Origin of the sequence: Serratia sp. (in: enterobacteria) (genome assembly GCF_052400455.1) — a bacterium.
Classification (GTDB): domain Bacteria; phylum Pseudomonadota; class Gammaproteobacteria; order Enterobacterales; family Enterobacteriaceae; genus Serratia; species Serratia ureilytica.
The window spans coordinates 1,934,065-1,988,380 of record NZ_CP185812.1; the positions used below are offsets into that span (position 1 = coordinate 1,934,065).

The window sequence follows — 54,316 nt, forward strand, 5'->3', positions numbered from 1 at the left end:
CCATTGGGCGTCGGCGGCTTTGGCGCAGCTCGCGCCCTGTCCACCCGTAATGACAACCCGCAGGCGGCGAGCCGTCCGTGGGATAAAGACCGCGACGGCTTCGTGCTGGGCGACGGCGCCGGCATGATGGTGCTGGAAGAGTACGAGCACGCGAAAAAACGCGGCGCGAAAATCTACGCCGAAGTGGTGGGCTTTGGGATGAGCAGCGATGCTTATCACATGACGTCGCCGCCGGAAAACGGCGCAGGCGCTGCGCTGGCGATGGAAAATGCCCTGCTTGACGCCGGTGTGACCCCGTCACAAATCGGCTACATCAATGCGCACGGCACCTCTACGCCGGCGGGTGACCAGGCGGAAGCGCAGGCGGTGAAATCCGTCTTCGGCGCTGATGCCCAGCGCGTGCTGGTGAGCTCGACCAAATCGATGACCGGCCACCTGTTGGGTGCGGCGGGCGCGATCGAGTCTATCTTCACCGTGCTGGCGCTGCGCGATCAGGCGGTACCGCCGACCATCAACCTGGATAACCCGGATGAAGGTTGCGATCTGGACTTCGTGCCTCACGAAGCGCGCCAGGTCAGCGATATGGAGTACACCTTGTGTAACTCCTTCGGCTTTGGCGGCACCAACGGCTCGCTGATCTTCCGCCGAGTGTAACTCGCGTGGTTGTTCGCTGATGAAAGCCCGGTTTTTAACCGGGCTTTTTTGCGCGCGCAATTTGACGGAGAGGGGCATCTGCAGGGGGTTATTTAATATTTTTCGCCGCTTGCAAGATGGATTGATTGCCAAGTGTAGCCTGCCACATGTCGAATTGAGTACGCCATTCTTCGAAGGGGGCGCCCAGTGAGCGCGGATCGCCGCTCATGGAATAAGCCATCCCCTCAATCAGCCATGAGGGCTTGGTCAACATGGCGAGATTACCGAAGGATTCTGCCTGCCGATAGTGGATCATTTCATGCGTTAAGTAGAACGCTGTCCAACCGCGTGGTGCAACAATCAGACCGAGATCACCAATCGCAGCGGCGGCCCGTTTTCCCATGCCGAACATCTCGGCGCAGGCTGCTGCGCTGCAGAACACGACTCGAGGGCTGCCGATAAATGGTCCGACGGCGTTACTGGCGTGCGCATAGCCGGTTAGATAAAGCTTTTGAGCATCTACTAATTTTGCGACATCATCCGTGCAGAGGGTTGCTGTTGGGCATGTTATTCCCGGCAGCAATGAGGGGAAGGCAACGCGCAGCGGCTTTATGGTCAGCAGCCCGGCAGTTATCAGAATGGTAAATAAAATTATAATTATTGATAATATTTTTTTGTATTTCATGCGGATAGCCTAATTTTTCCAATGAGCTACCATAACACCAGCCGAGCTGGATGATAAGTGGTCATATTGAGCGCTTTTGCATTAACGGCCGCCTGCTATTCTGCGAGCGTAATGAAATCACCCGGCAACAGGAGGAAGCATGTACTGGATTAACGGACAACGCCACGATGCGCTGGCGCCGAGCGATCGTGGCCTGCAGTTCGGCGACGGCTGCTTTACTACCGCCCGGGTTATCGACGGTAAAATCGAGCTGCTGCCCTGGCATCTGGAGCGGCTGCAGCAGGCGGCCCAACGGCTGATGCTGCCCGCCACCGATTGGCCGGCTTTCGAGCGCGAGATGGCGCAGGCGGCAGAATCAATTTCGCTCGGCGTGGTCAAAGCGATACTGACGCGCGGCAGCGGTGGACGAGGCTACAGCCCGACGGGGTGCGAAAACCCGACGCGCATCGTCGCCCGCAGCAGCTACCCTGCGCACTATTTGCAGTGGCGCGAGCAGGGCATCACGCTTGCGCTCAGCCCGGTGGCGCTGGCGCGCAATCCGCTGCTGGCGGGGTTGAAGCATTTGAACCGCCTGGAGCAGGTGCTGATCCGCGCGCATCTTGACCAGACGGCCGCCGACGAGGCGCTGGTGCTTGACACTGCCGGTATGCTGGTGGAATGCTGTGCGGCTAATTTGTTCTGGCGTAAGGGAAAAGCGGTGTTTACCCCTGACCTGAGCCAGGCGGGCGTCGCGGGCCTGATGCGGCGACGGGTGATCGCACTGCTGGCGGGATCGGAATACCGTCTGCACTGCGTCAGCGAGCCGCTGGAGACGCTGGCCGATGCCGACGAAGTCCTGGTGAGCAACGCGCTGATGCCGCTGCTGCCGGTAAACGTTGCTCAATCATGGCGTTATCATTCGCGCCAGCTGTATGATTTTTTGCGTCCACACTGTTAACCATGGCTGATTGATGAAGAAAAGAAAGCTGAAGGTCCTGTCTGTTATTGTTGTTCTGGCATTGGCGCTGCTGTTTTGGGGCTACCAGAAGATCGAACGCTTTGCCGATACGCCGCTGGCTATCCAGCAAGAGACTATCTTCAAACTGCCTGCCGGCACCGGCCGGGTGGCGCTGGAAGGGTTACTGGTACGCGATAAACTGGTGCGCAGCGGCCGCTGGTTCCAGTGGCTGCTGAAACTGGAACCGGAGCTGGCGGAGTTCAAGGCCGGAACCTACCGGTTCACGCCGGGCATGACGGTGCGCCAGATGCTGAAACTGTTGGCCAGCGGTAAAGAGGCGCAGTTCACCGCGCGCTTTATCGAAGGCTCACGCCTGCGTGACTGGCAGCAGGTGCTCCAGCAGTCCAAATACCTGAAACACACCCTGGCGGGCAAAAGTGACGCGGAGATCGCCGCCGCGCTCGGCATTGCTGCAGGAGAAACCCCGGAAGGGCGGCTGTACCCGGATACCTACCAGTATACCGCCGGCATGAGCGACATCGCGCTGCTCAAACGTGCCCACGTCCGCATGAACAAAGCGCTGCAGGCCGCCTGGGACGGCCGCGACACCAGTCTGCCGTACAAAACGCCGGAAGAGCTGCTGACCATGGCATCGATCGTCGAGAAAGAGACCGCCGTGCCGGAAGAGCGCAGCAAGGTGGCGTCGGTGTTCGTCAACCGTTTGCGTCTCGGCATGCGTCTGCAGACCGATCCGACGGTGATCTACGGCATGGGCGAGAGCTATAATGGCAACATCACGCGCAAGGATCTGGAGACGCCGACGCCTTACAACACCTATGTGATCGCCGGCCTGCCGCCAACGCCGATCGCCATGCCGGGCGAGGCCTCGTTGCAGGCGGCTGCCAATCCGGCTAAAACGCCTTATCTCTATTTTGTCGCCGACGGCAAGGGTGGGCATACCTTCACCACCAATCTGGCGAGCCATAACCAGGCGGTGCGCGTGTACCGCCAGGCGTTAAAGGAAAAGAATGAAAAGTAAATTCGTTGTAATCGAAGGGCTGGAAGGCGCGGGCAAAACCACTGCGCGCGACACGGTAGTCAATGTGCTGCGTGAACATGGCATCAACGACATCGTCTTCACCCGTGAACCCGGCGGCACGCCGTTGGCGGAGAAGCTGCGCGACCTGTTCAAGCGCGGCATCGACGGCGAATTGCCGACCATCAAGGCCGAAGTCTTGATGCTGTACGCTGCGCGCGTGCAGTTGGTGGAAACCGTGATCAAACCCGCCCTGGCGCGTGGCTCCTGGGTGGTGGGCGATCGCCACGATCTCTCTTCACAAGCCTATCAGGGCGGCGGCCGTGGCGTGGATCCGCAGCTGATGACCTCGCTGCGCGACACCGTGCTGGGGGATTTTCGCCCGGATCTGACGGTCTATCTCGATCTGCCTCCGCTGGTCGGCCTGCAACGCGCGCAGGCGCGCGGTCAGCTGGATCGCATCGAGCAGGAGGCGCTGCCGTTCTTCGAACGCACCCGCGCTCGCTATCTCGAACTGGCGGCGCAGGACGAAACGATCGTCACCGTCGACGCCGCCCAGCCGCTGGAGCAGGTGACTGCGGCGATCCGCGACTGCGTCAGCCACTGGCTGCGGCAGCAGGAAGGCGCATAATGAACTGGTATCCGTGGCTGAATGGCCCTTATCGCCAGCTGATTGGGCAGTACGCCGACGGCCGTGGCCATCATGCGCTGCTGCTGCATGCGGCGGCGGGCAATGGTGACGATGCGTTGGCCTACGGCCTGAGCCGTTGGTTGATCTGCCAACAGCGCAACGGCGAAAAAAGCTGCGGCGAGTGCCACAGCTGCCGGTTGATGCTGGCGGGCAATCACCCGGATTATCACGTGCTGGCGCCGGAAAAGGGCAAGAGCAGCCTGGGCATCGAACCCATCCGCCAGGTGATTGAAACGCTGTACGCCCACGCGCAACAGGGCGGCGCCAAGGTGATTTGGCTGCCGCAGGCGGAACAGCTGACCGAGGCGGCGGCCAACGCGCTGTTGAAAACGCTGGAAGAGCCGCCGGAGAAAACCTATTTTCTGTTGGGTTGCCGTGAGCCATCGCGGCTGATGGCAACGCTGCGCAGCCGCTGCCTGTACTGGCATTTGGCCAGCCCGGATGAGCAGCTCAGCCTGCAGTGGTTGGGCCGGCAGGCGGCGGGCTCTCAGACAGACCGAGTCACGGCGCTGCGCCTGCACGACGGCGCGCCCCTGGCCGCCGAACAGCTGTTGCAACCGCAGCAGTGGCAACAGCGCGGCGCCCTGTGCGCCGCATTGAGCGCCGCGCTGCCGCAACGCGATATGCTGTCGCTGTTGCCGGTGCTAAACCATGAAGACGTCGCCGAACGCCTGCATTGGCTGTGCGCGTTATTGGTGGACGCAATGAAGTGGCAACAGGGCGCGCATCACTATGTATTGAATCAGGATCAGCAGCCGCTGGTGCATCAGCTGGCCAGCCTGCTGAGCAGCGCTTCTGCTGCAACAGATTGTGCAGCAGTGGCTGAACTGCCGTCACCAGCTGCTCAGCGTAGTGGGCGTCAACCGCGAGCTGCTGCTGACCGAACAGTTACTTCGCTGGGAACAGATGCTTGGCGCCGCCGGCTATTCCCAACCTCATTCGCTGTAAAGTAAAAGAGTTAAAAATTATGTTGTTAGTCGATTCTCATTGCCACCTTGACGGCCTGGATTACCAAACGCTGCACCAGAATGTAGACGACGCGCTGGCCAAGGCCAAGGCGCGCGACGTCGGCTATGTGCTGGCGGTCGCCACCACGTTGCCGGGTTACCGTTCCATGACCGAACTGATCGGCGAGCGCAACGATGTGGCTTTCTCCTGCGGGGTGCATCCGCTTAATCTGGAAGAGGGCTATGATTACGCCGAGCTGCGTCGCCTGGCGGCGGCGGAGCAGGTGGTGGCGCTGGGAGAGACCGGGCTCGATTACTTCTACCAGAAAGACAACCTTGAGCTGCAGCAGGACTCTTTCCGCGAACATATCCGCATTGGCCGTGATCTGAACAAGCCGGTGATCGTCCACACCCGCGAGGCGCGCGCGGACACGCTGGCGATCCTGCGTGAAGAGAACGCGCAAGACTGCGGCGGCGTGCTGCACTGCTTCACCGAAGATCTGGCCACGGCCGAAGCCTTGCTGGATCTGGGTTTCTACATCTCCTTCTCCGGCATCGTCACCTTCCGTAATGCCGAACAGCTGCGCGAAGTGGCACGTTACGTGCCGCTGGATCGCATGCTGGTGGAAACCGACTCGCCTTATCTGGCGCCGGTGCCGCATCGCGGCAAAGAAAACCAACCCGCCTATGTGCGTGATGTGGCTGAATACATGGCGGTATTGAAGGGCGTCAGCCTGGAACAGCTGGCCGAAGCGACCACCGCCAACTTTTCACGCTTATTTCACCTCGAACTGTGATCTTTGGCCTAGGCTATAGCGGTAGGTCATTGTCTGCGTAATTTTTTTTAAGCTCGTAATTAATCACTGAAACGGGTAAGGTTCGCTCCCGTTTCAGGGTGATTGGTGCGCGTTTTTTGCTCTGTTTTGCCAAAAAAACGCCGGTTTATGCAAAGTTGCCGCGGCTCGATCATCGAAACGTGATTGTCATCAAACATTGCGCAGACTATTTATTTTACTCTGCGTAATAAATTCAAGGGGTGCTCAGACACCCTGAATTGCAGGGGTTTTTCTCCCCCCTTGCAGCGCGACCAATCGCGACAAGAAGTAGCAAAGCATTATTACTCAGGAGCACACTCAACTATGTTCAAGAACGCATTTGCAAACCTGCAAAAAGTAGGTAAATCGCTAATGCTGCCGGTGTCCGTGTTGCCTATCGCAGGTATCCTGCTGGGCGTCGGTTCCGCCAACTTTAGCTGGCTACCTGCGGTAGTCTCCCACGTGATGGCGGAAGCGGGCGGTTCGGTCTTCGCCAACATGCCGCTGATTTTCGCCATCGGCGTCGCCTTGGGCTTTACTAACAACGACGGCGTTTCCGCGCTGGCGGCGGTGGTGGCTTACGGCATCATGGTGAAAACCATGGCGGTGGTTGCGCCGCTGGTGCTGCACTTGCCGGCTGAAGAAATTGCGGCCAAACACCTGGCGGATACCGGTGTGCTCGGGGGGATTATCTCCGGAGCCATCGCGGCCTATATGTTTAACCGCTTCTTCCGCATTCAACTGCCGGAATACCTGGGCTTCTTTGCCGGTAAGCGTTTCGTGCCGATCATTTCCGGTCTGGCGGCGATCGTTCTGGGCGTAGTGCTGTCCTTCATCTGGCCGCCGATCGGTACGGCTATCCAGACCTTCTCGCAGTGGGCGGCTTATCAGAACCCGGTCGTGGCCTTCGGCATCTACGGCGTGGTTGAGCGTGCACTGGTGCCGTTCGGTCTGCACCACATCTGGAACGTCCCGTTCCAAATGCAAATTGGTGAGTTCACCAACGCGGCGGGCCAGGTATTCCACGGTGATATCCCTCGCTATATGGCGGGCGACCCGACCGCGGGCAAACTGTCCGGCGGCTTCCTGTTCAAAATGTACGGTCTGCCTGCTGCGGCCATCGCCATCTGGCACTCGGCTAAGCCGGAAAACCGCGCGAAAGTCGGCGGCATCATGATCTCCGCCGCGCTGACCTCGTTCCTGACCGGTATCACCGAGCCGATCGAATTCTCCTTCATGTTCGTTGCGCCGATCCTGTACGTGATCCACGCTATCCTGGCCGGCCTGGCGTTCCCAATCTGCATCCTGTTGGGCATGCGTGACGGCACCAGCTTCTCGCACGGCCTGATCGACTTTATCGTACTGAGCGGCAACAGCAGCAAAATCTGGCTGTTCCCAATCGTCGGCATCATCTACGGTCTGGTGTACTACACCATCTTCCGCGTGCTGATCGCCAAGCTGGATCTGAAAACGCCGGGCCGTGAAGACACCGCTGCCGAGCAGACTGCGCAGGGCGGTTCCGAAATGTCCGCCGCGCTGGTTCAGGCCTTCGGCGGCAAAGAAAACATCACTAACCTGGATGCTTGCATCACCCGTCTGCGCGTCAGCGTGGCCGACGTGTCCAAAGTTGACCAGGCGGGCCTGAAGAAACTGGGCGCAGCCGGCGTAGTCGTCGCTGGCTCCGGCGTGCAGGCCATCTTCGGCACCAAGTCCGACAACCTGAAAACCGATATGGACGAATACATCCGTAATCACTGATTCAGGCAGGGGAGTTATCAAGGGAGGCGAAAGCCTCCCTTTTTTATTGCCTGTCGTCAGGCGCTAAGGCGCTGTTCGAGTTCGGCGAGAGAAGGAAGGAACCAGACCTGTTCGCCGCGGTTGGCTTCGCGCACGAAATCTTGCAGCGCGTTGCTTTTCGCCAGCCAGGGGGGGATATCGCCTAGCAGCGCCACGCGCAGGCGGTAGTTGATAAATTTCTGCAATACGGCGCCGGCAATGCCGCTTCTGAGCTGGAAAAAGGTGGCGTCCAGGCGGTTGACGGGGAGGGCAATCATCCCGGCATCGTGTTCAAAGGCGGGCGCGATAAACAGGCTGACGTCGTTTTCGTCTTTCAACATCGGCCCGGCTTCGGCGAAAACCACCAGGCGCAGATCATGGATTTGCTGCACGGCGTAGCTCATCGGTGCTCCGGGAGTCAGGGTTTGGCATGTTTTTGCAGGTAATGCTCGAACACCGCCAGCGTTTCGTCCGAGATATGGTGTTCAATCCCTTCGCTGTCCAGCTCGGCGGTTTCGCTCGGCACCCCGACGCACATCAGCAGATCGACCACGATGCGGTGACGGCGGCGCACCTTCTGCGCCAGCTGCTCGCCTTCTTCCGTTAAAAACACCCCGCGATAAGGGCGCGATTCCACCAGCCCAGCGCTTTTCAGCCGCGCGATATTTTTGATCGCCGTCGGGTGAGACACGCCGAAGCGGCGCGCGATGTCGGTGGTTCTGGCTTCGCGGGTGCTTTGCAGCAAATCGGCGATCAGCTCAACGTAATCTTCGATCAGCGCATTGGACTGCGCTTCGCGGGCGCGGCTAAAACGCAGGGCGTGCTCGGCCTCGTCCGGCATGTCGGTCTGGGCGTGGCGGTCGGCGTTATCTGGCGCGCGGGTAACCATAGCGTGGGGCGTCCTGTAAGCATAAAAATGGCATCTCCCGGCAATACGGGGAGGGTTGCCCTAAGTTAGTCCAAATAGCACACATTATCAATTCGATGCCACGCATTGTGGTAGTTAGAAATATCTCTACACAAAGCCAATGAATTTCGCCTGTTGCATAAAGTGTAGCCGATGCTACATTGTCAGCATGATAGGTGGAAAAATAACCAGTAAAAGATTGAGGGTACTTCATGCGTGATGCGGCAACCACTCCATCGTTAACCGAACGGACCAACATCGCGATTGGCGCCGCTCTTGCCGGACGCAAGCGCGGCGCCTTTACGCCGTTGCTGTTCGCCGGCCCTGCGGTGATTGCCTCTATTGCCTATATGGATCCCGGCAACTTCGCCACCAACATTCAGGCCGGGGCGAAATACGGCTACAGCCTGCTGTGGGTGGTGGTGATGGCCAACCTGATCGCCATGCTGTTCCAGGCGCTGTCGGCCAAGCTGGGCATCGTCACCAACCGCAATCTGGCGGAGATGTGCCGCGACCAGTTTTCACGGCCGGTAGTGATCGGCATGTGGCTGCTTAGCGAAGTGGCGGCGATGGCCACCGATCTGGCAGAGTTTCTCGGCGGGGCGATCGCGCTGGCGCTGCTGTTCCATATGCCGCTGTTGGCGGGGATGGGAGTGACGGCGGTGATCACCTATGCACTGTTGATGGTGGAAAAAAAGGTTTCCGCCCGGTCGAGCTGATGATCGGCGGCCTGGTGGGGATCATCGCGCTGTGTTACCTGGTCGAGATGTTCATCGTACCGGTGGATTGGCAGGCGGCCGGGATCGGCATGGTGACGCCGCAGCTGCCGGACGCGCAGGCGTTGACCATCGCCGTCGGCATTATCGGCGCCACCGTGATGCCGCACGCCATTTTCCTGCATTCGGGGCTGACCCAGCACCGCAGCCCGGCCAGCGATAACGGCGAACGGCGCAAGCTGCTGCGTTTCTCCAATATTGAGGTGGTGATCGCGCTGGCGCTCGCCGGGTTGGTGAATATTGCGATGGTGATCATGGCCTCGAGCGCCTTCCACGCCGGTAACAGCGACGTGGCCGAAATTGGCACCGCCTACCATACGCTGACGCCGCTGTTCGGCGCGGCGGCGGCCGGCATCTTCCTGGCTTCGCTGATCGCCTCCGGCATTTCCAGCTCGGTGGTGGGCACCATGGCCGGACAAATGATCATGCAGGGCTTCGTCGGTTTCCGTATCCCGGTGTGGGTGCGCCGTCTGGTCACCATGGTGCCGGCGTTCATCGTGGTGGCGATGGGCGTCAACGCCACCGACGCGCTGGTCTACAGCCAGGTGGTGCTGAGCTTGGCGCTGCCGGCGCCGATGATTGCGCTGGTAATGTTCACCCGTCGCCGCGACATCATGGGCGAGTTCGCCAACGGTCGCTGGACCAGCCTGGCGGCGGTGGTCGGCACGGTGGTGATTGTGCTGCTCAACGTGGTGTTGCTGCTGCAGACTTTTGGCGTCGATATCCCCGGGTTGGGATGAGCTGCGCGATCAGTGCCCGGCGGATTTACCGGCGAACAGTTCGCTGATGAAGTCGACGAAAACCCGAATTTTATGGCTGCGATCCCGCAGGCGCGGATAGAGAATATTGATTGGCGCCCCAAGGGGCGCCCACTCCTGCAGTATCGGTTCCAGTTCGCCCGTCTTCAGATAGTTTTCCAGCGTGCAGTCCAGCAAGTAAACCAGGCCGAGATGGTTCCTGGCCACCTCACACAGCGATTGTGAATGGTTGAAGCTCAACAGCGGGCTGGGCGCCAGACGGTAGCGCTCGTCACCACGAATGAACTGCCAGTCGTCCGCCGCCGCCGCGCCTGAACGGATAAATCCCAGCCGCTGATGGCGTTGCAACTGCTCCGGGTGTTCCGGCCGGCCGTGGCGCGCAAAATAATCGGGAGACGCACAGCACAGATAACGGGGTTGCAGCAATGGGCGGCTGACCATCTCGGGGATGTTGCCGGCGCCGATGCGAATAAACACGTCGGCGCGATCTTCCGCCGGATTGACCAAGCGATCGCTGACCGACACGCTGAGCTGCAACTCTGGGTATTGCGCCAAAAAAGCCGGGAGCGCCGGGGCGATATGCATGCTGCTGAGCATCGAGGCTATCTCGACCCGCAGCGGTCCTCGTGGTTGTTCAAAATCGCACGACATGTCGTTTTTCAGCCGGTCAAACTGCTGCAAAATTTCTTGCGCGGTGCGATAGCAACGCTCCCCGGCGCTGGTCAGCGAGAAGCGCCGGGTTGAACGCTTGAACAGGCGTTGCCCGAACTGTTTTTCAAGCTGATTGATGCTGTATGTGACGCTGGCCGGAGAGAGCCCCATTTTGGTTGCCGCCTGGCTGAACCCCTCCATTTCCACCACCTGGCAGAATACGCGCAGCGCGTGCAGTTCATTCATGTTAACGGCTTCCATTATTTAAATTATTAAAAGAGTATTTTTAAATATGTCGGCTGTCAATTTAACGCGGTATTGGATAATTTATTTCCAGCGTTTTTATTTATCTGAAATCGCATCCTGTATTGCCATTATGAAATAACGCCTGAGAGGATATTTATATGAAAAAATTAACTGCCGTATTGTTATTGGTGGGCGTGGGCTTGTACGGCCAAAGTTATGCCGCAAGCAGCGAGGCCGCATCGCAAAGTTACAGGGTTTCCGCTGAGGCGAGCGTCGCGGCCGAGCAGAAGGCGGTGTATAACCTGATAAGCCGCTACCAGGCAGCGCTTAACGCCGGCGATACGCAAACAATTTTGTCACTTTTTGCCCCGGAAAGTTACTCGCAATGGAACGAAAAACCGACGGCGGACAGCAATGAAAAACGCCGACAACAATATGACAATTTATTTAAAAACGAGAAATTTGAAACCGAGTTTGCTTATGACAGCATCAGTGTGAACGGGAATATGGCCTATGTGCGCACGCACCATCATCGCGGCGCGACGGTAACCCGAATAAGCGACGGAGCCACCTTGATCGATTTAAACCGTGAAGTATTTGTATTGGAGAAACAGCAGGGCCAGTGGAAGATCGTGGTCTACACCTTTAATACCAACCCGATTCAAGGGGTGAGTTGAGTGACACTGACAAAGGCCGCGCAAGCGGCCTTATTGTGTCGCGCGACGGCTAAAGATTTCCCACGCCGCCGTCCATCTGCAGCTCCGCGCCGACCATAAAGGCCGACTCATCCGCCGCCAGAAACACCGCCGCTTTGGCCAGCTCCAACGCGCTGCCCATGCGGCCGATCGGCACCAGCGCGCGGATATCGTCGCGCAAGGCCCGCTCATCCGCTTCCGCCAGCCCCAGCTTACCCAGCGCCGGGGTTTCGGTCGGGCCGGGGCTGAGGCCGTTGACGCGAATGCCGCGCGCGTGCAGCTCGCCGGAGAGCGTTCTGGCCAAAGACAACAAACCGGCTTTACTGGCGGCGTAGGCGCTGCTCTGCGGCAGGCCGATATGGGCGCTGACCGAACCGCACAGGATCACCGAAGAAGGGTTGGCCAGCAGCGGCAGCAGCGCCTGGATCAGAAAGAACGGCCCCTTCAGGTTGATGTCCATCAGCCGCTGGTAGCTCTGCTCATCCCATTCCTGCAGCGGGCGATGCGTGACGTCGCCGGCGTTAACGTACAGCACGTCCAGCCGCGGCCACCGTTGCTCCAACTGCTGCGCCAGCGCGCGCTGCTGTGGGATGTCGCCGGCGTCGCTCAGCAGCAGCAGCGCGTTGCCCGCCAATGCCTGGCCCGCCGCGTCCAGGGCGCGTTGGCTGCGGCCGGTGATCGCCACCGTTGCGCCCTCGGCGATGAACTGGCGGGCGGTTTCCAGCCCGATGCCGCTGGTGCCGCCGGTAATCAATGCGTATTTGCCTTGCAGTCGTGACATAACCGATTCCTCTTTAGCGTCTGTTGCGGCATTATTTGCGCTATAGTTCCTTTTGCATAGTAGGCACCTTTTGGATACTAAAGGACGAGGAGGGATGAAATGACGACGCAAGCGCCCTTAACGGCGGAAAATAATTTGTCGGCGCTGCCGACGGCGGGCGAACCCTGCCCGATGGTGGACTTCGTCAATCTGGTGTCGGGCAAATGGGCGATACCCATCCTGTACCGGCTGATCATAATCGATGGCCCGGTGCGATTCAGCGAGCTGCAGCGGGCGGTGGCGCCCATCGCGCAAAAAGAGCTGACGCGCCAGCTGCGGCTGTTCGAACAACGCGGTCTGGTGACGCGGCAGGTGTATCCCGAAGTGCCGCCGCGAGTGGAGTATCAGGTCACCGCGCTGGGCAAATCGCTGCGGCCGACGCTGGACTCGCTGGCCGAGTGGATGCGTCGGCATGCCCCGCAGCTGATCGGCGGTTAGTCGCCGATGCCCGGCGGGTTGATGGTTGAACGCTCGACCTTTTCGTCGCCTTCGCCCCAGCGTTCCAGCACCTGCGCGTATTCGCCGCTGACGATCGCGCCATTGATCGCGGCGTTGACGGCGTTCACCAATCCGTTGCCTTTTTTGGTGGTGACCGCGACGTAGGCCACGTTGGGGCCGATGCCGACCATTTTGGTTTTGCCGGTCAGCGCCGCCTTGTAGGCGCCGGTGGAGTGGGGGCCGAAGAACGCATCGGCGCGCCCGGACTGAATGCTGAGGTTGGTGGCGGCGTCGTCGGTCACGTAGATCGGCTGTACCGGCGGCAGCCCGGCGGCGCGATTCTGCTTATCCCATCCCAGCAGAATGTTTTCCTGATTGGTGCCGGATCCGACGATGATCCGCAGCCCGGCCACATCCTGCGGGCGGTTGATCGCGGTGATGTGGCTGGTGGATTTGACGTAAAAGCCCAGCGTGTCCACCCGGTAGGTGGCGAAATCGAATTTGGTTTTACGCTGTTTGGTGACGGCGATGTTGAAGATCGCCGCATCGTATTTGCCCGCGCTGATGCCCAGCGGCCAATCTTCCCAGGAGGTGGGCACCAGATTCAGCTCCAGCCCGAGGCTGTCGGCCACCAGGCGGGCGATGTCCGGATCGCTGCCGATCAGCGTTTTATTGTCTTCGGCGAACAGCGCCAGCGGCGGGGAGTTCTCGAATGCTACCGCCACCGTCAGCTTGCCGGGCACCGCGAAGTGAAAGTTCGCCGGGATCAGCGCGATAGCGGCGGGATTTTTCTCTGTGTGTATCGGCTCTCGGTTAGCCTGCAGATCGATACCGCCCGTCGTGGCCGCCTGCACGGCAGCGCTCAGCAACAGCGCGCACAGCGCCGCAATCTTCAGTGGCATAGTGCCCTCTATCCTTTGTTAATCATGGGGTTACTATTGGCGGCGGCGCGGGGCAAGTAAAGCAACAATAGTGAATAACCAAAGTGAAAAGATGCACAAGCGGGGCGACGGCCTGCGCGAATCTGCAGCACTCGACGTGGAAAGTGCGCAATCAGGTTGAAAGCAGTAGAATTTGTCACTCATACTGCGTACAGCTAATTGTGTAAAACAAGGAACGCCAGATGGCCGAAGAAACGATTTTCAGTAAAATTATCCGCCGCGAAATCCCTGCTGATGTGGTTTACCAGGATGAACTGGTCACCGCTTTCCGTGACATCTCCCCCCAGGCGCCTACCCATGTGCTGATCGTTCCCAACGTGCTGATCCCAACCGTCAACGACGTGACCGTGGAGCATGAGGCCGCATTGGGCCGCATGATCACCGCCGCGGCGAAAATCGCCGAACAGGAAGGCATCGCCGAGGACGGCTACCGCCTGATCGTCAACTGCAACCGCCACGCCGGTCAGGAGGTCTATCATATTCATATGCACCTGGTCGGTGGCCGCTCGCTGGGGCCGCTGCTGTCACGTTAAGCGAGGAAATCATGCGCGGTAAAAAAACTCTGCGTTGTCTGATGGCGTTGGCGCTGCCCGCCGCGTTGCTGATGGGGTGCAGTTCGCCATCCGGCATCGCGGTTAACCGGGGGCAAACGGTGGTGATGGATCCTTCGGTGCTGACCGCCGGCATTTTTGCCGATACGCCCTCTGTCTCGAACGCTTCCGGGCGGGTGATGGCGACTTCGGTGCTCAATAACAGCCAACCGACGCCGGTCACCGTGCATTATCGTTTCTATTGGTACGACGCGCAGGGGCTGGATATTCGCCCCTTCGAGAAACCGCGTGAGATCGTCGTGGCGCCTAACTCGGACGCCAAAATCTACTCGATTAACGGTAATCTGGAAGCTAAAAGCGCGCGTCTGTATCTGTACCTGTAAGCGCTTGCCAGGTTTGGAGAAAAAGCATGAAAAAGTACGTCTTAGTGGCGCTGGCCGCATTCACCCTGAGCGGCTGTCTGTCGCGCCCGCCTGAGCCGGATCAGCCGTTGCCGCCGGTCACCGCCGAACCGGAACAGCCAACGCCGCCGGTCGAGCAGCCGCAGCCACCAACCACCGAGCCGGTGCCGCAGCCGCCGAAAATCCAGCAGCTTGACTGGCTGGGCAGCGTTCAGCCGCTGGTGAATCAGATGCTGAAGGCCGATGGCGTCACGGCCGGCAGCGTGCTGCTGCTGGACAGCGTCAAGAACAACACCAACGGCTCGCTGCAGATGGGCAAAGCCACCGCGGCGCTGTATAAGGCGCTGGCGTCGAACTCCACCTTCAGCGTGGTGCCGGAAGCGAAGCTGACGAGCGCCAGACAAACGCTGGGCCTGTCGGCGGATGACAGCTTCGGCTCGCGCAGCAAGGCGATTGGCCTGGCGCGCATCGTCGGCGCGCAGTACGTGTTGTACAGCGACGTCAGCGGCGACGTGAAGTCGCCGGCGTTGGATATGCAGCTGATGCTGGTGCAAACCGGCGAGATCGTCTGGTCGGGCAATGGCGCCGTTAAACGCTGAGGCCGCGCTGCGACAATTGATGGAAACCAGACTGCCGGCGGTGAATACCGCCGGTTGTCATTTCAGCCCGGTGCAGGGGCTGACCGGCGAGAGCTGGCGCATCGACGGATCGGGCATTATGCTGCTGGCGCGGCAAAACAGCGCGGAGAAACGCGCGCTGGGCGTGAGCAGACGGCGGGAAGCGCAGGTCTTGCGTCGCTGCGCGTCGGGGCTGGGACCACGGGTTTTCGCGCAGAATAATCAGTGGCTTGTCCTCGAATGGCTCGAAGGTGACATCGTCACAGAAGCTGAGTTTGACATGCTGAATCAACGCGGCGAGCTGGCGGCGATGGCGACGACGCTGCACCGGCGGCCGCTCAGCGGTTACCGGCTGGATCTGCGGCGGCAGTTCCTCCGCTACTGGCAGCAGCTGGATACGCGGCGCTTAACCCCCGCCTGGCTGCGTTGGCAGCGTCATTTCTTACGCTGCGCGCCGCCGCGGCCATTACGCTTGGCGCCGCTGCACATGGACATCCACCCGGGCAATTTGCTCGCGACCGGCGAGGGGCTGCGGCTGATCGACTGGGAGTATGCCGCCGACGGCGATGTGGCGTTGGATATCGCCGCGCTGTTTCGCGGCAACGGCTGGGCGGCTGAGCCGCAGCAGCGCTTTTTGCAGCACTACGCGCGTCAGGGCTATCACGACGTCGCCCGGCTGCAGGCGCAGGTGCAGCGCTGGCTGCCGTGGGTGGATTATCTGATGCTGCTGTGGTTTGAAGTGCGCTGGCAGCAGAGCGGCGACGTTGAATTTTTGCGCTGGGGCGCGGCGCTGCGCCGGCAATTCTGTTTATCATCATCCGAATTCTGAACGAACAATATGAAGTGAGGTGCCCGTGGGCCCAGTAATGTTAGATGTCGCCGGCTACGAGCTGGATGCAGAAGAACGCGAGATTCTGAAACACCCGCTGGTTGGCGGATTGATCCTGTTTACCCGCAATTTCCACGATGCGGAGCAGCTGCGTGAGCTGGTGCGCCAGATCCGCGCCGCTTCGCACGATCGGCTGGTGGTGGCCGTGGATCAGGAGGGCGGGCGCGTGCAGCGCTTCCGCGAAGGCTTCACCCGCTTGCCGGCGGCGCAATCGTTCGCCGCCTTGAACGATGCGCAAGAAGGTGGCCGCCTGGCGCAGGAGGCCGGCTGGCTGATGGCGGCGGAGATGATCGCGCAGGATATCGACATTAGCTTTGCGCCGGTGCTGGACATCGGCCATGCCAGCGCGGCGATCGGCGAGCGTTCGTTCCACAGCGATCCGCAGCAGGCGTTGGCGATGGCGGAGCGCTTTATCCTCGGCATGCACAGCGCCGGCATGAAAACCACCGGTAAGCACTTCCCGGGGCACGGCGCCGTCAGCGCCGATTCGCACAAGGAAACCCCGCGCGATCCGCGGCCGCTGGCGCAGATCCGCGAGCATGACATGGCGATCTTCCGCGAGCTGATCAATCGTCAGCTGCTGGACGCCGTCATGCCGGCTCACGTCATCTATACTGAAGCGGACCCGCGTCCGGCCAGCGGCTCGCCGTACTGGCTGCAGCAGATCCTGCGTCAGGAGCTGGGCTTCGACGGCGTGATTTTCTCCGACGATCTGTCGATGGAAGGCGCCGCCATCATGGGCAGCTATGCCGAACGCGGCCAGGCGGCGCTGGATGCCGGTTGCGACATGATCCTGGTGTGCAACCACCGCGAAGGCGCGGTCAGCGTGTTGGATAACCTGTCCCCGGTCAAAGCAGAGAAGGTGAAGCGGTTATATCATCGCGGTCAGTTCACCCGTCAGGAACTGCGCGACTCCGAGCGCTGGCAGCAGGCGCACAAGGCGCTCAGCGCGCTGAGCGAACGCTGGGAGGAGCACAAGCAGCGTTCGCAAGGGTGAATCCAGGCGCCGCATCGCGGCGCAGAGCGGAAATGATGAGGGCCGCGCCCGCGGCCCTTGGCTTGTTGCGAGGATCCACATGATTATCTATTTGCACGGCTTCGATTCCACCAGCCCCGGCAATCATGAAAAGGTGTTACAGCTGCAGTTTATCGATCCGGATGTGCGCTTTATCAGCTACAGCACGCTACACCCGCGTCACGACATGCAGCATCTGTTGAAAGAGGTGGACAAGGCGGTGCAGCAGGGCGGCGATGCGCACCCGTTGATCTGCGGGGTCGGCCTCGGCGGCTTCTGGGCGGAGCGCATCGGCTTCCTGTGCGGCATTCGCCAGGCGATGTTCAATCCCAACCTGTACCCGGAAGAGCACATGCACGGCAAGATAGACCGGCCGGAAGAGTATCGCGATATCGCCACCAAGTGCGTGGAGGATTTCCGCGAGAAAAACCGCGATCGCTGTCTGGTGGTGCTGTCGCGCCACGACGAGGTGCTGGATAACCCGCGCAGCGCCGAATTGCTGCATCACTACTACGAGATCGTGTGGGATGAACAGCAGACGCACAAGTTCAAAAACATCTCGCCGCATCTGCAGCGGCTCAAGGCGTTCAAGGCGCTGGGTTAACAGTTTCATAACGCTGCCGCGAGCCGCGCTCCCCGTTTTTCACCGACGGAAAGTGCGGCTTTTTTGTGCGCCAAAGCCAGATTTTGCGTGGCAATCGGCAAAATTTAAAACTGTGACTCAGCGCTAACTATTTGAATCGCAATCCCCAAAAAATGCCCTCGTCCAGCCTTTAACCAAAAAAAATTGATGTACGTCAATTTTGGTATGACCAAATAACCTCGCATGCTATTCTGGCTGCAGAGAGCCGATTTATTTTACGCGAACCCTATGTATTCTAAGGATATTATTTATTTACCCTGGGATAACAAATGGTTCACATTTAGGGGGTTATTTTGACAACGCCAAAGAAGAAAATCGTTATTGTCGGCGGCGGCGCCGGTGGTCTGGAGCTGGCGACCAGCCTGGGCCATAAACTTGGCCGTAAGAACAAAGCCGAGATCACGCTGGTGGATCGCAACCACAGCCATTTGTGGAAACCGCTGTTGCACGAAGTGGCGACCGGCTCCCTCGATGACGGCGTGGATGCGCTCAGCTACCTGGCGCACGCGCGCAACCACCATTTCAGCTTCCAACTGGGGTCGTTGACCAACATCAACCGCGAGATGCAAACGCTGCAGCTGGCGCAGATCTGCGACGAGCAGGGCGGCGAGCTGGTGCCGGCGCGTGAACTGCCGTACGACATCCTGGTGATGGCGCTGGGCAGCACCTCAAACGATTTCGGTACGCCGGGCGTGAAAGAGCACTGCATCTTCCTGGATAACCCGCATCAGGCACGTCGTTTCCACAACGAAATGCTTAACCTGTTCCTGAAGTTCTCGGCGCAGCCGGGGCAAAAAGAGCGGGTCAACATCGCCATCGTCGGCGGCGGCGCCACCGGCGTTGAACTGTCCGCCGAACTGCACAACGCGGTGAAACAGCTGCACAGCTACGGTTTTGAAGGCCTGGACAACAGCGCGCTCAACGTGACGCTGGTCGAAGCCGGCGAGCGCATTCTGCCGGCGCTGCCGCCGCGCATTTCCGCTGCGGCGCACCAGGAGCTGATCAAGCTGGGCGTGCGCGTGCTGACCAACACCATGGTGACCAGCGCGGACGCCAAAGGCCTGAATACCAAGGGCGGCGAGTTCATCGACGCCGATCTGATGGTGTGGGCGGCGGGCATCAAAGCGCCGGACTTTATGAAGGACATCGGCGGCCTGGAAACCAACCGCATCAACCAGTTGGTGGTGGAGCCGACGCTGCAGACCACGCGCGATCCGAACATCTTCGCCATCGGCGACTGCGCCTCTTGCCCGAAAGAGGGCGGCGGTTTCGTGCCGCCGCGCGCCCAGTCGGCGCACCAGATGGCCTCACGCTGCGCCACCAATATTCTGGCGCTGATGAATGGTCAGACGCTGAAGCCTTACGTGTACAAAGACCACGGTTCGCTGGTGTCGCTGTCGCGCTTCAGCACCGTCGGCAGCCTGATGGGCAACCTGATGCGCGGCTCGATGATGGTGGAAGGGCGCATTGCGCGTTTCGTCTACATCTCGCTGTACCGCATGCACCAGGTGGCGCTGCACGGCTACATCAAAACCGGCCTGATGATGCTGGTGGGCGGCATTAACCGGGTGATCCGCCCGCGTCTGAAGATGCACTGATCCCGCCGTTGTCGATCAACCCGCGCCGGTTCGCCCGCGCGGGTTTTTTTATGGCGGCGCGAGGCTAACGGCGGCGGTTGCTTGATTCTTCAGCATAAGCTGTCGCCGACATGGGTAAAATTCTTAAGATTCCTCCTAAACAACGGCAAAACGGCCGTTTTCCCGCATTTTTGGTCCCCTTATCTTATTGCGAGCCCTCAAATCATTGTGCAGACTTTACCTCGTTTACAGACGGCGCGTCGCGCACGCCGTAAACCGGGATACCGCAAGCCGCCCATGCGCAAAATAATAAGCGCGGTGCCATGCCGGTAACAGACCCGGAAAAAATGCGTGGTAACACTTTCAGGAGGTTTCCTGTGAACAAGTCAATGTTAGCCGGTGTTGGGATTGGCATCGCTGCCGCTCTGGGGATTGCCGCGGTAGCCAGCCTGGACGTCTTTTCTGCCGGTCCGCAATATGCGCAGGTGCTCGCCGCAACGCCGATTAAAGAAACCATCAAAACGCCGCGTCAGGAATGCCGCAACGTCACCGTCACGCACCGTGCACCGGTGCAGGATGAAAACCGCATCGCCGGTTCTGTGCTGGGCGCAGTGGCGGGCGGCGTGATCGGCCACCAGTTCGGCGGCGGTCGCGGACGCGACGTGGCGACCGTGGTGGGCGCTCTGGGCGGCGGCTACGCCGGTAACCAGGTGCAAGGGGCGATGCAGAATAACGATGTCACCACCAGCGTTCAGCAGCGTTGCAAAACGGTCTACGACAAGTCTCAGAAAATGCTGGGCTATGACGTGACCTACAAGATCGGCAATCAGCAGGGCAAGATCCGCATGGATCACGATCCGGGCACCCAAATCCCGTTGGACAAAAACGGCCAGCTGGTGCTGAACAGAGCCTGATCGACGCATTCGAATTAAACCCGCGGGCAGTGTTAGTTCTGATCGTTTAACTCGGTTAAGCGAGCGGCGTTAACATTGACGCGGGTTTCTGCTTTTTGTCTGCCCGCGAATTCGACGATCGTTCTAATGTCTGCGTGCGATATCACTGGGCAAAACTTCAAAAAAGCCCCCGCGTTTGTTATATTATTGTGCGATTAAGCGGTGTGTTCGGCGCTAATCGCCGCACCGGCCAAACCCGAGTATTTCGTCTCGCAGAGATAACGACATGTTAGATTTTCGCTTTCCGACAGCGTTGCAAATGGTCCTTAGCGTCGCCGTAGCTGAGAAGCAGGGCATGCGTTCGACGAGCGCCACGCTCGCCGCCACTCTGGAAGCTAACCCGAGCTTTATCCGCAAACTGATGGTGCCGCTGACCAAAGACGGCATCATCGTTTCCACCCTGGGCCGAAACGGCTCTATCCACCTCGGCCGCCCGGCGGAAGAGATTACCCTGCGGGATATCTACCTGGCGGTGATCGACGACAAGCGCATCTGGGCCTCACGCCCTGAAGTGCCGGCCCGTTGCCTGGTGAGCGCCAACGCCTGTTGGTATTTTAAATCGGTGGTGAACGAGGCCGAGCAGGCTTCGCTCGCGGTGCTGGCGCGCCACACCGTGGCTGACTCGCTGGCCGAACTGGAGCGGGGCGACAAGCGCGCCTGTGCGGAATACGCCGCCGCGCAAGAGGCCGAAACCGCCGATAAATAATCGCGGTTCTGATGCATAAAGAAAGGTCGGGCAATGCCCGACCTTTTTGCATGTTAAGACGAGGATTACGCCGTCTGCGTCTGCGTTTTGCGTGCCACCAGGCGACGCAGGGTGACGTAGAACACCGGCGTCAGGAACAGCCCGAACAGGGTGACCCCCAGCATGCCGGAGAACACCGTGATGCCGGTGACGCCGCGCACTTCGGCGCCGGCGCCGTGGCCGAGGATCAGCGGGATGGTGCCGGCGATGAAGGCGATGGAGGTCATCACGATCGGTCGCAACCGCAGGCGACAGGCTTCCAGCGCCGCCTCGACGATGCCTTTGCCCTGCATTTCCAGCTCGCGGGCGAACTCGACGATCAGAATCGCGTTCTTGCAGGCCAGCCCCATCAGAACGACCAACCCGACCTGCACGAACACGTTGTTGTCGCCGCCGGTCAACCACACGCCGAACAGCGCCGACAGCATGGTCATCGGCACGATCAGGATCACCGCCAGCGGCAGCGTCCAGCTTTCATACAGCACCGCCAGCGCGAGGAACGCCAGCAGCACCGCGACCGGGAACACCACCAGCGCGGCGTTGCCCTGGGTCGATTGCTGGTAGCTCAGATCGGTCCACTGGATGTTCATGCCGTTCGGCAACAGCTTGCCGGCCATTTGCGTCAGCGCGCTCATCGCCTGGGTAGAGGAGAGGACGCGCGGATCGGCGTCGCCGATCAGGTCCGCCGCCGGGAAACCGTTGTAGCGGATCACCGGATCCGGGCCGTAGGTCGTGCCGATGCTGACCATACTGCCGATCGGCACCATTTCGCCTTTGTCGTTGCGGGTACGCAGGTTGGCGATGTCTTCCACGCTGTCGCGGAACTGGCCGTCGGCCTGCGCCATCACCTTCCAGGTGCGGCCGTAACGGTTAAAGTCGTTGATGTAAGACGAACCGAGGTAGGTCTGCAGCGTGCTGAACAGCGCATTGAGCGGCACCCCTTGGGCCTTGGCCTTGTCGCGATCGATTTTGGCGTCCAGCTGCGGCACGTTGGCCTGATAAGAGGAGATCGGGAAGCCCATGCCCGGCGTTTGCATAATGGCGCCGGACATCGTGTTGATCGCGGTCTGCAGCGCGCCGTAACCCAGCCCGCCGCGATCCTGCACGTACAGCGAATAGCCGGAACCCTGGCCGATGCCGAGGATCGGCGGCGGCATGATCGAGAAGGCGAAACCTTCCTGGATCTGCGAAATGCGCGCGTTGATCTCGGCGTTGATCTGCGCCGCGGTGCGGGTACGGGTGCTCAATGACTCCAGCGCGAAGAATACCGTGCCGGTATTCGGCGTATTGGTGAACTGCAGCGCGTTCAGGCCGGGGAAGGCCACCGCATCGGTGACGCCGTCCACGCTCAGGCCGATGGCGCTCATCTTGCGGATCACCGCATCGGTGCGCTCCAGCGAGGCGCCTTCCGGCATCTTCACGCCGCCAATCAGATACAGCTTGTCCTGCGTCGGGATAAAGCCGCCGGGCACGGTCTTGAACATTACCCCGGCGGCGATCAGCAGCAGCAGGTAGACGACGAACACTGCGCCGCGTCGGCCCAGCACGCGGGATACCCCGTGCTGATAACGCTGCGAGCCGCTGGCGAAGAAGCGGTTGAACGGCCGGAACAGCCAGCCGAACAGCCGGTCGATCAGGCGCGACGGCAGATCTTTCGGCGCGCCGTGCGGCTTCAGCAAGCGCGCCGCCAGCGCCGGCGACAGGGTCAGCGAGTTGATGGCGGAGATCACCGTCGAGATGGCGATGGTGACGGCGAACTGTTTGTAGAACTGGCCGGTAACGCCGGAGAGGAACGCCATCGGCACAAACACCGCGCACAGCACCACGGCGATGGCGATGATCGGGCCGGAGACCTCGCGCATCGCCTGGTGCGCTGCCGCCAGCGGCGACAGCCCCTCTTCGATGTTGCGCTCGACGTTCTCCACCACCACGATGGCGTCATCCACCACGATGCCGATCGCCAGCACCAGCCCGAACAGGCTAAGGGTGTTGAGCGAGAAGCCGAGCAGATACAGCGCGGCGAAGGTGCCGACTACGGAGATCGGCACCGCCAACAGGGGAATGATCGAGGCGCGCCAGGTCTGCAGGAACAGAATGACCACCAGCACCACCAGGATCACCGCTTCCAGCAGGGTGTCCACCACCGCGCGGATCGAATCGCGCACGAACACCGTCGGATCGTACGGCGATTTCCAGCTCATGCCGTCCGGGAAGCGCGTCGCCAGCTCGGCCATCTTGCCGCGCACCGCGTCCGACAGCTCGATGGCGTTGGCGCCCGGCGACTGGAAGATGCCGATGCCGACCGCATCCTTGTTATTGAGCTGGGCGCGCAGCGCGTAGCTGCCGGAACCCATTTCGATGCGCGCCACGTCGCGCAGCCGCACGATCTCGCCGTTATCGCCGCTCTTGAGAATGATGTTGCCGAACTCTTCTTCGGTTTGCAGGCGGCCCTGGGCGTTGATCGACAGCAGATAGTCGCTGCGCGTCGGCATCGGCTCCGCGCCGAGCTGGCCGGCGGAGACCTGCACGTTCTGCTCCTGCATGGCGCTCACCACGTCGGAGGCGGTCAGCCCGCGCGCGGCGACCTTGTTCGGATCGAGCCAGATGCGCATTGCGTATTCGCCGGCGCCGAAGATCTGCACCTGACCGACGCCCGGCAGGCGGGCCAGTTCATCCTTGACCTTCAGGGTGGCGTAGTTGCGCAGGTACAGCGAGTCGTACTTGCCGGAAGGCGATACCAGATGCACCACCAGCGTCAGCGCCGGAGACTGTTTCTGGGTAGTGATGCCCTGGCGGCGCACATCCTCCGGCAGACGCGCTTCGGCCTGCGCCACGCGGTTTTGCACCTGCACCTGCGCCTGATCGGGATCGGTGCCCGGGCGGAAGGTGACGGTGGTCACCAGCACGCCGTCGGAGCCGGCGACCGATTTCATGTACATCATGTTTTCGACGCCGTTGATCGCTTCTTCCAGCGGCGTCGCCACCGTTTCAGCAATCTCTTTCGGGTTGGCGCCCGGGTATTCGGCGCGCACCTGCACGCTGGGCGGCACCACGTCCGGGTACTCGCTGATCGGCAGCAGCGGAATGGCGATCACCCCGGCGACAAAAATCAGTATCGACAGCACCGCGGCGAAGATCGGCCGGTCGATGAAAAAACGGGAAAAGTCCATGGGTCAGAATTCTCTGCTGGGTGCTTAGTTAAGGGCGGAGGCGGTGGTGGTCATGGCGACGCTTTTCGCGTCGACCGGCATGCCCGGCATAAACACTTTCTGCATGCCGTCGACGATCACCCGATCGCCGTTCACCAGGCCTTTTTGCACAATGCGCAATCCTTCGGCCATCCGGCCCACGTCGATGTCGCGGCGCTGCGCCTTGCCGTCTTTATCGACGATGTAAACGAACTTGCGGTTCTGATCGGTCATCACCGCTTTGTCGTCGATCAGCATGGCGTTGAACTCGGCGCTGCCGGGCATCTGCACGCGGGCGAACAGCCCCGGCGTGAAGCGGCGATCGCGGTTGTCGAGTAGGGCGCGCATGCGGATGGTGCCGGTACCGGCGTTCAACTGGTTGTCGGTGAAGTCCACCAGCCCCTGATGCGGAGTGCCGTCTTCGCCCACCAGGCCCACCTTCACCGGCAGGCGCGCGTCGTGTCGGCCCTGCTGCTGATAGCGCAGGAAGGTCGCCTCATCCACGTCGAAATAGACGTAAACCTTATCGAGCGATACCAGCGTCGTCAGCACGCTGGCGCTGTCGCCGGCGGTGACCAGGTTGCCGGCGGTGATCATCGCGCGGCTGGCGCGCCCGTCGATCGGGGCGGTGACGTGGGTAAAGTCGAGATTAAGCTGCGCCATATCGAGCTGGGCCTGCGCCGCCAGCACGTTGCTTTGCGCCTGCGCGGCGGACGAACGGCGCTGTTCCCACACCTCTTGCGAGATGGCCTGAGTGCCGATCAGTTTCTCGGTTCGCGAAGATTCGCTGCGCGCGAGGGCTGCCTGATTGCGCGCCCGCACCAGCTCCGCCTGCGCCTGTTCGCGCGCGGCGCGGTAGGTGCGATCGTCAATGGTGAACAGCACCTGGCCTTTCTTCACCTCGTCGCCTTCGGTGTAGTTGACCCGCTCGATGTAGCCGGAAACCCGCGGGCGCAGCTGTACGCTTTGCACTGCTTCGACCCGGCCATTGAACGCATCCCACTGGCTGATCGGTTTGACCACCACGCTGGCGGCGCTGACCACCGGCGGCGGTGGCGGGGCGTTGTGCGCGACGCTGTTGTCACACCCGGCGAGCAGGGCGGCCAGCAGCGCCACCCCGGAGAGCCGCTGGCCCAGAGCGAAGGCGCGCGTGCGGCCGCCGGCGTTGAACGATGAGTTTGGTTGATTTGGCATTATTTTTATTCCGATAAGTAAGCGCTGTCTGGCCCCATACCCAGCCCTGTTTTCCGGGCTTTTCCCTTCATGCCGGCGTTCGGCGGAAGGGGCGCCGCGCCTTGTCATGGCGCAACGTTAGGTTTTGAAACATATTGGTGTCACATTAATGTATCAATATCGGTTACATTAATTGGGTGGAGTATAGAGGCGGCTTTCTGGTAAATGCAATAATAAAAATTGCATTTAAAGCGAAACTGTTGCAACGTATGCGCACTGGGCAGAGGGGGACCCTGCCGACATGATGGGAGCATCAGCATGAACACGACGGGTTTCATTACCGATTTGAAGACGTGGATCGACAACAATCTGGAAGAAAAACTGGATATCAACACCGTAGCGGACCGCGCGGGCTACTCCAAATGGCATCTGCAGCGCATGTTCAAGCGTCAGACCGGCTATGCGTTGGGGGAGTATATCCGCATGCAAAAACTGAAGGTGTCGGCGGAGCGCCTGGCCAACAGCGGCGAACCGATCGTCAGCGTGGCGATCTCGCTCGGCTTCGACTCACAGCAGTCGTTCAACCGCAGCTTCAAACGCCAGTTCGGCCAAACGCCGGGGGACTGGCGCCGCGCACTGGCGCAGCCGACGGCGGTGAGATGCACGCACCACTGAGCGGTTTGGCAGTGGGAATAAAAAAGCCTGAATTTGCGTTCGGGCTTTTTTGTTAGCATCTAAATGACTTTTTGAGTAACTCGAAATTTTTACAGTTAAGTTTTGATATTAGTTTGTCTCGTTTTTCCAGTTTATATATTTACAGAGCCCTTCCAAATCAGGGAATAAGGTTCGGCTACTGACACCATGTCTGTCTAGAGATTTTAATAGTTTTTCCCTGGTATCTTCTGGGATTTTTATTTCTTGAACTGACTCTGATATTTCATTGTTTTTTTCCAGGGGAACGAACTTCTTAGAGGATTTTGAGTACTTATGTGCAGTAAACCAACCATGCTGCGCGATAATTCTAGGGTTATTTAACTTTGGCCTTATAACCTGTGTTCTTCCTGTGTCAAATGGTCCTTTTTGCGGCTCTTTCAGATATCGATTTGCATCCAGTGCATAAACATAAACATCCCCTTTTTTCCAATCATTACATGCAAAGAATAAGGCTGCAAGTGGATTGCTAGTCCAATCTAATAACCGAGTCTTCATGCCGAAGTGTTGTGCTATTACTAAGAGATCCCAATCATCAAGATCATTTTTAGGTAGAATCGATGCGCCCATTCGCTTTAACTCTTTTATTAATTCTTGCTCAGCACTTGTTGAGTCGGTTTTTGGATTTTTTCGCGCTATACTTGGCAGTAAATTACCTTTTTCTGCTTGCCCCCTGAATAGCATCAGCTCCGAATCATTGCCAAGTCTCTCCACTATATCGACAAATTCAGAAAAATTTTTTGCTGTTTGTGATTTCATTTTTAACCTATTTTTATTTTTTGTTGAGTTGATAATGCATATATTTATCTAATCATCTAAGTAGAAAGATGCTAATGGGGATAAATATATCTCTACATTTACTCTAAGTAAATACGTTTGACGTGATTGCCGAGACGTTCTCAAGAAAATAGAGTTTAATTTAAGTGGTTTTTAAATTAAACCCATCAGGAAAGTGATGGTAGGCTTCTTCGTAGAATATGGCGGTAAGGGAGGGATTGATTCGCTGCGCTCACCCTGCGGGCCGCCGTTGGCGGTCCAAAACGCGAGCGTTTTGTCGAACCCTGTCGAGGATTCTCACCCTCCCGCTCGGTGCACTATGCATACAAAAAAGCCTGAACGCGAGTTCAGGCTTCTTCGTAGAATATGGCGGTGAGGGAGGGATTCGAACCCTCGATACACTTTCGCGTATACACACTTTCCAGGCGTGCTCCTTCAGCCACTCGGACACCTCACCATATTTTTTTGTTGCGAAATCATCGCTGCAACGGGGCGCTACTATAGGGAGTGGGGCCGATCCGGTCAAGAATAATTTCTGTGTTTTTGCTTGTCCGCTCAAGCCGTGTTCACTTTGTTGAAAACTGCGGCGAACTACACGTCAGAAGTCATGAAAGGGCGAGAAAATCAGAGAGGCGGTTCGAGGAGAACCGAGAAAAAGGGGAACCTCGGCAGCGTAAGGCGGGAGGCGTTCGCGGCGGGCCGCCGTTGGCGGTCCAAAACGCGGGCGTTTTGTCGAACTCTGTCGGGGCTTCTCACCCCTCTCGGCGGTGCACCATGCAAAAAAAAAGCCTGGACGCGAATCCAGGCTTTCTCTTTGAATTTGGCGGTGAGAGAGGGCTTGATTCGCTGCGCTCACCCTACGGGCCGCCGTTGGCGGTCCAAAACGCGGGCGTTTTGTCGAACCCTGTCGAGGCTTCTCACCCCTCTCGGCGGTGCGCCATGCAAAAAAAAAGCCTGGACGCGAATCCAGGCTTTCTCTTTGAATTTGGCGGTGAGAGAGGGGTTCGAACCCTCGATACACTTTCGCGTATACACACTTTCCAGGCGTGCTCCTTCAGCCACTCAGACACCTCACCGTTTTGTTGCCGATAACGCCTTGCGCTGTCGACGGGCGCTAATGTAGGAGAATCTGATCTCAGCGTCAACCCTCTTATTTCATTCTCATGACTGTTTAGCCAAACTTGCAGCAATTTGCTGATTTACCGAACGATATCCTGACTCTCGGCCGCCGGCGGACAGGGCGGCAGCGAGCAAAATGCGTGAAAGCCGATTGTTTGACTTTTTTCTGTACAGATAGCTCAATATCTCGCCATTGAGGTTGGGTTGTTTGCTGTTATATGCATTAATACTGGATTATTAGTCAGATGTGTCGCTAAATGGAATCATGTCGGCGCGGCGTTTTTGGCAAGGAACATCACGTCGCCGCGCAGATTGCCGGTTGACAGGCCGGCGATACCGCAGACAGGGACAGACTCATTACATAATAATGCAGTAGAGGTTCGTTTTGACTCCTTCAGATGCCATGCCGGCGCCGCAAGCGCGCCATGCCATTCCCCCCGGCGCGGGGGCGCTGTTCTTCATCCAGATCTTCGCCACGCTGGGTTTCGCCGTGCTCTATTCCACGCTGGTGCTGTACGCCACCAAGCGATTGGGTTTCAACGAAAGCAGCGCCAATGCCATGATGGGCGTGTTCGGCGCCTTCAACTATGGCCTGCACATGTTCGGCGGCTATCTCGGCGGCCGTTTCCTCAGCAACCGCAATCTGTTCGTGCTCGGTATGGTGCTGCAGGTGTTCGGCTGCGCGCTGATTGCCGTCGCGGGCGTGTGGGGGTTGTACTGGGGGCTGGCGATGTTCCTGACCGGCAGCGGTCTCAACGTGACCTGCATCAATATGATGCTCACCCAGCGTTTCAAACCGGACGATGATCGGCGCGAATCGGCGTTCCTGTGGAATTACGCCGGCATGAACCTCGGGTTCTTCGTTGGCTTTACTGTGGCCGGGTATTTCCAACTGACGGAAAATTATCGCGCGCTGTTCCTGTTCGCCACGCTGGGCAACGCGGCGGCGATCATCGTCGCCGTCTGTCGCTGGCGCATTCTGGCCGATCTCAATACGCCGCTCCACGACGCCAGCCGCAGCCAATACCGCTGGCGCATGCTGGTCGGGTTGGCGGTGCTGGTGGCGCTGGTGCCGATTATCCGCGTGATGCTGACCCATGCCGAGTTCAGCGGCCATTTCGTGATCGTGCTCGGCGCGCTGATCTTCCTGATGCTGTGCGTCGTGACGCTGCGCCACCATCCGCGCGATGAGCGCCGCAGAATGGTGGCCTATCTGATCCTGGCGCTGGGGTCGCTGGTGTTCTGGGCGCTGTATCAGCTGGCGCCGATGGGGCTGATGCTGTTCTCCGAGCACAACATCAATCTGAACGTTTACGGCATTCAGGTGGCGCCGCAGTGGATCCAGAACATCAACACGCTGGTGATCGTGGTGGGCGGCCCGCTGCTGGCCTGGTGGTTCAACCGCCTGCGCGCTCGCGGCTGCAACATCGACATTCCGCTGCAGTTCTCCGGATCGCTGTTTTGCATCGGGCTCGGCATGCTGGTATTGCCGCTGGGCATCAGCATGGCGGGCGGCGACGGGCTGGTGGCGTTTAAATGGATCGTCATCAGCTATGTGCTGCAAAGCGTCGGTGAATTGATGATCTCGCCGATCGGTTACGCGATGATCGGCAAGCTGGCGCCGCCGCGCTATCAGGGTGTGATGATGGGCTGCTGGATGATGGTGACCGGCGTCGCTTCGGTGTTGGCGGGCTACGTATCCGGCCTGATGCCGGAAAACAGCGGCAGTACGCCGCTGCAAACCAATCCCGGCTACAGCGAAATCTTCAGCGCGCTGGGCTGGGGGGCGACGGGCGTCGGCGTGGCGATGCTGATTTTAATTCCGCTGTTGCGGCGTCTTATCCGGCGCGACGGCGCGTCTGCCGCCTGATTTTGCGCACATGCACAACAGCCCCACTGGTCGGGGCTGTTTTTATTTTGGGCTTTAACGCTTGCATCCGGCGATGAATCGCGGAAGGCTGAAGGAAAACCAATAAAAACAAACGGGAGCCCGCAGTATGAACATCATCTATTACCATCCCTTATTTAACGCCCAGGAATGGCTGACCGGCATCAAGCAACGCCTGCCGCAGGCCGAGATCCGCGAATGGCAGCGCGGCGACGAGCGGCCGGCGGATTACGCGCTGGTATGGCGCCCGCCGCACGAGATGTTAGCCAACCGCCGCGATCTGAAAGCGGTGTTCGCCCTCGGCGCCGGCGTCGACGCCATTCTCGATCAGGAGCGCAAACACCCCGGCACGCTGCCCGCCGGCGTGCCGCTGCTGCGGCTGGAGGATACCGGCATGGCGCAGCAGATGCAGGAATATGCGCTGAGCTATGTGCTGCGCTATTTCCGCCGTTTCGACGAGTATCAGGCGTTGCAGCAGCGGCAGGAATGGCAGCCGCTCGATCCGCACTCGCTGGATGATTTCACCATCGGCATCCTCGGCGCCGGCGTGCTGGGGCAGAGCGTGGCGCGTAAGCTGACCGAGTTTGGCTTTAGCGTGCGCTGCTGGAGCCGCAGCGCCAAACAGATTAACGGCGTGCAAAGCTTCGCCGGGGAGACTCAGCGCGCGGCCTTCCTCGACGGCGTCAAACTGCTGATCAACCTGCTGCCCAATACGCCGGAGACCGTTGGCATCCTCAACCGCGAGCTGTTCGCACAGTTGAGCGCGGGCGCCTACCTCATCAACATCGCGCGCGGCGCGCACCTGGTGGAAGCCGATCTGCTGGCGGCGCTGGAGCAGGGGCAACTGGCCGCCGCCACGCTGGACGTGTTCGCCCGTGAGCCGCTGCCGCAGGATCACCCGTTCTGGCGTCATCCGCGTGTCACCATTACCCCGCATATTGCTGCCATCACGTTGCCGCAGCAGGCGATGGATCAGATCGCCGCCAACATTCGCGCGCTGGAGGCGGGGCATACCCCTGCCGGCGTGGTCGACAGGCAACGGGGGTACTGATCCTTCAGCCGCCGTTCGGTAACTGATAAGCTGACACCGTCATCGCGCCCGCCCGCACCGCTGCGGGCAGGCCCTCTGGAAGGAGAAACAATGTATCCCGTTGATTTGCATATGCACACCGTCGCCAGCACGCACGCTTACAGCACGCTGCACGATTACATCGCCGAAGCCCGGCAGAAGGGCATCCAGCTGTTCGCCATCACCGATCACGGCCCGGACATGGCCGATGCGCCGCACTACTGGCACTTTATGAACATGCACGTTTGGCCGCGCCGGGTGAACGGCGTGGGCATTTTGCGCGGTATCGAAGCCAACATCAAAAACCTGCAGGGCGATATCGACTGCACCGGCCCGATGCTGACGGCCACCGACGTGATCATCGCCGGTTTCCATGAGCCGGTGTTTGCGCCGCAGGATAAAGCGTCCAATACTGAAGCGATGATCGCCGCGATGGCGCAGGGGGACGTGCATATCATCAGCCACCCCGGCAACCCGCGTTATCCGATCGACATTCCCGCCGTCGCGGCGGCGGCGGCCAAATACGAGGTGGCGCTGGAGCTGAATAACTCGTCGTTCACCCACTCCCGCAAGGGCAGCGAGGCCAACTGTCGGGCGATCGCCGCCGCGGTGCGCGACGCCGGCGGCTGGCTGGCGCTGGGCTCGGATTCGCACGTCGCCTTTTCGCTGGGTAACTTTGAGCACTGCGAGCGCATTATCGAAGAGGTGGGCTTCCCGCAGGAGCGCATTCTCAACGTCAGCCCGCGCCGGCTGCTGGATTTTCTCGAGCGGCGCGGCAAGCCGGCGATTGCGGAATTGGCCGATTTGTGACATCGTCCCGGCAAAATTTTCCGTATTGAATAAGGCTTTATCATGAATGAGTTTTCGATTGTCTGCCGCGTGCTGGGTACGCTGTTCTACCGCCAGCCGCAGGATCCGCTGTTGGTGCCGCTGTTCGCGCTGATTAAAGAGGGCAAGCTGCAGCAGCACTGGCCGCTGGAACAGGATGACCTGCTGAAGCGCCTGCAGCAGGGCGGCGACGTCAACCAACTGGCGACCGACTTCAATGCGATGTTCGTCGGCAGTGAATGCAGCGTGCCGCCGTTCCGCTCCGACTATGTCGAAGACGCAAGCGAGGCTGAAGTGCGCGCCTTCCTGCAGCAGCGCGGCATGCCGCTGGCTGAGGCGCCGGCCGACCATTTCGGCCAGCTGCTGCTGGCGGCGTCCTGGCTGGAAGATCAGTCGCAGGAAGATGAAGCACAGGCGCAGATCGCGCTGTTCGACGAGTTCCTGCTGCCGTGGTGCGGCCGCTTCCTCGGCAAAGTGGAAGCGCACGCCACCACCGGTTTCTACCGCACGCTGGCGCTGATGACCCGCGACGCCCTCCAGGCGATGCGCGACGAGCTGGCCGAGTACGAGCAGGACGACGAAGCGGGCGACGAAGACGCGTAACGCCGCAGCCATCCTGGCGGGCCGCCCGGCCCGCTAAACACAGGTTTGCATCCCCCAGACGTAAATTGACAAAAGATCCCCTAATCTGGCGGTTTACCGTCGGTTCGGCCGCGCCTGCGCGCCGCGTTTTCTCACGCAAGGGGTAGATGATGAAAAGTAACTGGATGCAGCAGATTCAAACGTTGATCGGGCAGAAGGGCGGCGCGATGGGCGGGGCAGAAGGCATCGGCAAGCTGCTGGCGCCCACGGCGCTGGGCGGCCTGGTCGGCGTGCTGTTGGCCAACAAATCTTCGCGCAAGCTGGTGGGTAAGTTCGGCAAGAATGCGCTGATTATCGGCGGCAGCGCGGCGGTGGGCGCGGTGCTGTGGAATAAGTACAAGCAGCGGGTGAAAGAGACCCATCAGGACGAACCGCAGTTCGGTTTGCAAACCACGCCGGTGGATCTGCGCGCCAAGCGTTTGGTGCAGGCGCTGGTGTTCGCCGCCAAAAGCGACGGCCATATCGATGCCGACGAGCAGCGCGCCATCGATCACAGCCTGGCGCAACTGCAGGTGGGGGAAGAGGCGCAGGGCTGGGTGCAGGAAGCGCTCGACCAGCCGCTCAACCCGGCGTTAATCGCCCGCAGCGTGCAAAACGAAGACGAGGCGCTGGAGGTTTATTACCTGAGTTGTCTGGTGATCGACGTCGATCACTTTATGGAGCGCGGCTATCTTGATGCGCTGGCGCAGGCGCTGAAGATCCCGGCGGACGTCAAGCAGGGCATCGAGAGCGACGTCAACGAGAAAAAGCGCGAGCTGGCATAGCGCCGCTTGGCAAGCCGGGGGGAATCGTGTCACTCTTGCCGCAATCTATGTAAGCGGATGATTTAGCAATGATGACCCCACCGAAAGCGGAAAAACGGCCTTATCCCATCACTATCCACGGCGATACGCGCGTGGATGACTACTACTGGCTGCGCGACGATGAGCGCGCAGATCGTCAGGTGCTGGACTACCTGCAGGCGGAGAATGCCTACACCGATGCGATGTTGAAGCCGCAGCAGGCGCTGCGCGAAGCCCTGTACGAAGAGATGGTGGCGCGCATCCCGCAGCAGGAACATTCGGTGCCTTACGTGCGCCACGGCTATCGCTATCAGACGCGCTACGAGCCGGGCAACGAATACGCGATTTATGTGCGCCAGCCGCAGGCCGAGAGCGAGCAGTGGGATGTGCTTATCGACGGCAACCAACGCGCCGAGAACCACGAGTTTTACACCCTGGGCGGGCTGGACGTCAGTCCCGACAATCAGCGTCTGGGGGTGGCGGAGGATTTCCTGTCGCGCCGCCAGTATGACATTCGTTTCAAGAACCTGGCCGACGGCAGCTGGGCCGACGAAGTGCTGGAAAATACCTCCGGCAGCTTCGAGTGGGCCAACGATTCCTCGACGGTGTACTACGTGCGCAAGCACGCCAAGACGCTGTTGCCGTATCAGGTTTATCGCCACGTAGTCGGCAGCGATCCGCAGCAGGACGAGCTGATTTACGAAGAGCAGGACGATACCTTCTACGTCGGGCTGGAGAAGACCACCTCCGAGCGCTTTATTCTGATCCACCTGAGCAGCACCACCACCTCGGAGATCCTGCTGCTGGACGCCGATCGGGCGGATGCCAAGCCGCAGCTGTTCGTGCCGCGGCGCAAGGATCACGAGTACGCCATCGATCACTATCACCAGCATTTCTATATCCGCTCCAACAAGGACGGCAAGAACTTCGGCCTGTACCAGAGCGAGCAGGCGGACGAAGCGCAGTGGCAGACGCTGATCGCCCCGCGCGCCGACGTGATGCTGGAGGGCTTCAGCCTGTTCCGCGATTGGCTGGTGGTGGAAGAGCGCAATGCCGGCCTGACGCTGCTGCGCCAGATCCACTGGCAAAGCGGCGAAGAGAAGCGCATCGCCTTCGACGATCCGACCTACACCACCTGGCTGGCGTATAACCCGGATCCGGAAACCGCGCTGCTGCGCTACGGCTATTCGTCGATGACCACCCCGACCACGCTGTACGAGCTGAACATGGACAGCGGCGAGCGGACGATGCTCAAACAGCAGGAAGTGAAGAATTTCACGCCGGACAACTACCGCAGCGAGCGGGTGTGGGTGAAGGCGCGCGACGGCGTCGAGGTGCCGGTTTCGCTGGTGTATCGCCAGGACAGCTTCCAGCGCGGCGCCAACCCGCTGATGGTGTATGGCTACGGCTCTTACGGCAGCAGCATGGATCCAGCGTTCAGCGCCAGCCGCCTGAGCCTGCTGGATCGCGGTGTCGTGTTCGCGTTGGCGCACATTCGCGGCGGCGGCGAGCTGGGGCAGCTGTGGTATGAAGACGGCAAGTTGTTCAACAAGCAGAACACCTTCAACGACTTTATCGACGTGACCGAAACGCTGGTCGCCCAAGGGTACGGCGACGGCAAGCGAGTGTTCGCGATGGGCGGCAGCGCGGGCGGCCTGCTGATGGGCGCGGTGATCAACCAGGCGCCGCAACTGTTCCACGGCGTGGTGGCGCAGGTGCCGTTCGTCGACGTGGTGACCACCATGCTGGATGAGTCCATTCCGCTGACCACCGGCGAATACGACGAGTGGGGCAACCCGAACGAGCAGGCCTATTACGACTACATCAAGCAGTACAGCCCGTACGATCAGGTGAAAGCGCAGGAGTACCCGCATCTGCTGGTGACCACCGGCCTGCACGATTCGCAGGTGCAGTATTGGGAGCCGGCCAAGTGGGTGGCCAAGCTGCGCGAGCTGAAAACCGACGATCGGCAACTGCTGCTGTATACCGACATGGATGCCGGCCACGGCGGCAAATCCGGCCGCTTCAAGGCCTATGAGGATATTGCGTTAGAGTACGCCTTCATTCTGGCGCTGGCGGAATAACGGTGTGCGGCGGGCGGCCTGCGCCGCCCGCTGTGTTAGCCAATCAGATAGTATTTCAGCGTGTGTTTCATGTCCGGGCTCAGATCGTCGATGGATTTCAGCATCCAGCGCAGATAGCCGGGGTCTTCCTGGGCGATGCGATCGATCTCCTGCCCGCGATATTTGCCGAACTTGAACTTCTTCAGCAGCACCGGCTGTTCGGTGATCTGCACCATTTGCTCCGGCGTCCAGCCCGAATCCTTGATGATGCGTTGCAGCAGCGCGGCGGTGACGTAGCAGTCGTACAGCGCGCGGTGCGGGTACAGCGTGGCGTCTGCCGGCAGCTGCACGTCCAGATTCAGCGCGTAGCGCAGATACTGGTTGCCGTACTTGATGTCCGGATACAGCGTGCGCGCCAGCTTGAGGGTGCAGATCCAGGCGCCGTTCATCTCCGGCAACACCCCGCGATCAAAGGCGGCGTTGTGCGCCACATAGTAGGGGCTGCCCTGATAGCGGCCGATCGCCACCGCAATGCGCGGTTTGCCTTCCACCATCTGTTCGGTGATGTGATGAATAGCCATCGCGTCGAGGCTGATGGGGCGGTCCGGACTGATCAGGTCGCTCATCGGGTTGGTCAATTGGCCGTCGAGCAGATCGAGGGAGGCCACTTCCACCACGCCGCCGTCCAGCCCGCAGGTCTCGGTATCTATTACGCGTAACGTCATGCTTTCCTCCGCGTTGCCGTCAGGTTTCAGCTTAACCGGCACAGGCGGCCGTGCCAACCGTCGCGGGTCTTGTCGGCGATGATAAGACCAGGGGCGTCATCCGGCGCGGCAACCAAAAGCGCTCCCGTTTCATCCCAGATGGCGCTGCGGCCTGCCGGGATCCAGCCTCCGGTCGGCGCCGCATGGTTGGCCATCAGCGTGACCATGCCATAACGACGGGCATAGCCTGCCAGCACAGCGCTGTCTTTCGCGTAACCGGCTTCAGATACCAGCACGCCGGCGGCATAAATCTGCGCACCCGCCAGCGCGGCGGCGCTTGCGTGGCCGGGTTGCGAGGTGTCGGCGCAGATAGCCAGCGCGATGCGTTGCCGATGTATTTCCAGCAGCGTGCCGCCATTACCGGGCAAGAACCGTTGTTGTTCCGCGCCGTGCAGATGTTGCTTGGTATAGGCGGCCACCGCGCCGTTGGGGTGAAAGATCAAGGCGGCGATATGCAGCGCCTGGCCGCTGCGCAAGGGCGCGCCGACGATGATCGTCATCTGATGCGATTGCGCCGCCGCAGTGAGCGGTTGCAGACGCGGATCGTCCAGCGTCAGCGCCAGTTCGGCGGCATCGGCCAGCTCATAGCCGCTTAGCGACAGTTCGGGAAAAACCAGCAGTTGCACCTGCTGTTCGGCTGCCTGCGCGACAAATTCAAGGTGACGTTCAAGGTTGCAGGCGATATTGGCCGCAGCGGCGGGGTATTGGGCTGCGGCGAGGGTAAAGCAGGGCATTGGCCATCTCTCCAGTGAGGCAATAAAAAACCCGCCTTGGCGGGTTTAATGACGGATGGAAGGACGCTTACTCACCAGACGGATGCGCTTTTTTGGCGCGTTTCTCCGCACGTTTCTCGGCTGGGGTTTTCAACGGCTTCTTCTTCGCATTTTTTTTGCTATCCATTCCCTTACTCATGATGGCCTCTCGTTACCTATGATTGGGTGGCTTGCTCAGCCATTAACCGCCTAAAGCCGACAGGATGCAAGCGACAAAGTGCAAGTAGTATGTAACAGGCTGTTTGCACGTGAAATTTTGTTTTTGGATGACCGGGTGCTTAAAATAATTATTATGTTATAATATTACACTTTTAGGGTTCGGAGAACGCAATGACAGTGATGACATTACCGGATGCGCAGCAACTGCTGGCCATGCCGGATTCTGATTACATGAACTCGGTTCAACGGGCTTTTTTCCGCCAGCTGCTGCAGGATGAGCGGCAAAAACTGCTGTTGCACATCGATGAGCTGAAGAAGGCGATCGACAGCGGCGAAGCGACGGGCGATGAAGCCGACAAGGCGGCGCGCGAAGAAGAACTGCGCCTGTTGTTCCGCCAGTTGGATCGCGAAAGCCGCCTGCTGCCGAAAATCGATGCGGCGCTGGCGCGGTTGCAGAACGGCGAATACGGCTACTGCCGGGAAACCGGCGAACCCATCGGCTTGGCACGCCTGATGTTGCGCCCGACGGCGGAACTGAGCATCGAGGCGAAAACCGCACAGGAGATGCGCGAGCCGCATATGCGTAAAGGCGTGTAGGCGTAACAAGGCGTGAACTGATCGGGCCTGTGGGCATTTTGCAGGCGGGTCGTTGCGATTTTGAGCAAACGCGCGCCGAGTTCCCGGCGCGCGTTTGAGTTTTCAGGTTTTACCGTTGACCTGCCGGGCGGCTTCCGCTTTGATGAAAGCATGACTCACAGAGAGACGGAAAGCGCCATGGAACAATTACGAGGTTTGTACCCGCCGTTAGCGGCATACGACAGCGGTTGGCTGGACACTGGGGATGGCCACCGGATCTACTGGGAGCTGAGCGGCAACCCGAACGGTAAACCGGCGGTCTTCATTCATGGCGGGCCGGGCGGCGGCATCTCTGCGCATCATCGCCAGCTGTTTGATCCCGAGCGCTACAAGGTATTGCTGTTCGATCAGCGCGGCTGTGGCCGCTCCCGTCCGCACGCCAGTCTGGACAACAACACCACCTGGCATTTGGTGGCCGATATCGAGCGGCTGCGCGAAATGGCCGGCGTCGAGCAGTGGCTGGTGTTCGGCGGCTCCTGGGGATCTACGCTGGCGATCGCCTATGCGCAGACCCACCCGGCGCGCGTCAGTGAAATGGTGCTGCGCGGCATCTTTACCCTGCGCAAGCAGGAGCTGCATTGGTATTACCAGGACGGCGCTTCGCGCTTCTTCCCGGACAAGTGGGAGCGCGTGCTGTCCATTCTGTCGGATGACGAGCGCAAAGACGTGATTGCCGCCTATCGGCAGCGGCTGACTTCAGCCGATCCGCAGGTGCAGCTCGAAGCGGCCAAACTGTGGAGCGTGTGGGAAGGGGAAACGGTGACGCTGTTGCCAAGCCGTGAATCCGCTTCGTTCGGCGAGGATGATTTCGCGCTGGCGTTCGCCCGCATTGAAAACCACTACTTCACGCATTTGGGGTTCCTGGAGAGCGATGACCAACTGCTGCGCAACGTGCCGCTGATCCGCCATATCCCGGCGGTGATCGTCCACGGCCGCTATGACATGGCCTGCCAGGTGCAGAACGCCTGGGATCTGGCCAAGGCCTGGCCGGAGGCGGAGCTGCATATCGTGGAAGGGGCGGGGCATTCGTTTGATGAACCGGGCATTTTGCACCAGCTGATGATCGCCACCGACCGATTCGCCGGCAAGTGACACGAAAAACCCGCCGTAACGGCGGGTTTTGTTATTTGGCCTTCGGTTCGTAAGGCAGACGCGAAAACTTGTGGGATTCCGCGCGGTAGTGCGCCACGCGCTCGCGAAAATAGTCGCGCAGCGGCTCCGGCTGCTCGCGCTCCACCACTTCCGGGATCACCGGCATGTTGTAACGCTCTTTGTACGCCACGCCTGAGGCGGCGAGATCCACATTCACCCTGTCCATTTCTTCTTTGGACAACTCGGCCAGATTGTAACCCACCTTATGCTCCTTACTTTGCCGCATTGAATCTGCGCAGAAGGTAATCCACCCGGCGGCGCTTGGCAAGCCCGTTGCGCCGCGGCGGCGGGCGATATTTATCCAAGAGTAATGCAATCTATTTATTCTTTTAAATAAGAATGATTCGCTTTTTGATTAAAATAAAAGATCTAAATAATTATCATGTTAATTACCAATAATTTTATGATATTTTAACTTATTGATATAATTTGTTTTTGTAATTGATTTGGTTTGAATGTAAATAAGGTGTTTTTATTTTTACGGCGACAGGGCATAATGCGCGGAAATTAAATTCATGACCTGCAAAATAAAAGGAATGATTATGCTGACGCAAGAAATGACTCAAAAGCTGAATGAGCAACTGAATCTGGAGTTCTACTCCGCCAACCTGTATCTGCAGATGAGCGCATGGTGCAGCGACAAAGGCTTTGAAGGCGCCGCCGCATTTCTTAAAGAGCACTCTCAGGAAGAGATGCAGCATATGCAACGTCTGTTCGACTACCTGAGTGACACCGGCTCTCTGCCGCTGCTGGGCACCATCGCGGCCCCGCCGGTGGCGTTTGAGTCGCTGGCGGACGTGTTCGAGCAGACCTACGAACACGAGAAGCTGATCACCCGTCAGATCAACGAGCTGGCGCACGCGGCAATGTCCTCTCACGATTACTCCACCTTCAACTTCCTGCAATGGTACGTGGCGGAGCAGCACGAAGAAGAGAAACTGTTCAAATCCGTGCTGGATAAGCTGGCGCTGGTGGGCACCAGCGGCAAAGGCCTGTTCTTCATCGACAAAGACCTGAAGAAAATGGGCGCGATGGGCCAGGGCGGCAACGGCCAGGCCTGATTCCTGACTGAACATTGAAAAACCGCGCGCGGGGCAAACCCGACGCGTGGTTTTTTTTACCCTGCGTTTATCGCGGTTATGCGGCGATACGTGCTGCCGGATCGCAAAATGCCAGTGATGCGCTCGACTTGCTGAGGCGTGCTCGTTATGATTTACCGCGATACGCTACAGGGATGGTAGAGTCAAAACAGCGGGTTAGCCGATACAACCCGTTTTTCTGTTTACCCGTGGCGCAATCATTTGCGGTGGGTTGGGGCCGCTGATACATCGCCTTGGCTGTGGCCTTAACCCTTATGACCCTCTTTATATTGTTAAGGGATACCACTGTGATCGGTAAAATTCGTTCCTCCTGTCGCCTGCTTTCCACCGTTTTCGTCCTGTTCGTTGGCCTGTCTTCACAGCAAGCCTTGGCGCACGCTCACCTGAAAGTGGAAACGCCGAAGGCCGACGCCAGCGTCAGCCCGGCGCCGAAGGCGCTGACTCTCAGCTTCTCCGAAGGCATCGAGCCGAACTTCAGCGGCGTGAAAATCACCGGCCCGGATAACGCTGTGGTGAAAACCGGCAAGCTGCAGCTCGATCCGAACAACAACACCCAGGTCAACGTGCCGATCGAAGGCGAGCTGAGCGCGGGCAAATACAACGTCAGCTGGCATGTGGTGTCGGTCGACGGGCATAAAACCAAAGGCCAGTACAGCTTCACCGTAAACTGATCGTGAGTTTGGCGACCCTGTTCGTTCTGTGTCGCTTGGTGCACTTTGCGGCGGTGATGCTGATGTTTGGCATCAGTCTGTTCACCGCCTTATTGGCACCGCAGCGCCTTTCCCCGATCCTCTCCCGCGATGTGCGTCCGCTGCTGCTTGCCGGCACCTGGATTGCCGGGCTTTCCGCCGTGGCGCTGCTGGCCATTCAGGCTGGGCAGATGGGCGACGGTTGGCAAGACACCTGGCGGCTGGAGGTTTGGTGGGCGGTGCTCGGCACCACCTTCGGCGAAGTGTGGCGCTGGCATCTGGGCCTGTCGCTGCTGGCGATCCTGAGCCTGCTGCTACCGGAACGGCCGCGCGCGCAGGCGTTGGCGCTGTGCTCAGCGCTGCTGCTGGTGAGCCTGGCGTTCATCGGCCACGCGGCGATGCACGAAGGCGCGCTGGGCGCGCTGCACCGCGCCAACCATGCGGCGCACCTGCTGGCCGCCGGTTACTGGTTCGGCAGTCTGGCGCCGCTGCTGGTTTGCCTGCGCTACCTGCAGCCGCCGCAGTGGCGCAGCGACGCCATCACCACGCTGATCCGTTTCTCGCGCTGGGGGCACCTGGCGGTGGCGGCGGTGATCGTCACCGGCATCGTCAACAGCCTGATCATACTCGGCGGTTGGCCGCTTAATCTCAGCTCGCCTTATCAGCGCCTGCTGCTGATCAAAACCGCGCTGGTGGCGCTGATGGTGATGGTGGCGCTGGCCAATCGCTACGCCATCGTGCCGGCGATGAGCCGCGTACCGGCGCTGGCGCAGCGCGGGGTGGTGCTGGCCTGCTGGCTCGAAGTCGGGCTGGGGATGGCGGTGCTGCTGCTGGTCAGTTTATTTGCAACCTATGCGCCGGTTTGACATTTCAGCTTGCCGCAGGCCGGCAAGCTGCGGGAAAATCGACGCGAATAGCAACCTTAAGGCCATCACATGAAATCGGTATTACTCGGCATTACGCTGCTGGCAACCGCGACCGGCGCGCTGGCGGCAGACAAACTGGTTAACATCACCAAACTGGAGTACGGCAAACAGTGGGCGTTCACCAAGGAAGAGGTGACGCTGCAGTGCCGCAGCGGCGGCGCGCTGTTCGTGCTGAATAACAGCACCCTGATGCAATACCCGCTCAACGACGCGGCGGAGCAGCAGGTGAAGAAGGGCCATCAGCGCGCGCAGCCGCTGGACGTGATCCTGCTGGACGATCCCGCTGAACCGGGGAAGAAAATGAGCATGGCGCCGTTTATCGAACGCGCCGAGAAGCTGTGCGCTGACTAACCGCTTGTTTGCCAACGCCTTGCCCAGCGCGCGCAGATTGATGCGCATTTGCCGCATAGTTATTTCGTCACGAAACTATCACGCGGCCGCCGGGCGGCTGGCAAAACTGGCGCGGTAGGCTACTCTTAAAGTGCACGGCTGAACAAGCCCTGCATTAAATGCCAACTTTTAGCGCACGGCTCTCTCCCAAGAGCCATTTCCCTAGACCGAATATAGGAATCGTATTCGGTCTTTTTTTAACTTATTGATTTTATTGATTTATTTTATCAAAACTCGAATTTACTCGAAATTTACTCGAATTTTGATATTCGGTCTTTTACAGCATTACGTACTCTTTCCCCCTCGTATTGAGGTATTTCAACGTCATCGTTTCTGATGAATGCCCCAGCAGTTTTTGCGCAAAATCTTTCCCTCTTTCCTTCTCATACAGCCGGCCAGCCAAACTGCGGATCTCGTGAAAGGTCGGCGGACTTTCCTCGAACGGCAAACCTGAAGCCTTCCGCGCCGCAACAAATTTTTTCGTTAGTCCATCAGGATGTAGTGAGCCATTAGGGCTGTTTTTGCGTATTCCTGCGCTGATCATAAAGTCTGTCGTGCTGACCAACCTGCAGCGATCGATCACCGTCCCCAGGCGGAGGCCTACGATTTTCAGCTCCAGATCGAGGGGTAGGGAAATCATAGCGCCCGTCTTCCCTTGCTCGACAAGCAGTCGACCGTTTACGACATGACTGAAACGCATCTGAGTCAGATCTTCTCGGCGCTGGCCACAAACCAAAGCCAGATCCATCGCCAAGCCGAACCAGGGAGGCATTGTGTCTGCTGCACCACGAATAGGCCCGTATTGCGCCAGTTCCAGGCGTTCGCGCTTCACCACGACTTTTGCGGCGCGGGTAGGTGTTACGGGGTTGCTTTCGATATGACCTTCAACAATCGCTTCACGGAAGATATCGGAAAGCACGGAACGCATGGCTGTCGCCATCGTTTTTTTGTCCTGGGCGATCCAAAACTCCAAGAACTCAGCGATGTGTTTAGTCGTAATTTTGGATAGCACCATGCTTCCCAGTCGTTCACGGATAATGGCTAGTTGCCCGGTGCGTACCTTATAGGTGTTCTCGGCCAATTGGCGACGTTTAAAAAGGATATCGTACCGCTCGAGCCAAGTGTTTAGGGTGTATTCGTGACTACCTTTGATTTTCTCCAGGAGCAGAATAGGGGAGAAATTCTGCTCGATGTAATGATTAGCCTCGATCGCTTGTGAAATCGCCTCACGGCGTGAGATCTGACCCAGCGAGATTTCCTTTTTTGTGACAGGATTGCGCCAGTAGAAAGTTTTTCCCTTACGGCGAAATGTCAGGTTTTTGGGCAGTCGCATGTCATATTCCCCCCTTTGTCGAGTCATTAATCACTTTCTCCATGAACGCTGTTCTTGCTGGCTCGATGCTGCGAGCTTCTTTTATTTTTTTACCTAAGCGAGGATCGCTTGGGTCTATGTATATGGCACTAGGTACAAGCCTGTATTGCTTCCCATGTTTTTCAGCCGCCGGGTAAAAATTGCCGTTTCGAGCCCAGCGCTGAAGAGTTTGCAATGACGGTTTTTTCCCAGGGTAAGTGCTATTGCACCATTCCTCTAAGGTCAAAAATACGGCGTGGCTAGTGCTGCAGATTGTGTTTGGAAGATGACTATTGCAACTCCCCTGGATCAATTTGTTGGACATGGTCTTTCCTCTGTTTCAACTTCAGTAATTGAGCGATTGCGTCGTCGGTCACACGACACGCCCGGGCGATATCGTCATCGTTCAGCGTCACTTTTCTGACGCTGGCAGACAGCCGGCCGATCTTGATATCGAAATCAGAGAGTAGGCGGGCGCCTGGTTGCCATGGTTGCATTGCTGTTCCCCGTTGTGTGGTTTCCAACAATGCAAACATGGCGGGGGTGGTTATTTCTGATTAGGCGTAATTGGTTTTTTAAAGGCTTCTTTCTCGCGTGTCAGGCGTACAGATTGCGGGAAGTGGAAAGCCAGCTCGCCGCGGCTCTCGGCCTCAATGATTCCGGTGGTACCGTCAGGGAAGGTCACGTGCACCGCATCGCCTTTGGCCAGGTACATTCTCAGCATGTGAGATCCTCAGTATTGGCCCCGTCGCCGGGGCCGGATGATTAACGCACCTGCAGCGACGGTTCGCCGATTTCGATATGCGCGCCTTTGACTTCCACGCCGTTCTCGATTGCCTCTTTGATGGCTTTCTTGTCCGGCGCTACCACCGTTTGCACCGTCACCAGTTCATCAGGCAGCAGGTCGGCATTGTCGACCACCACGCTGGCGGAGCCTTTGCGCGCCGTGAAGGTGTTCGCCGTGGTTTTAATTGAGCCTTGACCGCTGGCCAGCAGGCACGCCAGCACATACTTGCGGATCGACTTGGCGCGGTTCTCGAATGACTTTTTACGGTCGGTCAGGCGTTTGATTTCCGCCGTCAGCGTGTCGGCCTGCCCCTCGATATTGCGAACGTGGATAAAAGCGGCGTCCAGCTTGTCGCCGAGCGCCCCTTCAATACCTTCAAGCGTGTCGGCGATCATCTCCGGCGTCAGATCGTCGGAGGTTTCGACCAGTTCGTGCAACTTGGCGTAATCAGCTGCTAATGCAATGGCGGTAGTGCTCATGGTGCTTTCTCCTCGGACAATGCGGCGATACGTTCATCTTTCAGTGCGGTGAGGCGGCGCAGGCGGCCGGCCAGGTACTTGGCATGATCGGCATCGCCTTTTGCCTCAGCGGCCTTGCGATGCGTTTCGACCTCGCGAGCGATGGAGGCGTGAACCTTACTGGCCTCGTTGACTGTTACAGCAGATGTGATGGTGTCGGCGACTTTTGCCAGCTTCTCGTCCAGTTCTTCACGCAGGCGCGTTACGTCTTCGGCCTTGTCACTGGCATTTCTGATCGCGAACTCGGTGGCGTTTTCTTCGCGATATTCCGGCAGGTCGTGCCAACCCAGGAACACGTCGGCGGAGAAGCCCAGCATGGACAGCGACTTTTTGATCGCGTCGGTGAGGCTCTTTTTCATCACCTCACCGTCAGCCATAAAACCGCGCTTCGTTTTGTACATATATGGCGTGGCGCCATATGCCGTAACTCGGCCTTTGGTGCCGTTCAGAACATACCAAAACTCGATCAGTAGGCTGTGGTTCTGCTCGAACAAGATAGAACCGTCTGCATCGCGTAGAATGCGGTTACCAATAATTTTCCCGCCCTCGAATACGGCCTCGCTCATTGGTGCGCCGGCGATCATCTTCTCTTCTACAATGTCAAATCCCCAGCCCGTACCGATAGGGCCAAAAATTTCGGTTGCGCGCATAAACATGTATTCGCTGTTGATGCTGGTACCGACATAGCCAGCCCCTTCGATCGGCTTCGTATATCGAGGATCTGTACGCATAACGCGCTTCCAGATATCGAGATTCTTCTGGGCCTCAGCTGGCTGCTCGGCGATCACCTGCGCAACCTGCGCGGCGCGCTGCTGGAAATCGTCGGCTTTCAGCTGCTGCGCCAGCGCTTCGGCGCGGTCGGCGTTTTCTTCCGCCTGCTGCAGTTGCGGGGATTTCTCCGCTGGCGCGTTGGCGTAAACGCCATAGCCCATCTGATCCAGTTGCTGCTTGGCCTGCGCAGCCGCGGCGTCGGTAACCTGCTGCTGCGCCACTTCCGTTTTTTCACCCTGATTTGAGGCGGCAGGCTGCGCCGTGTCTGGATCCGTATGCTGCTGCTCACCGCTTCCGATCAGACCTTCGATAGAGAAGCGGCCGCCGCCAAGGTTGGCCACCTCGACCGGCTTCTCGTCGCCCTTGCCATAGTTCGCCAGTTCGGCGCATGCAGGGTGACCAGCAAGACGGGATTTCACAAAGTGCAGGCGTTCTGCGTCGTCGCTGATCAGCTTGAGGTTTTTCAGGCCGTCGGAAATGATGCCGTGGCGCACGTCCGTTTCGACGTTGAGAATGCCGACGATCACACGCAGCGTTTTGTCCCACGCGCGCCAAGCGTTATCGCGGTTTGCGATAATCTCTTTGGCGTTCTTCACGTCAGCCGCTTTCGCATCCGCAGGATTAACGCCCATGATCGACAGTGCGGTGTGCATGCTCAGGGTGTTGTAGTCGGCCGCACCGCCGGTATTGTCGGTGCTGGTGCTGGTGCTGGTGCTGGTGCTGGTGCTGGTGCTGGTGTGCGTGAGGTTTTCGCGATCGTCAGGCTTGTCGACCCAGGCCTGTGCGAATGCGGTGGTGGCTTCTCTGGTCGGCATGGCGGTGGTGTTTTGGAACAGTGCTGAAACCAATTTGTAGACGGATGCGGGGTACATGGCGCCGACAGCGGGAACTGATACAAGCCCGTCGATCACCGCGCGCATGCCGGTATCATCTGGCGTTTCCTCGTCATTGAGCAAATCCACAACCAGCGATAACTGACTATCATCGATCTCGCCATCACCGTACATCACAACGGCGGCGATCCGAACGTTGGCAGGCTGCGCCATCAGGTCGATAGGCCCGGCCGGCAATTCTGGCTCTGGCTCTTTTGGCGTCCAGGCGTTGCCGTCGAACACGTTATCAGCGGCAAATTTTTCATCGAACTGACCGACAGCCGGGCGAGGGTGGCCAGTTTGATCTTCGACGGTTTTCGGGTTGAAGAAGTTGTCGCCGCCCTCCGGGTAGGATTCGTACAGTTTGCCGGTGGCGATGCTTTCGGCCGCGCGCTTGTTTGGCGCTTCCAACGAGATCACCAGCGGCACGGCGCCGTTAACCTGAGCCTTTTTCTTAGGCTCAAAAAGTGAAATGTAGATAGGCATTTTTGGTCTTTCCTCTGTTTAAAAACGGCGCTGGTCAGGCGCCGGGGTGGGTTAAAATTTCTCGCGCGCTACGGCTTTCACGTTGTCACAATACCAGCTGTAAAGCTCACGTTGGCGCTGCTGCAGGGTGTCAGACGTCGCCATCATTACGGCCATTAGCAAGCGGTCGCGGGTGTCGGCGGCGTTGCCGTCGATGTAGGTGAAAACCTCGATCGCCTCGTCGGAATAGCCGTGCGTCGCCGCGGCTTCGAACTGATCGCGTTGGCTTGCTGGATCGACTCCATACCACAGCACCAGCTCTGATTTCAGGTTATCCATTTCGATATCCATGGCCACGCCCTCAGTACGGGAGTTCGTCGGCGTCGACAGGGCAGTGCTCAATGCAAAGCAGCTGCTGCACCTGATCGTCGATCTCGGCAATGCGTTTGTAAGTGGCGTCGGCCAGACGGGCTTTTTCCAGCTTCAACGCTTCAACCTGTTTCCCGATGATGTCGATCGGTTCAGGCTGGTTAACGTCGATGTGGATTGTGCGGGTTTCCAGCAGCACGTATTCCGGGTACTGAGACATGTCCATGGTGAACACAGAGATTTTCTCTTGCGTGTACTGGCTAACGTTCGCGTGGATAAACAGCGTGACGGGTATCTGTAGTGCTTTCATAGCGACTCCTGATATAATCGGAGCTGATCAGTAGCTCCATGGGTTATTGGTCTTTCCTCGATACAGGGTTGGTCCCCTGTATCATTCCCGGTTGCTTTGGTCGGCGCCGGGGTAAAAGAACCCGCTTCGGCGGGTTTTTTTACGTCTGGTGGTTGCCGGTCTTTCCCGGCTGTCAGAGCTGGTCAGGCTCCCGGTCTTTCCTCAATTTGCTGGGTGAAAAAATTGCCCCGGTGCGCGGGGCGAAAGACTACACACAGCAATGTCTTTCGGGTTGTGGTGGCCGAGAACAACGCCCCGAAGTTACGACCACCACGTTTAAATTCTTTGCCGCGTATCGCCCGGCTGGCGGAACATTTCTGAACAACCGCTGCAGGGTTAGTGCGCTGTTGATGGAGATTAATTTAGATAATTCTAACTTTAAGGTCAATATAAAATTAGATAAAACGAACAAAATGAGCGATAAAAAGCCCAACGTCATGAAAACATTGGGTTAATTTTTACAGGGATTTTCTGGCTTGAAGCAACTCTTCAAACAGTCGGTTCAGACCATCGACCTTTTCCCGAAGAGAGGCTAGGTGGGCTTCTTTCTCAGACTCTGGTAATGCCTTAAACAAATCCAGCAGTTCAGTTTCACGTTCATCGAGTTGACGCGGCAACTCAACCGGATCGCCTGGCTGCTGATTCTCATCTCCGTAAAGAATCCACGTAGGTGAGCATTGTAAAGCCTTGCTGAGGGCGAATAGATTTTTCCCTCCTGGCTCACTATCACCCGTTTCCCATTGCGAGATCGTGACGTGGGCAACCTGCACGTTCTTTGCAAGAGCGCGCTGGGTGAGTTTCAGTTCTTTTCTTCGCGCACGAATGCGCTCGCCGGGTAATGTCATAGTTAGATTATTCTAAATTTTCTTGACTTCGTTATCCTGAACATCTAGCTTGTTAGACAAATCTAACAAGAGGTGTCCGTATGTATACCGCAGATGCAATCGCATTCTTCAAAACTAAAGCAGGGCTGGCTGCTGCGGCCGGCGTAAAAAAACCAACTGTTTACGCATGGGGCGAGCTTGTTCCCGAAGGGCGTGCCGCTCGTCTTGAACGTATTACTAACGGTGCCCTGAAATACGATCCCGCGCTTTATCAAAACCGCGATGGTGTCAACAAGGGTGCAGCTTAACAACCAACCCCACCGAAATCCGATTAAGCAAAATTGGTTTTCGAGCGACAGGAGACGCGAAGTGGAAAACATCGAGAAACTGAAAAATGAGATCGTGGGCTGGGCGGCGGAGCAGGGGCAGGAACACGTTGCCATCGAGATCACCCGCGCATGGTTCCAGCTTGGCGCAGGCGGTGACCGGGTTCGGCTGTATCCGATCGAGGATGAAACCGGCGCCGCCGACTGGCGAGCGATCAACACCAACCGGCAGGCGATATTTCGCCACATGCGCAGCGAGTCGAAAGCTGCGCGTGAGAAAGTTCGGGAGCTGGCCGACGCCATGCTCGCAGCGCTGCCGGCGGAACGGCGTGCCCGGCTGGCCGGCCCGACTCAACAGTATTTGCTTTCGGTGGCCATCCGTGAATTTGCCGCCGCGATTATCGCAATCCTACTTGGTGCCTGTGACACGCCGCAGCGCATTGCCGGCGCACTTGTCGCCCTGCAGGAAACCCAGCGCCTGACCAGCGCCGCGTAAAACTTTGTACCGAGGAAAGACCAATGCTCAATTCAATCGACCGCATCACCTGGCGGAACGGCTACAAGCTGAATGGTGCGCCAGCGCACCGGGAAGAAATCGAGCCAATTTTTGAAGGCCGGCGCGCTGCTGCGCTGTCGGTCTGGGAACAATACGAGCAGAGCAAGGCTGCGCTGCGCCAACTCAATTTATCGCCGGGGCAGTACCAGGACGCGTGCCGACAGATAGCGGACGCGCTGGGGATCTGACGATGAACACTTCCAAGCTTCTGATAAACGAGCCGCCGCTGCTGGTTATGCCGTCGCTAGCGGCCAAGATTGGGCTGAATGAAGCTATCTTGCTGCAGCAGATCCACTACTGGTTAAGCCGTTCTGAACACCGGCATGGCGGACGCGTCTGGTTTTACAGAACAGCGGCTGAGTGGTCAGAAGAATTAGTCTTTTGGTCTGACAGCACCATCAAGCGCACGCTGGCCAGTCTGGAATCTGCAGGGCTTATTTTGTCGGCGAAACTGCACCGCGAATTGCTGAATGATCCGTACACCCGCACCAAGTGGTACGCGATAAATTATGACCAATTGGAAAAGCTAAGTTGCGTAAATGCATCTGGTCAAAATGACCAAATGGCATGTGGTCAGAATGACCAGTTCTCATCTGGTCAAAATGACCAAATGTTACAAGAGAATACAACAGAGAATACTACAGAGATTACTGATGGTGGATCAGCTGGCGCTGATCACCCTGAACAGCCGCAGGCCGATCGGATGGATTATCAAAAAATCCTCGAAGCCTATCACGCTACGCTGCCGGAAATGGCGACGGTGCAGATCCTGACGGATACCCGTAAGCGCACGCTGCGTAACTTCTGGAAGAAATTCAAGTTCAACGAAACCCGCTGGCAGGCATACCTGCAGTTTATCGCCGAGAACTGCCGGTGGATGCTGGAAGACCGGCCGAACGGCCGCGGCGGTCAGTGGCGCCGTAAAAACTTCGACTACCTGATCACTGAGCGCTGCTATGTCGCCGTGAAAGAGGGCCGCGCCGATGATCGATAACCTGCCGGCCGCGCCGTACAACATCGACCTTGAGCAGGCCATTCTCGGCAGCCTGATGCACAACACTGAGCACGACAGGGCGGCGGCAGTGTTCGGCTTGCTGAAACCGGAATCGTTCTATCTGGCGGCGCACCGGATAATTTTCACCGAGCTGCGCGCGCTGGTGAACGCCAGCCGACCGACTGACCTGATCACTCTGAGCGATTCACTCGAGAGCAAGGGCGTACTGGAGCAGGTAGGTGGGTTCGCGTATCTGGCGGAAACCGGCAGGAATACCAGCGTTCCCGCGATGGTCAGCTATGCGCATGCAGTGCGAGAGAAAGCTGTTCTCCGCTATGCGCTGGAGAAGCTTTACGCCTGCATTGAGCTGGTTGGTGCCAACAACGGCATGGACGCGGCGAACAAGCTGGCCAGCGTGCAGCAGATGATCACCGCCGTATCCGACCATGCGAGAACCGGCAAACGCGGCGGCCTTCGCGCTGCGGGGGAAGTGATCGGCGAATGGGTGGACGAGATGGATCGCCGGTTCCAAGACCCGGACAGCGCCGCCGGCCTGACGTTGGGGATCGAGAGTCTCGACCGGCTGATGTACCCGAAACAGGTGCTGCGCGGCGCGCTGGTTGTGGTGGGTGCCCGCCCGAAGATGGGCAAAACCGCACTCTACAACAAAATCAGCGCGCACTTTGCGCTGAACCACCGACTGCCGACGCTCGTTTTCAGCCTGGAAATGACCGACCGGGGGATCATCGAGCGAATGGTCGCACAGGAAGCCCGCGTGAAATCGGAGATTTTCTACGTTGGCGCCCACGACGACAGTGATATGGCGCGCGCCATGGCCAAGGCCACCGAGCTGGCCGAGTCGAATCTGATGATCGACAGTACGCCGGGCGTGACGCTGGCGCACATTGTGGCGGAGTGCCGCAAAGTGAAGCGCCAGCGCGGCACGGTGGGGCTGGTGGCGATCGACTACCTGACCCTGATGAAAGCCGAGGAGGCTGAGCGCCGCGATATTGCGTATGGCGATATCACCACAGGCCTTAAAAATCTGGCCAAAGAATTGGATTGCCCGGTGCTGCTGCTGACCCAGCTGAACCGCAAACTCGAAGACCGTGCCGACAAGCGCCCTGTGCCGAGCGACAGTAAAGACACCGGCCAGATCGAGCAGGATTGCGACGTGTGGATCGGCCTGTACCGCGACGCCGTATACACCAAAGGTGCCGACCCGCAGCTGATGGAAGTGATTTTGCGCCTGAACCGTGAGGGCGCTACTGGCACCGCGTATGCGCTGCTGGAAAACGGATATATCCGAGACATAACTGACGAGGAGGCCGCTCGCCGGGCGCAGACGGGGCAAGCGAGAGAGCGGCGTTACGCCGACAAGAACGAAGCGACAAAGAGTTTTTAACCGGCGCCTGACCAGCGCTTGAACGACCAAAACGAGGAAAGACCATGAGTACTATCAACGAAATGATCCGCGATAAGCGGTTTGTGATGGATGACGGCTGCGACCACCTGCCGGCCATTATGGACAGAATCAACCAGGCGGCCCGCGCCCGTTCCCGCGCGCCGTACTGCCCACCGCCAAAACCCCAACGCGTCGCCCGGCCGGCAGCCGAATCCGGCCCGATCGTCAAAATCGGTGACCGTATCAGCTACGGCCGCCGGGTGATGACAGGTATCTACGAGCTGCAGCGCCTGGGGCGCTCTCCCGAAAGCATCGCGCTGATGCTCCGCATGCCACTCGATCGGGTGCTGCACATCCTGAAGCCTATAACGGCCGTACGCCGCGAGATACAGAAAAGCGTGGCAAGTGGGTTACCCCCACGTGAAAAAGACGTCATGCGCCGTCTGGCGGCCGAATCGAGGGCATAAACAATGGTCGGGCAATCGGACTATCTACCGCCCGGCCTGCCATTCAATCGATGCAGCTGGACGCAGGAACAACGCGATTTAGAGCAGTTCGACCTGCGCGCCTGTGGCCTGATCCGCGATTTATTCGCGCGGAAGATCACCCGCACAAAGGTGCTGATGGCGATTGAAGAGGCGCCGGAGCAATACCGGGAACATTTTAGGGCGCGCTTGAATTACTGGCGTGGTGGCTGGGAGGGGAAGGAGCAATGACGCATTTCAAGGGATAGATTATGTCCAATCCATGGATGGTGTTGTCCCGGCATTATAGCAATAGTGGCTGATACTACTTTGATAAAACTTGAGTTAGGCGGCTTAATATTGGATTGTGTTCAAAAGCTTGATTTTTGTCTCTTGATTTGTTCTTTTTCTGCTGTAATGTTTATAAAAATCAAAAAAAGAGGATAACAAATGCACAGCGTAAATTTCTATTCTTTTCGAGTTCTAGAAAAGAAAGGTGGTCACAAAAGTTATAATTTAGGTGAACTTAAAAATAATAACCAGATTAAAGCATATGATATCATAAAAAATTATATCATTGCTAATTATAATATTGCGATGGAATCGCAGGGAGCCAAGACTGTAGTATCAATATCATCATTAAATTTTGATGATAACAAAAAGCTTATATATGGGTATGTTAATGTTGGGAAATATGGCGAGCAATATTCCGTAAGACATAAATCATTATCTCAACCGAAAAAGTTCACAGTAACTGTCGACGATGTTCCCGAGAGAGCTAGATATGTTATGTTATACCTACCAGATGCGCTTGATGAAGGTATTATAGCCATTCATTCATCTGATAAAATTAGCCCGAGAGGGGTTCTATTTGAAAATATAATTGCGCATTTTAAAGCAGCTCCATTGTCTATGGAACCAAGATTTAGGCCTTTACTCCATAAAAATATCCCCCAATATATATTGGAGTCACAAATATCTGAGATAAAGGCTATTGGATTTAAACCACATAAAGATTTGGCCGATGCTGTTAAAAATGCCTCAACTCACATTCAAACCGAGTACACTATTCGCAATAATGCCTCACACCTTGGTAAGGTTAAAGATTATATTGGCAATGGTAAGCATAAAGAAATAGTTGAGATACTTTCTGATAATAGTGAAAAAGTTAAATTCAAAGCAGAAGTAAATGGTAGAGATGTTGTCTATAATATCTATGACATTTTGGGTAAGGGTATCGGCATACTTCTGGATGATTCAAAGTTGCAGATTGACTTGCTAACGGGAATTCCGAATTTATCGGCATTACACGACGAGATTCGTACCCATACGAATGATATCATATCATCAATTCATAATCGTAGCGGGTTGCATATATGAATAAGATAAACTTCATTGGTATAATTAAGGATCATTTTTTCACATTAAAAGACGATGGGTGTTCAAAACTATCCAAGTCGGATGTTTTTACTCATTTATTACTTCCGGCTATAGTCAGTTTCATTATTTGTTATATCGCAGGAATAATGAAGCCTAGTGTTATATCTATTTTGGTTAACTTTGGGGCAATAACCACTGCGTTATTAATGAGTGCAGTGATAATGGTTTACGATCAGAAATCAAAGATAAAGGAAAAAGATGAAAAAGAGGAAGATATCAGTAAGAAGGAATTAAATAAAACTAGAATCACACTTTACACTGAATTGTGCAAAAATACTTGTTACGCAATACTTACATCTATTGTAATCGTTGTTTTGTCGGTTGCTCTTTCATTTTTTGATGAGAAATCTGTGACTGGAGATGAAAAAATCTATATTTTCTATTTCATCACATTTCTTTGTTACTATCTTTTTATATCGACCATAATAACATTTTTAATGATAATAAAACGATTTAGTGTTGTGCTGGATACTTAAATGGCTTTTGTATGGGTAGATAAGATCGTTATCTACCCTCTATCAAGTTAATATTTTTAAATTATTTTTCTCAATAGATTGTTAGTTGATGTGGTTTATTGTCATACAAATAGATATAATTTATATCCCAATCAAAAATTATGAATCTTATGATCTCTGGCTTGATATAATTGGGTTGTTGTTTATGACTTGAAACAACGGAATGATCTATTTTTGTGTGCGATTCTATTATTAAATAAACTAGAAGCACACAAAAAGAGATAGTTATTTGATTAATATTGAAGATTTCATTACGTCATTACCCAGCACCGGAAGAATGGTTATCTCCTGCGAAAATGGGGTCATAACTGGCACTCGCATCGTTAAGGATAACGAGC

Annotated in this window: 61 protein-coding genes, 2 tRNA genes, 2 other RNA genes and 2 pseudogenes (1 of these 67 cut by a window edge); 42 read left to right on the plus strand and 25 right to left on the minus strand. The window is 57.9% G+C overall.

Annotated elements, in window-relative coordinates:
• Positions 1-654, plus strand: the 3' portion of a protein-coding gene (fabF, locus tag ACORQT_RS09250) for a beta-ketoacyl-ACP synthase II (RefSeq protein WP_033642685.1). The gene continues 588 nt to the left of window position 1, outside the view; 654 of the gene's 1,242 nt are visible here — the last part of the coding sequence; the start codon falls outside the window, past its left edge; it ends in the stop codon at positions 652-654.
• A gap of 88 nt (positions 655-742) precedes the next feature.
• Here fabF and ACORQT_RS09255 read toward each other — a convergent pair whose 3' ends face one another.
• Positions 743-1,318: a hypothetical protein gene (locus ACORQT_RS09255; protein ID WP_197801255.1), complete on the minus strand. Its 576-nt coding sequence runs from the start codon at positions 1,316-1,318 to the stop codon at positions 743-745.
• A 139-nt stretch (positions 1,319-1,457) separates the two neighbouring features.
• Between ACORQT_RS09255 and pabC the strand changes: the two genes are divergently transcribed.
• From pabC to ptsG, 6 genes and pseudogenes are all read left to right on the plus strand, one after another.
• Positions 1,458-2,255, plus strand: coding sequence for an aminodeoxychorismate lyase (pabC, locus tag ACORQT_RS09260; protein ID WP_033642686.1), 798 nt, complete (start codon positions 1,458-1,460; stop codon positions 2,253-2,255).
• Between the two features lie 13 nt (positions 2,256-2,268).
• Entirely contained in the window at positions 2,269-3,294 is a 1,026-nt protein-coding gene (gene mltG / locus ACORQT_RS09265) for an endolytic transglycosylase MltG (RefSeq protein WP_089196922.1), read from the plus strand.
• Positions 3,284-3,922, plus strand: a complete 639-nt coding sequence (gene tmk, locus ACORQT_RS09270) for a dTMP kinase (RefSeq protein WP_042784206.1) — start codon at positions 3,284-3,286, stop codon at positions 3,920-3,922. The genes mltG and tmk overlap by 11 nt, the downstream gene beginning before the upstream one ends.
• Positions 3,922-4,930 (plus strand): annotated as a pseudogene (gene holB / locus ACORQT_RS09275) (DNA polymerase III subunit delta'). The gene tmk and the pseudogene holB overlap by 1 nt, the downstream one beginning before the upstream one ends.
• Before the next feature lie 19 nt (positions 4,931-4,949).
• A complete protein-coding gene (locus tag ACORQT_RS09280) occupies positions 4,950-5,726 on the plus strand; it encodes a metal-dependent hydrolase (RefSeq protein WP_042784208.1) in 777 nt (258 codons plus the stop codon).
• A gap of 342 nt (positions 5,727-6,068) precedes the next feature.
• A complete protein-coding gene (gene ptsG, locus ACORQT_RS09285; RefSeq protein WP_019455831.1) occupies positions 6,069-7,502 on the plus strand; it encodes a PTS glucose transporter subunit IIBC in 1,434 nt (477 codons plus the stop codon).
• A 56-nt stretch (positions 7,503-7,558) separates the two neighbouring features.
• On the opposite strand, the gene ACORQT_RS09290 is transcribed toward ptsG, so the two are convergent.
• Both ACORQT_RS09290 and mntR read right to left on the minus strand, forming a co-directional pair.
• Positions 7,559-7,924, minus strand: a complete 366-nt coding sequence (locus ACORQT_RS09290) for a DUF4180 domain-containing protein (protein WP_042784209.1) — start codon at positions 7,922-7,924, stop codon at positions 7,559-7,561.
• Between the two features lie 14 nt (positions 7,925-7,938).
• Positions 7,939-8,409, minus strand: coding sequence for a manganese-binding transcriptional regulator MntR (gene mntR / locus ACORQT_RS09295; protein ID WP_038875534.1), 471 nt, complete (start codon positions 8,407-8,409; stop codon positions 7,939-7,941).
• 230 nt (positions 8,410-8,639) lie between these two features.
• On the opposite strand from mntR, the pseudogene ACORQT_RS09300 reads away from it, so the two are divergent.
• Positions 8,640-9,943: pseudogene (locus ACORQT_RS09300) on the plus strand (Nramp family divalent metal transporter).
• 9 nt (positions 9,944-9,952) lie between these two features.
• Here the strand turns inward: ACORQT_RS09300 and ACORQT_RS09305 are convergent.
• The gene (locus ACORQT_RS09305; RefSeq protein ID WP_164057152.1) at positions 9,953-10,858 is read right to left on the minus strand and encodes a LysR family transcriptional regulator; all 906 of its coding nucleotides are present in this window, start codon (positions 10,856-10,858) and stop codon (positions 9,953-9,955) included.
• Positions 10,859-11,016: 158 nt separating this feature from the next.
• Here ACORQT_RS09305 and ACORQT_RS09310 point away from each other — a divergent pair, with 158 nt between their 5' ends.
• The gene (locus ACORQT_RS09310; RefSeq protein ID WP_164057151.1) at positions 11,017-11,535 is read left to right on the plus strand and encodes a YybH family protein; all 519 of its coding nucleotides are present in this window, start codon (positions 11,017-11,019) and stop codon (positions 11,533-11,535) included.
• Between the two features lie 49 nt (positions 11,536-11,584).
• Here ACORQT_RS09310 and ACORQT_RS09315 read toward each other — a convergent pair whose 3' ends face one another.
• Positions 11,585-12,334 carry an SDR family oxidoreductase gene (locus ACORQT_RS09315; RefSeq protein ID WP_060659656.1) on the minus strand — a complete coding sequence of 250 codons (750 nt, stop codon included), beginning with the start codon at positions 12,332-12,334 and terminating at the stop codon, positions 11,585-11,587.
• Between the two features lie 99 nt (positions 12,335-12,433).
• On the opposite strand from ACORQT_RS09315, the gene ACORQT_RS09320 reads away from it, so the two are divergent.
• A complete protein-coding gene (locus ACORQT_RS09320; RefSeq protein ID WP_080273385.1) occupies positions 12,434-12,811 on the plus strand; it encodes a winged helix-turn-helix transcriptional regulator in 378 nt (125 codons plus the stop codon).
• On the opposite strand, the gene ACORQT_RS09325 is transcribed toward ACORQT_RS09320, so the two are convergent.
• Entirely contained in the window at positions 12,808-13,713 is a 906-nt protein-coding gene (locus tag ACORQT_RS09325) for a transporter substrate-binding domain-containing protein (protein WP_033642700.1), read from the minus strand. The genes ACORQT_RS09320 and ACORQT_RS09325 overlap by 4 nt on opposite strands.
• A gap of 221 nt (positions 13,714-13,934) precedes the next feature.
• Between ACORQT_RS09325 and hinT the strand changes: the two genes are divergently transcribed.
• The 9 genes from hinT to ACORQT_RS09370 all read left to right on the plus strand — a co-directional run bounded on the left by hinT (position 13,935) and on the right by ACORQT_RS09370 (position 21,104).
• Positions 13,935-14,285, plus strand: a complete 351-nt coding sequence (gene hinT, locus ACORQT_RS09330) for a purine nucleoside phosphoramidase (protein WP_004928776.1) — start codon at positions 13,935-13,937, stop codon at positions 14,283-14,285.
• Between the two features lie 11 nt (positions 14,286-14,296).
• Positions 14,297-14,686, plus strand: coding sequence for a YcfL family protein (locus tag ACORQT_RS09335; protein WP_025302428.1), 390 nt, complete (start codon positions 14,297-14,299; stop codon positions 14,684-14,686).
• A gap of 26 nt (positions 14,687-14,712) precedes the next feature.
• Positions 14,713-15,303: a penicillin-binding protein activator LpoB gene (gene lpoB, locus ACORQT_RS09340; RefSeq protein WP_044031470.1), complete on the plus strand. Its 591-nt coding sequence runs from the start codon at positions 14,713-14,715 to the stop codon at positions 15,301-15,303.
• On the plus strand, positions 15,284-16,150 hold the full coding sequence (gene thiK / locus ACORQT_RS09345) for a thiamine kinase (protein ID WP_089191544.1): 867 nt from the start codon (positions 15,284-15,286) through the stop codon (positions 16,148-16,150). The genes lpoB and thiK overlap by 20 nt, the downstream gene beginning before the upstream one ends.
• A gap of 37 nt (positions 16,151-16,187) precedes the next feature.
• Positions 16,188-17,207: a beta-N-acetylhexosaminidase gene (gene nagZ / locus ACORQT_RS09350; RefSeq protein ID WP_033650752.1), complete on the plus strand. Its 1,020-nt coding sequence runs from the start codon at positions 16,188-16,190 to the stop codon at positions 17,205-17,207.
• 79 nt (positions 17,208-17,286) lie between these two features.
• Positions 17,287-17,829 carry an alpha/beta hydrolase YcfP gene (gene ycfP / locus ACORQT_RS09355; protein WP_042784218.1) on the plus strand — a complete coding sequence of 181 codons (543 nt, stop codon included), beginning with the start codon at positions 17,287-17,289 and terminating at the stop codon, positions 17,827-17,829.
• Between the two features lie 332 nt (positions 17,830-18,161).
• Positions 18,162-19,466 (plus strand): NAD(P)/FAD-dependent oxidoreductase, encoded by a 1,305-nt coding sequence (locus tag ACORQT_RS09360; protein ID WP_072627812.1) that lies wholly within the window; start codon positions 18,162-18,164, stop codon positions 19,464-19,466.
• Between the two features lie 356 nt (positions 19,467-19,822).
• The gene (locus tag ACORQT_RS09365) at positions 19,823-20,359 is read left to right on the plus strand and encodes a glycine zipper 2TM domain-containing protein (RefSeq protein ID WP_004928798.1); all 537 of its coding nucleotides are present in this window, start codon (positions 19,823-19,825) and stop codon (positions 20,357-20,359) included.
• 265 nt (positions 20,360-20,624) lie between these two features.
• Entirely contained in the window at positions 20,625-21,104 is a 480-nt protein-coding gene (locus ACORQT_RS09370) for an RrF2 family transcriptional regulator (protein WP_033642703.1), read from the plus strand.
• Between the two features lie 65 nt (positions 21,105-21,169).
• Here the strand turns inward: ACORQT_RS09370 and sdeB are convergent, their stop codons facing one another.
• Entirely contained in the window at positions 21,170-24,313 is a 3,144-nt protein-coding gene (sdeB, locus tag ACORQT_RS09375) for a multidrug efflux RND transporter permease subunit SdeB (RefSeq protein WP_444859363.1), read from the minus strand.
• Positions 24,314-24,337: 24 nt separating this feature from the next.
• On the minus strand, positions 24,338-25,525 hold the full coding sequence (gene sdeA / locus ACORQT_RS09380; protein WP_042784221.1) for a multidrug efflux RND transporter periplasmic adaptor subunit SdeA: 1,188 nt from the start codon (positions 25,523-25,525) through the stop codon (positions 24,338-24,340).
• Positions 25,526-25,822: 297 nt separating this feature from the next.
• Here sdeA and ACORQT_RS09385 point away from each other — a divergent pair, with 297 nt between their 5' ends.
• A complete protein-coding gene (locus ACORQT_RS09385) occupies positions 25,823-26,179 on the plus strand; it encodes a helix-turn-helix domain-containing protein (protein WP_033642706.1) in 357 nt (118 codons plus the stop codon).
• 108 nt (positions 26,180-26,287) lie between these two features.
• On the opposite strand, the gene ACORQT_RS09390 is transcribed toward ACORQT_RS09385, so the two are convergent.
• The 5 genes from ACORQT_RS09390 to ACORQT_RS09410 form a co-directional block, all read right to left on the minus strand.
• The gene (locus ACORQT_RS09390) at positions 26,288-26,974 is read right to left on the minus strand and encodes an FRG domain-containing protein (protein ID WP_089196927.1); all 687 of its coding nucleotides are present in this window, start codon (positions 26,972-26,974) and stop codon (positions 26,288-26,290) included.
• 219 nt (positions 26,975-27,193) lie between these two features.
• A non-coding RNA gene (locus ACORQT_RS09395) (RtT sRNA) lies at positions 27,194-27,313 on the minus strand.
• Between the two features lie 46 nt (positions 27,314-27,359).
• Positions 27,360-27,449: transfer RNA gene (locus ACORQT_RS09400), tRNA-Ser, on the minus strand.
• A gap of 364 nt (positions 27,450-27,813) precedes the next feature.
• Positions 27,814-27,934, minus strand: a non-coding RNA gene (locus ACORQT_RS09405) — RtT sRNA.
• Between the two features lie 44 nt (positions 27,935-27,978).
• A tRNA-Ser gene (locus tag ACORQT_RS09410) sits at positions 27,979-28,068 on the minus strand.
• Between the two features lie 446 nt (positions 28,069-28,514).
• Between ACORQT_RS09410 and ACORQT_RS09415 the strand changes: the two genes are divergently transcribed.
• The 6 genes from ACORQT_RS09415 to ACORQT_RS09440 all read left to right on the plus strand — a co-directional run bounded on the left by ACORQT_RS09415 (position 28,515) and on the right by ACORQT_RS09440 (position 35,404).
• On the plus strand, positions 28,515-29,981 hold the full coding sequence (locus tag ACORQT_RS09415) for a peptide MFS transporter (protein WP_444859425.1): 1,467 nt from the start codon (positions 28,515-28,517) through the stop codon (positions 29,979-29,981).
• A gap of 127 nt (positions 29,982-30,108) precedes the next feature.
• Positions 30,109-31,050: a glyoxylate/hydroxypyruvate reductase GhrA gene (gene ghrA / locus ACORQT_RS09420; protein ID WP_164057149.1), complete on the plus strand. Its 942-nt coding sequence runs from the start codon at positions 30,109-30,111 to the stop codon at positions 31,048-31,050.
• Between the two features lie 90 nt (positions 31,051-31,140).
• Positions 31,141-31,878 carry a phosphatase gene (locus tag ACORQT_RS09425; RefSeq protein ID WP_033642709.1) on the plus strand — a complete coding sequence of 246 codons (738 nt, stop codon included), beginning with the start codon at positions 31,141-31,143 and terminating at the stop codon, positions 31,876-31,878.
• A gap of 42 nt (positions 31,879-31,920) precedes the next feature.
• Entirely contained in the window at positions 31,921-32,499 is a 579-nt protein-coding gene (locus ACORQT_RS09430; RefSeq protein WP_164057148.1) for a TorD/DmsD family molecular chaperone, read from the plus strand.
• A 149-nt stretch (positions 32,500-32,648) separates the two neighbouring features.
• Complete coding sequence (locus ACORQT_RS09435) at positions 32,649-33,302, plus strand: tellurite resistance TerB family protein (protein ID WP_108682279.1); 654 nt, start codon at positions 32,649-32,651, stop codon at positions 33,300-33,302.
• 68 nt (positions 33,303-33,370) lie between these two features.
• Positions 33,371-35,404, plus strand: coding sequence for a S9 family peptidase (locus ACORQT_RS09440; RefSeq protein ID WP_047026280.1), 2,034 nt, complete (start codon positions 33,371-33,373; stop codon positions 35,402-35,404).
• A gap of 35 nt (positions 35,405-35,439) precedes the next feature.
• Here ACORQT_RS09440 and exoX read toward each other — a convergent pair whose 3' ends face one another.
• Positions 35,440-36,108 (minus strand): exodeoxyribonuclease X, encoded by a 669-nt coding sequence (exoX, locus tag ACORQT_RS09445; RefSeq protein WP_033644251.1) that lies wholly within the window; start codon positions 36,106-36,108, stop codon positions 35,440-35,442.
• A 26-nt stretch (positions 36,109-36,134) separates the two neighbouring features.
• Entirely contained in the window at positions 36,135-36,881 is a 747-nt protein-coding gene (locus tag ACORQT_RS09450; protein WP_164057146.1) for a carbon-nitrogen hydrolase family protein, read from the minus strand.
• Positions 36,882-37,250: 369 nt separating this feature from the next.
• Between ACORQT_RS09450 and dksA the strand changes: the two genes are divergently transcribed.
• A complete protein-coding gene (dksA, locus tag ACORQT_RS09455; protein WP_033652008.1) occupies positions 37,251-37,676 on the plus strand; it encodes an RNA polymerase-binding protein DksA in 426 nt (141 codons plus the stop codon).
• A 177-nt stretch (positions 37,677-37,853) separates the two neighbouring features.
• A complete protein-coding gene (gene pip / locus ACORQT_RS09460; protein WP_164057145.1) occupies positions 37,854-38,807 on the plus strand; it encodes a prolyl aminopeptidase in 954 nt (317 codons plus the stop codon).
• A 31-nt stretch (positions 38,808-38,838) separates the two neighbouring features.
• On the opposite strand, the gene ACORQT_RS09465 is transcribed toward pip, so the two are convergent.
• Positions 38,839-39,069, minus strand: a complete 231-nt coding sequence (locus ACORQT_RS09465; RefSeq protein WP_033642715.1) for a DNA polymerase III subunit theta — start codon at positions 39,067-39,069, stop codon at positions 38,839-38,841.
• A 340-nt stretch (positions 39,070-39,409) separates the two neighbouring features.
• Between ACORQT_RS09465 and ftnA the strand changes: the two genes are divergently transcribed.
• From ftnA to ACORQT_RS09485, 4 genes are all read left to right on the plus strand, one after another.
• Positions 39,410-39,928, plus strand: a complete 519-nt coding sequence (ftnA, locus tag ACORQT_RS09470; RefSeq protein ID WP_033642716.1) for a non-heme ferritin — start codon at positions 39,410-39,412, stop codon at positions 39,926-39,928.
• A gap of 293 nt (positions 39,929-40,221) precedes the next feature.
• Positions 40,222-40,638, plus strand: a complete 417-nt coding sequence (gene yobA / locus ACORQT_RS09475; protein ID WP_046686875.1) for a CopC domain-containing protein YobA — start codon at positions 40,222-40,224, stop codon at positions 40,636-40,638.
• 2 nt (positions 40,639-40,640) lie between these two features.
• Entirely contained in the window at positions 40,641-41,522 is an 882-nt protein-coding gene (copD, locus tag ACORQT_RS09480) for a copper homeostasis membrane protein CopD (protein ID WP_042784225.1), read from the plus strand.
• 69 nt (positions 41,523-41,591) lie between these two features.
• Positions 41,592-41,933, plus strand: a complete 342-nt coding sequence (locus ACORQT_RS09485; RefSeq protein ID WP_016928154.1) for a YebY family protein — start codon at positions 41,592-41,594, stop codon at positions 41,931-41,933.
• A gap of 316 nt (positions 41,934-42,249) precedes the next feature.
• On the opposite strand, the gene ACORQT_RS09490 is transcribed toward ACORQT_RS09485, so the two are convergent.
• From ACORQT_RS09490 to ACORQT_RS09525, 8 genes are read right to left on the minus strand one after another with little or no spacing between them, the layout of a single operon-like run.
• Entirely contained in the window at positions 42,250-43,332 is a 1,083-nt protein-coding gene (locus ACORQT_RS09490; RefSeq protein WP_444859364.1) for a tyrosine-type recombinase/integrase, read from the minus strand.
• The gene (locus tag ACORQT_RS09495; protein WP_444859365.1) at positions 43,307-43,648 is read right to left on the minus strand and encodes an excisionase; all 342 of its coding nucleotides are present in this window, start codon (positions 43,646-43,648) and stop codon (positions 43,307-43,309) included. Before ACORQT_RS09495 ends, ACORQT_RS09490 begins: the two co-directional genes overlap by 26 nt.
• Positions 43,614-43,820, minus strand: a complete 207-nt coding sequence (locus tag ACORQT_RS09500; RefSeq protein ID WP_444859366.1) for a hypothetical protein — start codon at positions 43,818-43,820, stop codon at positions 43,614-43,616. Before ACORQT_RS09500 ends, ACORQT_RS09495 begins: the two co-directional genes overlap by 35 nt.
• Positions 43,821-43,870: 50 nt before the next feature.
• Complete coding sequence (locus tag ACORQT_RS09505; protein WP_168166355.1) at positions 43,871-44,047, minus strand: hypothetical protein; 177 nt, start codon at positions 44,045-44,047, stop codon at positions 43,871-43,873.
• 41 nt (positions 44,048-44,088) lie between these two features.
• Positions 44,089-44,589, minus strand: a complete 501-nt coding sequence (locus tag ACORQT_RS09510) for a siphovirus Gp157 family protein (RefSeq protein WP_195880703.1) — start codon at positions 44,587-44,589, stop codon at positions 44,089-44,091.
• Positions 44,586-46,757 carry a hypothetical protein gene (locus ACORQT_RS09515; RefSeq protein ID WP_444859367.1) on the minus strand — a complete coding sequence of 724 codons (2,172 nt, stop codon included), beginning with the start codon at positions 46,755-46,757 and terminating at the stop codon, positions 44,586-44,588. The genes ACORQT_RS09510 and ACORQT_RS09515 overlap by 4 nt, the downstream gene beginning before the upstream one ends.
• 51 nt (positions 46,758-46,808) lie before the next feature.
• Positions 46,809-47,087: a hypothetical protein gene (locus ACORQT_RS09520; RefSeq protein ID WP_089194571.1), complete on the minus strand. Its 279-nt coding sequence runs from the start codon at positions 47,085-47,087 to the stop codon at positions 46,809-46,811.
• 10 nt (positions 47,088-47,097) lie between these two features.
• On the minus strand, positions 47,098-47,415 hold the full coding sequence (locus ACORQT_RS09525; RefSeq protein WP_099032783.1) for a hypothetical protein: 318 nt from the start codon (positions 47,413-47,415) through the stop codon (positions 47,098-47,100).
• A gap of 38 nt (positions 47,416-47,453) precedes the next feature.
• On the opposite strand from ACORQT_RS09525, the gene ACORQT_RS09530 reads away from it, so the two are divergent.
• Entirely contained in the window at positions 47,454-47,909 is a 456-nt protein-coding gene (locus ACORQT_RS09530) for a hypothetical protein (RefSeq protein WP_444859368.1), read from the plus strand.
• 3 nt (positions 47,910-47,912) lie between these two features.
• On the opposite strand, the gene ACORQT_RS09535 is transcribed toward ACORQT_RS09530, so the two are convergent.
• Complete coding sequence (locus ACORQT_RS09535; protein ID WP_047568254.1) at positions 47,913-48,299, minus strand: helix-turn-helix domain-containing protein; 387 nt, start codon at positions 48,297-48,299, stop codon at positions 47,913-47,915.
• Between the two features lie 80 nt (positions 48,300-48,379).
• Here ACORQT_RS09535 and ACORQT_RS09540 point away from each other — a divergent pair, with 80 nt between their 5' ends.
• From ACORQT_RS09540 to ACORQT_RS09580, 9 genes are all read left to right on the plus strand, one after another.
• Entirely contained in the window at positions 48,380-48,586 is a 207-nt protein-coding gene (locus ACORQT_RS09540; protein ID WP_047568252.1) for a Cro/CI family transcriptional regulator, read from the plus strand.
• Between the two features lie 61 nt (positions 48,587-48,647).
• Positions 48,648-49,100 carry a toxin YdaT family protein gene (locus ACORQT_RS09545; protein WP_089194573.1) on the plus strand — a complete coding sequence of 151 codons (453 nt, stop codon included), beginning with the start codon at positions 48,648-48,650 and terminating at the stop codon, positions 49,098-49,100.
• Positions 49,101-49,123: 23 nt separating this feature from the next.
• Positions 49,124-49,348 (plus strand): hypothetical protein, encoded by a 225-nt coding sequence (locus tag ACORQT_RS09550; RefSeq protein ID WP_127146226.1) that lies wholly within the window; start codon positions 49,124-49,126, stop codon positions 49,346-49,348.
• Positions 49,349-49,350: 2 nt separating this feature from the next.
• Positions 49,351-50,154, plus strand: a complete 804-nt coding sequence (locus ACORQT_RS09555) for a replication protein (RefSeq protein WP_199559492.1) — start codon at positions 49,351-49,353, stop codon at positions 50,152-50,154.
• Positions 50,144-51,559: a DnaB-like helicase C-terminal domain-containing protein gene (locus ACORQT_RS09560; RefSeq protein WP_444859369.1), complete on the plus strand. Its 1,416-nt coding sequence runs from the start codon at positions 50,144-50,146 to the stop codon at positions 51,557-51,559. Before ACORQT_RS09555 ends, ACORQT_RS09560 begins: the two co-directional genes overlap by 11 nt.
• A gap of 44 nt (positions 51,560-51,603) precedes the next feature.
• A complete protein-coding gene (locus tag ACORQT_RS09565) occupies positions 51,604-52,026 on the plus strand; it encodes a hypothetical protein (protein ID WP_060433367.1) in 423 nt (140 codons plus the stop codon).
• A 3-nt stretch (positions 52,027-52,029) separates the two neighbouring features.
• A complete protein-coding gene (locus ACORQT_RS09570) occupies positions 52,030-52,275 on the plus strand; it encodes a hypothetical protein (RefSeq protein WP_444859370.1) in 246 nt (81 codons plus the stop codon).
• Between the two features lie 198 nt (positions 52,276-52,473).
• Positions 52,474-53,403 (plus strand): hypothetical protein, encoded by a 930-nt coding sequence (locus tag ACORQT_RS09575; RefSeq protein WP_444859371.1) that lies wholly within the window; start codon positions 52,474-52,476, stop codon positions 53,401-53,403.
• Entirely contained in the window at positions 53,400-53,939 is a 540-nt protein-coding gene (locus ACORQT_RS09580; RefSeq protein ID WP_444859372.1) for a hypothetical protein, read from the plus strand. The genes ACORQT_RS09575 and ACORQT_RS09580 overlap by 4 nt, the downstream gene beginning before the upstream one ends.
• Positions 53,940-54,316: the final 377 nt, after the last annotated feature.

Coding starts and splice junctions, on each gene's coding strand:
- ACORQT_RS09550 (WP_127146226.1), top strand. CDS start 49,124: ATGCTCAATTCAATCGACCGCATCACCTGGCGGAACGGCTACAAGCTG.
- ACORQT_RS09580 (WP_444859372.1), top strand. CDS start 53,400: ATGAATAAGATAAACTTCATTGGTATAATTAAGGATCATTTTTTCACA.
- ACORQT_RS09515 (WP_444859367.1), bottom strand. CDS start 46,757: ATGCCTATCTACATTTCACTTTTTGAGCCTAAGAAAAAGGCTCAGGTT.
- ACORQT_RS09315 (WP_060659656.1), bottom strand. CDS start 12,334: ATGTCACGACTGCAAGGCAAATACGCATTGATTACCGGCGGCACCAGC.
- ACORQT_RS09290 (WP_042784209.1), bottom strand. CDS start 7,924: ATGAGCTACGCCGTGCAGCAAATCCATGATCTGCGCCTGGTGGTTTTC.
- nagZ (WP_033650752.1), top strand. CDS start 16,188: ATGTTAGATGTCGCCGGCTACGAGCTGGATGCAGAAGAACGCGAGATT.
- ACORQT_RS09505 (WP_168166355.1), bottom strand. CDS start 44,047: ATGCTGAGAATGTACCTGGCCAAAGGCGATGCGGTGCACGTGACCTTC.
- ACORQT_RS09570 (WP_444859370.1), top strand. CDS start 52,030: ATGGTCGGGCAATCGGACTATCTACCGCCCGGCCTGCCATTCAATCGA.
- sdeA (WP_042784221.1), bottom strand. CDS start 25,525: ATGCCAAATCAACCAAACTCATCGTTCAACGCCGGCGGCCGCACGCGC.
- ACORQT_RS09525 (WP_099032783.1), bottom strand. CDS start 47,415: ATGAAAGCACTACAGATACCCGTCACGCTGTTTATCCACGCGAACGTT.
- hinT (WP_004928776.1), top strand. CDS start 13,935: ATGGCCGAAGAAACGATTTTCAGTAAAATTATCCGCCGCGAAATCCCT.
- ACORQT_RS09560 (WP_444859369.1), top strand. CDS start 50,144: ATGATCGATAACCTGCCGGCCGCGCCGTACAACATCGACCTTGAGCAG.
- ACORQT_RS09415 (WP_444859425.1), top strand. CDS start 28,515: ATGCCGGCGCCGCAAGCGCGCCATGCCATTCCCCCCGGCGCGGGGGCG.
- ACORQT_RS09490 (WP_444859364.1), bottom strand. CDS start 43,332: ATGACTCGACAAAGGGGGGAATATGACATGCGACTGCCCAAAAACCTG.
- ACORQT_RS09510 (WP_195880703.1), bottom strand. CDS start 44,589: ATGAGCACTACCGCCATTGCATTAGCAGCTGATTACGCCAAGTTGCAC.
- ACORQT_RS09385 (WP_033642706.1), top strand. CDS start 25,823: ATGAACACGACGGGTTTCATTACCGATTTGAAGACGTGGATCGACAAC.
- ACORQT_RS09530 (WP_444859368.1), top strand. CDS start 47,454: ATGGGTTATTGGTCTTTCCTCGATACAGGGTTGGTCCCCTGTATCATT.
- exoX (WP_033644251.1), bottom strand. CDS start 36,108: ATGACGTTACGCGTAATAGATACCGAGACCTGCGGGCTGGACGGCGGC.
- ghrA (WP_164057149.1), top strand. CDS start 30,109: ATGAACATCATCTATTACCATCCCTTATTTAACGCCCAGGAATGGCTG.
- dksA (WP_033652008.1), top strand. CDS start 37,251: ATGACAGTGATGACATTACCGGATGCGCAGCAACTGCTGGCCATGCCG.
- mntR (WP_038875534.1), bottom strand. CDS start 8,409: ATGGTTACCCGCGCGCCAGATAACGCCGACCGCCACGCCCAGACCGAC.
- ACORQT_RS09575 (WP_444859371.1), top strand. CDS start 52,474: ATGCACAGCGTAAATTTCTATTCTTTTCGAGTTCTAGAAAAGAAAGGT.
- pabC (WP_033642686.1), top strand. CDS start 1,458: ATGTACTGGATTAACGGACAACGCCACGATGCGCTGGCGCCGAGCGAT.
- ACORQT_RS09430 (WP_164057148.1), top strand. CDS start 31,921: ATGAATGAGTTTTCGATTGTCTGCCGCGTGCTGGGTACGCTGTTCTAC.
- ACORQT_RS09435 (WP_108682279.1), top strand. CDS start 32,649: ATGAAAAGTAACTGGATGCAGCAGATTCAAACGTTGATCGGGCAGAAG.
- ACORQT_RS09335 (WP_025302428.1), top strand. CDS start 14,297: ATGCGCGGTAAAAAAACTCTGCGTTGTCTGATGGCGTTGGCGCTGCCC.
- ACORQT_RS09325 (WP_033642700.1), bottom strand. CDS start 13,713: ATGCCACTGAAGATTGCGGCGCTGTGCGCGCTGTTGCTGAGCGCTGCC.
- ACORQT_RS09495 (WP_444859365.1), bottom strand. CDS start 43,648: ATGTCCAACAAATTGATCCAGGGGAGTTGCAATAGTCATCTTCCAAAC.
- pip (WP_164057145.1), top strand. CDS start 37,854: ATGGAACAATTACGAGGTTTGTACCCGCCGTTAGCGGCATACGACAGC.
- ACORQT_RS09540 (WP_047568252.1), top strand. CDS start 48,380: ATGTATACCGCAGATGCAATCGCATTCTTCAAAACTAAAGCAGGGCTG.
- tmk (WP_042784206.1), top strand. CDS start 3,284: ATGAAAAGTAAATTCGTTGTAATCGAAGGGCTGGAAGGCGCGGGCAAA.
- ACORQT_RS09555 (WP_199559492.1), top strand. CDS start 49,351: ATGAACACTTCCAAGCTTCTGATAAACGAGCCGCCGCTGCTGGTTATG.
- yobA (WP_046686875.1), top strand. CDS start 40,222: ATGACCCTCTTTATATTGTTAAGGGATACCACTGTGATCGGTAAAATT.
- ACORQT_RS09280 (WP_042784208.1), top strand. CDS start 4,950: ATGTTGTTAGTCGATTCTCATTGCCACCTTGACGGCCTGGATTACCAA.
- lpoB (WP_044031470.1), top strand. CDS start 14,713: ATGAAAAAGTACGTCTTAGTGGCGCTGGCCGCATTCACCCTGAGCGGC.
- ptsG (WP_019455831.1), top strand. CDS start 6,069: ATGTTCAAGAACGCATTTGCAAACCTGCAAAAAGTAGGTAAATCGCTA.
- ACORQT_RS09320 (WP_080273385.1), top strand. CDS start 12,434: ATGACGACGCAAGCGCCCTTAACGGCGGAAAATAATTTGTCGGCGCTG.
- thiK (WP_089191544.1), top strand. CDS start 15,284: ATGGCGCCGTTAAACGCTGAGGCCGCGCTGCGACAATTGATGGAAACC.
- ACORQT_RS09500 (WP_444859366.1), bottom strand. CDS start 43,820: ATGCAACCATGGCAACCAGGCGCCCGCCTACTCTCTGATTTCGATATC.
- mltG (WP_089196922.1), top strand. CDS start 2,269: ATGAAGAAAAGAAAGCTGAAGGTCCTGTCTGTTATTGTTGTTCTGGCA.
- ACORQT_RS09440 (WP_047026280.1), top strand. CDS start 33,371: ATGATGACCCCACCGAAAGCGGAAAAACGGCCTTATCCCATCACTATC.
- sdeB (WP_444859363.1), bottom strand. CDS start 24,313: ATGGACTTTTCCCGTTTTTTCATCGACCGGCCGATCTTCGCCGCGGTG.
- ycfP (WP_042784218.1), top strand. CDS start 17,287: ATGATTATCTATTTGCACGGCTTCGATTCCACCAGCCCCGGCAATCAT.
- ACORQT_RS09535 (WP_047568254.1), bottom strand. CDS start 48,299: ATGACATTACCCGGCGAGCGCATTCGTGCGCGAAGAAAAGAACTGAAA.
- ACORQT_RS09310 (WP_164057151.1), top strand. CDS start 11,017: ATGAAAAAATTAACTGCCGTATTGTTATTGGTGGGCGTGGGCTTGTAC.
- ACORQT_RS09255 (WP_197801255.1), bottom strand. CDS start 1,318: ATGAAATACAAAAAAATATTATCAATAATTATAATTTTATTTACCATT.
- ACORQT_RS09520 (WP_089194571.1), bottom strand. CDS start 47,087: ATGGATATCGAAATGGATAACCTGAAATCAGAGCTGGTGCTGTGGTAT.
- ACORQT_RS09390 (WP_089196927.1), bottom strand. CDS start 26,974: ATGAAATCACAAACAGCAAAAAATTTTTCTGAATTTGTCGATATAGTG.
- ACORQT_RS09370 (WP_033642703.1), top strand. CDS start 20,625: ATGTTAGATTTTCGCTTTCCGACAGCGTTGCAAATGGTCCTTAGCGTC.
- ACORQT_RS09450 (WP_164057146.1), bottom strand. CDS start 36,881: ATGCCCTGCTTTACCCTCGCCGCAGCCCAATACCCCGCCGCTGCGGCC.
- ACORQT_RS09485 (WP_016928154.1), top strand. CDS start 41,592: ATGAAATCGGTATTACTCGGCATTACGCTGCTGGCAACCGCGACCGGC.
- ftnA (WP_033642716.1), top strand. CDS start 39,410: ATGCTGACGCAAGAAATGACTCAAAAGCTGAATGAGCAACTGAATCTG.
- ACORQT_RS09565 (WP_060433367.1), top strand. CDS start 51,604: ATGAGTACTATCAACGAAATGATCCGCGATAAGCGGTTTGTGATGGAT.
- ACORQT_RS09425 (WP_033642709.1), top strand. CDS start 31,141: ATGTATCCCGTTGATTTGCATATGCACACCGTCGCCAGCACGCACGCT.
- ACORQT_RS09305 (WP_164057152.1), bottom strand. CDS start 10,858: ATGAATGAACTGCACGCGCTGCGCGTATTCTGCCAGGTGGTGGAAATG.